Annotated in this window: 57 protein-coding genes (2 of these 57 running past the window's edge); 29 read left to right on the top strand and 28 right to left on the bottom strand. The window is 65.4% G+C overall.

Annotated elements, in window-relative coordinates; genetic code table 11:
* The 6 genes in view from QRN11_RS07550 to QRN11_RS07525 are tightly spaced (at most 5 nt apart) and all read left to right on the top strand, a layout consistent with a single transcriptional unit that may run on beyond the window.
* Positions 1-684, top strand: the 3' portion of a protein-coding gene (locus QRN11_RS07550) for a glycosyltransferase (protein WP_091417392.1). 129 nt of this gene lie to the left of the window's left edge; 684 of the gene's 813 nt are visible here — the last part of the coding sequence; the start codon falls outside the window, past its left edge; the stop codon is at positions 682-684.
* Complete coding sequence (locus tag QRN11_RS07545; RefSeq protein WP_285250491.1) at positions 681-1,964, top strand: lipopolysaccharide biosynthesis protein; 1,284 nt, start codon at positions 681-683, stop codon at positions 1,962-1,964. Before QRN11_RS07550 ends, QRN11_RS07545 begins: the two co-directional genes overlap by 4 nt.
* Positions 1,961-3,739: a glycosyltransferase gene (locus QRN11_RS07540; RefSeq protein WP_142057454.1), complete on the top strand. Its 1,779-nt coding sequence runs from the start codon at positions 1,961-1,963 to the stop codon at positions 3,737-3,739. The genes QRN11_RS07545 and QRN11_RS07540 overlap by 4 nt, the downstream gene beginning before the upstream one ends.
* A gap of 5 nt (positions 3,740-3,744) precedes the next feature.
* Positions 3,745-4,080 carry a hypothetical protein gene (locus QRN11_RS07535; protein ID WP_285250490.1) on the top strand — a complete coding sequence of 112 codons (336 nt, stop codon included), beginning with the start codon at positions 3,745-3,747 and terminating at the stop codon, positions 4,078-4,080.
* Positions 4,077-4,280, top strand: a complete 204-nt coding sequence (locus QRN11_RS07530; RefSeq protein WP_285250489.1) for a hypothetical protein — start codon at positions 4,077-4,079, stop codon at positions 4,278-4,280. The genes QRN11_RS07535 and QRN11_RS07530 overlap by 4 nt, the downstream gene beginning before the upstream one ends.
* A complete protein-coding gene (locus QRN11_RS07525) occupies positions 4,277-5,329 on the top strand; it encodes a metallophosphoesterase family protein (RefSeq protein ID WP_142057458.1) in 1,053 nt (350 codons plus the stop codon). Before QRN11_RS07530 ends, QRN11_RS07525 begins: the two co-directional genes overlap by 4 nt.
* Positions 5,330-5,376: 47 nt before the next feature.
* Here QRN11_RS07525 and QRN11_RS07520 read toward each other — a convergent pair whose 3' ends face one another.
* The 4 genes from QRN11_RS07520 to QRN11_RS07505 all read right to left on the bottom strand — a co-directional run bounded on the left by QRN11_RS07520 (position 5,377) and on the right by QRN11_RS07505 (position 8,744).
* Complete coding sequence (locus QRN11_RS07520; RefSeq protein WP_285250584.1) at positions 5,377-6,330, bottom strand: glycoside hydrolase family 16 protein; 954 nt, start codon at positions 6,328-6,330, stop codon at positions 5,377-5,379.
* 120 nt (positions 6,331-6,450) lie between these two features.
* A complete protein-coding gene (locus tag QRN11_RS07515; protein WP_091417406.1) occupies positions 6,451-6,837 on the bottom strand; it encodes a DUF1622 domain-containing protein in 387 nt (128 codons plus the stop codon).
* Between the two features lie 122 nt (positions 6,838-6,959).
* Complete coding sequence (locus QRN11_RS07510) at positions 6,960-7,820, bottom strand: SDR family oxidoreductase (RefSeq protein WP_285250488.1); 861 nt, start codon at positions 7,818-7,820, stop codon at positions 6,960-6,962.
* A gap of 3 nt (positions 7,821-7,823) precedes the next feature.
* Complete coding sequence (locus tag QRN11_RS07505; RefSeq protein WP_285250487.1) at positions 7,824-8,744, bottom strand: MSMEG_6728 family protein; 921 nt, start codon at positions 8,742-8,744, stop codon at positions 7,824-7,826.
* A gap of 155 nt (positions 8,745-8,899) precedes the next feature.
* Here QRN11_RS07505 and QRN11_RS07500 point away from each other — a divergent pair, with 155 nt between their 5' ends.
* The gene (locus QRN11_RS07500) at positions 8,900-9,490 is read left to right on the top strand and encodes a hypothetical protein (protein ID WP_091417414.1); all 591 of its coding nucleotides are present in this window, start codon (positions 8,900-8,902) and stop codon (positions 9,488-9,490) included.
* A 163-nt stretch (positions 9,491-9,653) separates the two neighbouring features.
* On the opposite strand, the gene QRN11_RS07495 is transcribed toward QRN11_RS07500, so the two are convergent.
* Positions 9,654-10,325: a transglycosylase family protein gene (locus tag QRN11_RS07495; RefSeq protein ID WP_285250486.1), complete on the bottom strand. Its 672-nt coding sequence runs from the start codon at positions 10,323-10,325 to the stop codon at positions 9,654-9,656.
* Between the two features lie 288 nt (positions 10,326-10,613).
* Here QRN11_RS07495 and QRN11_RS07490 point away from each other — a divergent pair, with 288 nt between their 5' ends.
* From QRN11_RS07490 to QRN11_RS07480, 3 genes are all read left to right on the top strand, one after another.
* Positions 10,614-11,675 (top strand): adenosine deaminase, encoded by a 1,062-nt coding sequence (locus tag QRN11_RS07490; RefSeq protein WP_285250485.1) that lies wholly within the window; start codon positions 10,614-10,616, stop codon positions 11,673-11,675.
* A 263-nt stretch (positions 11,676-11,938) separates the two neighbouring features.
* A complete protein-coding gene (locus tag QRN11_RS07485; RefSeq protein ID WP_285250484.1) occupies positions 11,939-12,856 on the top strand; it encodes a pullulanase X25 domain-containing protein in 918 nt (305 codons plus the stop codon).
* Between the two features lie 114 nt (positions 12,857-12,970).
* Positions 12,971-13,300, top strand: a complete 330-nt coding sequence (locus QRN11_RS07480) for an acylphosphatase (protein WP_285250483.1) — start codon at positions 12,971-12,973, stop codon at positions 13,298-13,300.
* A 33-nt stretch (positions 13,301-13,333) separates the two neighbouring features.
* On the opposite strand, the gene QRN11_RS07475 is transcribed toward QRN11_RS07480, so the two are convergent.
* From QRN11_RS07475 to QRN11_RS07465, 3 genes are all read right to left on the bottom strand, one after another.
* Positions 13,334-16,978 (bottom strand): TM0106 family RecB-like putative nuclease, encoded by a 3,645-nt coding sequence (locus QRN11_RS07475; protein ID WP_285250482.1) that lies wholly within the window; start codon positions 16,976-16,978, stop codon positions 13,334-13,336.
* Positions 16,979-17,131: 153 nt separating this feature from the next.
* Positions 17,132-18,337 (bottom strand): TerC family protein, encoded by a 1,206-nt coding sequence (locus QRN11_RS07470; protein WP_285250481.1) that lies wholly within the window; start codon positions 18,335-18,337, stop codon positions 17,132-17,134.
* Between the two features lie 53 nt (positions 18,338-18,390).
* Positions 18,391-20,118, bottom strand: coding sequence for a RecQ family ATP-dependent DNA helicase (locus QRN11_RS07465; protein ID WP_285250480.1), 1,728 nt, complete (start codon positions 20,116-20,118; stop codon positions 18,391-18,393).
* A gap of 245 nt (positions 20,119-20,363) precedes the next feature.
* Here QRN11_RS07465 and QRN11_RS07460 point away from each other — a divergent pair, with 245 nt between their 5' ends.
* Positions 20,364-22,691, top strand: coding sequence for an FdhF/YdeP family oxidoreductase (locus QRN11_RS07460; RefSeq protein ID WP_285250479.1), 2,328 nt, complete (start codon positions 20,364-20,366; stop codon positions 22,689-22,691).
* Between the two features lie 137 nt (positions 22,692-22,828).
* Here the strand turns inward: QRN11_RS07460 and QRN11_RS07455 are convergent, their stop codons facing one another.
* On the bottom strand, positions 22,829-23,158 hold the full coding sequence (locus QRN11_RS07455; RefSeq protein ID WP_142057480.1) for a DUF6457 domain-containing protein: 330 nt from the start codon (positions 23,156-23,158) through the stop codon (positions 22,829-22,831).
* 163 nt (positions 23,159-23,321) lie between these two features.
* Here QRN11_RS07455 and QRN11_RS07450 point away from each other — a divergent pair, with 163 nt between their 5' ends.
* The 4 genes from QRN11_RS07450 to QRN11_RS07435 all read left to right on the top strand — a co-directional run bounded on the left by QRN11_RS07450 (position 23,322) and on the right by QRN11_RS07435 (position 26,409).
* Positions 23,322-23,672, top strand: coding sequence for a GNAT family N-acetyltransferase (locus tag QRN11_RS07450; protein ID WP_285250478.1), 351 nt, complete (start codon positions 23,322-23,324; stop codon positions 23,670-23,672).
* A 178-nt stretch (positions 23,673-23,850) separates the two neighbouring features.
* On the top strand, positions 23,851-24,762 hold the full coding sequence (locus QRN11_RS07445; protein ID WP_285250477.1) for a serine hydrolase: 912 nt from the start codon (positions 23,851-23,853) through the stop codon (positions 24,760-24,762).
* 47 nt (positions 24,763-24,809) lie between these two features.
* Positions 24,810-26,171 (top strand): MFS transporter, encoded by a 1,362-nt coding sequence (locus QRN11_RS07440; protein ID WP_142062792.1) that lies wholly within the window; start codon positions 24,810-24,812, stop codon positions 26,169-26,171.
* A 31-nt stretch (positions 26,172-26,202) separates the two neighbouring features.
* Positions 26,203-26,409 carry a hypothetical protein gene (locus tag QRN11_RS07435; RefSeq protein ID WP_142062796.1) on the top strand — a complete coding sequence of 69 codons (207 nt, stop codon included), beginning with the start codon at positions 26,203-26,205 and terminating at the stop codon, positions 26,407-26,409.
* 57 nt (positions 26,410-26,466) lie between these two features.
* Here QRN11_RS07435 and QRN11_RS07430 read toward each other — a convergent pair whose 3' ends face one another.
* The 5 genes from QRN11_RS07430 to QRN11_RS07410 all read right to left on the bottom strand — a co-directional run bounded on the left by QRN11_RS07430 (position 26,467) and on the right by QRN11_RS07410 (position 30,712).
* Complete coding sequence (locus tag QRN11_RS07430; protein WP_285250476.1) at positions 26,467-27,219, bottom strand: ArsR/SmtB family transcription factor; 753 nt, start codon at positions 27,217-27,219, stop codon at positions 26,467-26,469.
* A 42-nt stretch (positions 27,220-27,261) separates the two neighbouring features.
* Positions 27,262-28,497 carry a mechanosensitive ion channel family protein gene (locus QRN11_RS07425; protein ID WP_285250475.1) on the bottom strand — a complete coding sequence of 412 codons (1,236 nt, stop codon included), beginning with the start codon at positions 28,495-28,497 and terminating at the stop codon, positions 27,262-27,264.
* A 73-nt stretch (positions 28,498-28,570) separates the two neighbouring features.
* Positions 28,571-29,401 carry a hypothetical protein gene (locus QRN11_RS07420; RefSeq protein ID WP_285250474.1) on the bottom strand — a complete coding sequence of 277 codons (831 nt, stop codon included), beginning with the start codon at positions 29,399-29,401 and terminating at the stop codon, positions 28,571-28,573.
* Positions 29,398-29,946, bottom strand: coding sequence for an RNA polymerase sigma factor (locus QRN11_RS07415; protein ID WP_285250473.1), 549 nt, complete (start codon positions 29,944-29,946; stop codon positions 29,398-29,400). Before QRN11_RS07415 ends, QRN11_RS07420 begins: the two co-directional genes overlap by 4 nt.
* A gap of 100 nt (positions 29,947-30,046) precedes the next feature.
* Complete coding sequence (locus QRN11_RS07410) at positions 30,047-30,712, bottom strand: hypothetical protein (RefSeq protein ID WP_285250472.1); 666 nt, start codon at positions 30,710-30,712, stop codon at positions 30,047-30,049.
* 234 nt (positions 30,713-30,946) lie between these two features.
* Between QRN11_RS07410 and QRN11_RS07405 the strand changes: the two genes are divergently transcribed.
* Positions 30,947-31,894: a 2-hydroxyacid dehydrogenase gene (locus tag QRN11_RS07405; protein ID WP_285250471.1), complete on the top strand. Its 948-nt coding sequence runs from the start codon at positions 30,947-30,949 to the stop codon at positions 31,892-31,894.
* 93 nt (positions 31,895-31,987) lie between these two features.
* Complete coding sequence (locus QRN11_RS07400; protein WP_142062808.1) at positions 31,988-32,455, top strand: SRPBCC family protein; 468 nt, start codon at positions 31,988-31,990, stop codon at positions 32,453-32,455.
* Between the two features lie 95 nt (positions 32,456-32,550).
* Here QRN11_RS07400 and QRN11_RS07395 read toward each other — a convergent pair whose 3' ends face one another.
* Together QRN11_RS07395 and QRN11_RS07390 are read right to left on the bottom strand one after the other, a co-directional pair.
* On the bottom strand, positions 32,551-33,810 hold the full coding sequence (locus tag QRN11_RS07395) for an MFS transporter (RefSeq protein WP_285250470.1): 1,260 nt from the start codon (positions 33,808-33,810) through the stop codon (positions 32,551-32,553).
* Positions 33,807-34,184 carry a MarR family transcriptional regulator gene (locus QRN11_RS07390; protein ID WP_502935019.1) on the bottom strand — a complete coding sequence of 126 codons (378 nt, stop codon included), beginning with the start codon at positions 34,182-34,184 and terminating at the stop codon, positions 33,807-33,809. The genes QRN11_RS07395 and QRN11_RS07390 overlap by 4 nt, the downstream gene beginning before the upstream one ends.
* Positions 34,185-34,392: 208 nt before the next feature.
* Between QRN11_RS07390 and QRN11_RS07385 the strand changes: the two genes are divergently transcribed.
* Entirely contained in the window at positions 34,393-34,890 is a 498-nt protein-coding gene (locus QRN11_RS07385; protein ID WP_285250468.1) for a GNAT family N-acetyltransferase, read from the top strand.
* A gap of 35 nt (positions 34,891-34,925) precedes the next feature.
* Here QRN11_RS07385 and QRN11_RS07380 read toward each other — a convergent pair whose 3' ends face one another.
* Positions 34,926-36,260 carry an amidohydrolase family protein gene (locus QRN11_RS07380; protein WP_285250467.1) on the bottom strand — a complete coding sequence of 445 codons (1,335 nt, stop codon included), beginning with the start codon at positions 36,258-36,260 and terminating at the stop codon, positions 34,926-34,928.
* A 446-nt stretch (positions 36,261-36,706) separates the two neighbouring features.
* Complete coding sequence (locus tag QRN11_RS07375) at positions 36,707-37,108, bottom strand: DUF1801 domain-containing protein (protein WP_285250466.1); 402 nt, start codon at positions 37,106-37,108, stop codon at positions 36,707-36,709.
* Between the two features lie 128 nt (positions 37,109-37,236).
* Between QRN11_RS07375 and QRN11_RS07370 the strand changes: the two genes are divergently transcribed.
* Positions 37,237-37,581, top strand: a complete 345-nt coding sequence (locus QRN11_RS07370; protein WP_285250465.1) for an iron chaperone — start codon at positions 37,237-37,239, stop codon at positions 37,579-37,581.
* Between the two features lie 4 nt (positions 37,582-37,585).
* Here the strand turns inward: QRN11_RS07370 and QRN11_RS07365 are convergent, their stop codons facing one another.
* Positions 37,586-38,770, bottom strand: coding sequence for a metallophosphoesterase family protein (locus tag QRN11_RS07365; RefSeq protein WP_285250464.1), 1,185 nt, complete (start codon positions 38,768-38,770; stop codon positions 37,586-37,588).
* Positions 38,771-38,951: 181 nt separating this feature from the next.
* Here QRN11_RS07365 and QRN11_RS07360 point away from each other — a divergent pair, with 181 nt between their 5' ends.
* The 5 genes from QRN11_RS07360 to QRN11_RS07340 all read left to right on the top strand — a co-directional run bounded on the left by QRN11_RS07360 (position 38,952) and on the right by QRN11_RS07340 (position 42,449).
* A complete protein-coding gene (locus QRN11_RS07360) occupies positions 38,952-39,155 on the top strand; it encodes a hypothetical protein (RefSeq protein ID WP_285250463.1) in 204 nt (67 codons plus the stop codon).
* Positions 39,152-39,664 carry a mycothiol transferase gene (locus tag QRN11_RS07355; protein WP_285250462.1) on the top strand — a complete coding sequence of 171 codons (513 nt, stop codon included), beginning with the start codon at positions 39,152-39,154 and terminating at the stop codon, positions 39,662-39,664. The genes QRN11_RS07360 and QRN11_RS07355 overlap by 4 nt, the downstream gene beginning before the upstream one ends.
* Positions 39,665-39,885: 221 nt before the next feature.
* Entirely contained in the window at positions 39,886-40,266 is a 381-nt protein-coding gene (locus QRN11_RS07350) for a VOC family protein (RefSeq protein WP_091417525.1), read from the top strand.
* 372 nt (positions 40,267-40,638) lie between these two features.
* Positions 40,639-41,685 (top strand): GmrSD restriction endonuclease domain-containing protein, encoded by a 1,047-nt coding sequence (locus QRN11_RS07345; RefSeq protein WP_350223974.1) that lies wholly within the window; start codon positions 40,639-40,641, stop codon positions 41,683-41,685.
* A 62-nt stretch (positions 41,686-41,747) separates the two neighbouring features.
* The gene (locus QRN11_RS07340; protein ID WP_285250460.1) at positions 41,748-42,449 is read left to right on the top strand and encodes an excalibur calcium-binding domain-containing protein; all 702 of its coding nucleotides are present in this window, start codon (positions 41,748-41,750) and stop codon (positions 42,447-42,449) included.
* Positions 42,450-42,559: 110 nt separating this feature from the next.
* On the opposite strand, the gene QRN11_RS07335 is transcribed toward QRN11_RS07340, so the two are convergent.
* Both QRN11_RS07335 and QRN11_RS07330 read right to left on the bottom strand, forming a co-directional pair.
* Positions 42,560-42,994: a nuclear transport factor 2 family protein gene (locus QRN11_RS07335; RefSeq protein WP_285250459.1), complete on the bottom strand. Its 435-nt coding sequence runs from the start codon at positions 42,992-42,994 to the stop codon at positions 42,560-42,562.
* Positions 42,995-43,124: 130 nt separating this feature from the next.
* Positions 43,125-43,523, bottom strand: a complete 399-nt coding sequence (locus tag QRN11_RS07330; protein ID WP_285250458.1) for a DUF1304 domain-containing protein — start codon at positions 43,521-43,523, stop codon at positions 43,125-43,127.
* A gap of 120 nt (positions 43,524-43,643) precedes the next feature.
* Between QRN11_RS07330 and QRN11_RS07325 the strand changes: the two genes are divergently transcribed.
* Positions 43,644-44,681: a helix-turn-helix transcriptional regulator gene (locus QRN11_RS07325; protein WP_285250457.1), complete on the top strand. Its 1,038-nt coding sequence runs from the start codon at positions 43,644-43,646 to the stop codon at positions 44,679-44,681.
* A 14-nt stretch (positions 44,682-44,695) separates the two neighbouring features.
* Here the strand turns inward: QRN11_RS07325 and QRN11_RS07320 are convergent, their stop codons facing one another.
* The 3 genes from QRN11_RS07320 to QRN11_RS07310 are packed head-to-tail and all read right to left on the bottom strand — an operon-like array spanning position 44,696 to position 47,829.
* On the bottom strand, positions 44,696-45,949 hold the full coding sequence (locus QRN11_RS07320; RefSeq protein ID WP_285250456.1) for a metal-dependent hydrolase family protein: 1,254 nt from the start codon (positions 45,947-45,949) through the stop codon (positions 44,696-44,698).
* On the bottom strand, positions 45,950-46,438 hold the full coding sequence (locus QRN11_RS07315; RefSeq protein WP_285250455.1) for a GAF domain-containing protein: 489 nt from the start codon (positions 46,436-46,438) through the stop codon (positions 45,950-45,952).
* Entirely contained in the window at positions 46,435-47,829 is a 1,395-nt protein-coding gene (locus tag QRN11_RS07310; protein WP_285250454.1) for an MFS transporter, read from the bottom strand. The genes QRN11_RS07315 and QRN11_RS07310 overlap by 4 nt, the downstream gene beginning before the upstream one ends.
* Before the next feature lie 109 nt (positions 47,830-47,938).
* Between QRN11_RS07310 and QRN11_RS07305 the strand changes: the two genes are divergently transcribed.
* Positions 47,939-48,820: a MurR/RpiR family transcriptional regulator gene (locus tag QRN11_RS07305; RefSeq protein ID WP_285250453.1), complete on the top strand. Its 882-nt coding sequence runs from the start codon at positions 47,939-47,941 to the stop codon at positions 48,818-48,820.
* A 99-nt stretch (positions 48,821-48,919) separates the two neighbouring features.
* Positions 48,920-49,354 carry an SRPBCC family protein gene (locus QRN11_RS07300; protein ID WP_285250452.1) on the top strand — a complete coding sequence of 145 codons (435 nt, stop codon included), beginning with the start codon at positions 48,920-48,922 and terminating at the stop codon, positions 49,352-49,354.
* Between the two features lies 1 nt (position 49,355).
* On the opposite strand, the gene QRN11_RS07295 is transcribed toward QRN11_RS07300, so the two are convergent.
* The 3 genes from QRN11_RS07295 to QRN11_RS07285 form a co-directional block, all read right to left on the bottom strand.
* Entirely contained in the window at positions 49,356-50,654 is a 1,299-nt protein-coding gene (locus QRN11_RS07295) for a hemolysin family protein (protein WP_285250451.1), read from the bottom strand.
* 88 nt (positions 50,655-50,742) lie between these two features.
* Positions 50,743-52,419: an FAD-binding dehydrogenase gene (locus QRN11_RS07290; protein ID WP_285250450.1), complete on the bottom strand. Its 1,677-nt coding sequence runs from the start codon at positions 52,417-52,419 to the stop codon at positions 50,743-50,745.
* A gap of 14 nt (positions 52,420-52,433) precedes the next feature.
* Positions 52,434-53,339, bottom strand: a complete 906-nt coding sequence (locus QRN11_RS07285; RefSeq protein ID WP_285250449.1) for an SAM-dependent methyltransferase — start codon at positions 53,337-53,339, stop codon at positions 52,434-52,436.
* A gap of 165 nt (positions 53,340-53,504) precedes the next feature.
* Between QRN11_RS07285 and QRN11_RS07280 the strand changes: the two genes are divergently transcribed.
* Together QRN11_RS07280 and QRN11_RS07275 are read left to right on the top strand one after the other, a co-directional pair.
* A complete protein-coding gene (locus QRN11_RS07280) occupies positions 53,505-54,374 on the top strand; it encodes a DUF1295 domain-containing protein (protein ID WP_285250448.1) in 870 nt (289 codons plus the stop codon).
* Positions 54,375-54,496: 122 nt separating this feature from the next.
* Positions 54,497-54,832, top strand: a complete 336-nt coding sequence (locus QRN11_RS07275; RefSeq protein ID WP_285250447.1) for a cupin domain-containing protein — start codon at positions 54,497-54,499, stop codon at positions 54,830-54,832.
* A 9-nt stretch (positions 54,833-54,841) separates the two neighbouring features.
* On the opposite strand, the gene QRN11_RS07270 is transcribed toward QRN11_RS07275, so the two are convergent.
* Positions 54,842-55,015, bottom strand: partial view of a DUF488 domain-containing protein gene (locus QRN11_RS07270; protein WP_285250446.1) — the final stretch only. The gene runs 192 nt beyond the window's last position; the window shows 174 of its 366 coding nt (coding positions 193-366); its start codon lies off the right edge, out of view — the gene reads right to left on this strand; it ends in the stop codon at positions 54,842-54,844.

The raw sequence follows: 55,015 nt of genomic DNA, 5'->3' as shown, positions 1-55,015 counted from the left end.
ACCGACCGCACCGTCGAGCTCGCGCTCGCCGCCGGTGCCAGGGTCCTCAGTGACGAGGGCCGCGGCCTGCCTTGGGCCCGGACACTCGGTGTGCGGAGCAGCAATACCCCGTGGGTCCTGCTTGTGGATGCCGACGTTGTGTTCGGCCCCAGGGGAGTGGCTGACCTGCTGACAGAGCTGGTGGAAGACGGTCACGATGCCCTCCAGGCCGGCCTGGAAAGTGTTGCCGGACCGGGCTACTGGGGGCAGGCGCTGGCACATCACCACCGCACCGGCCGCAGCCGCAACTGGTTCGGACTCGTGGCGACGATCGTCAACCGGGACCTGATGCTGGGCCTGGGCTTTGACGACTCGTTCAAGTCGGGGGAGGACATCGAACTGCGTTGGCGGATGCGGCAGTCCGGGCTGCGAACGGCGGTGTCACGCCGCGTCTTCGTCGAACATCGATTCGCCGCAGACGACTTCGACTTCGCGCTCGACCAGTTCCTCATGGATGGAACCGGACTGGGACGGATGATCCGCAAACACGGCTGGCGCGGCGCGAGGTTGGCGCTGCTGCCTGCAGCCGCGGCGGTCCGGGGCAGCGCCTTGAGCCTCGCCGCGGGCCAACCCCGTTGGCTTCGCTACTACATCGCCTTCTGCTGGTACAACTACACGGGTTTGGTCAAGGGTTTCGCATCGTGACTACAGTGAGGGGGAAATCCGCCGTGGACGGCCCGCCCGTCCGGCACTCCGCACTGCGCAGCTCAATAGGCCTCATCATTGCCAAAGGTGCCCAGACCGGCTCGGGTTTCGCTTTCTGGGTGGTGGCCGCGCATGCGGCCTCCACCCGTGAGGTCGGGCTCACCACGGCCGCCGTCTCGGCAGTTTTGATCTGCGCGCAGCTCGCGGTGCTGGGCGCCGGGTCGGCCGTTATCGTCTCGGTGGGGCGGGGGGAACCGCCCGCTCGGGTGCTGGACGCGGCGTTCGCCATCGTCGGGGTAGCCAGCACGGTGCTGGCCCTCGGGTACCTCATCCTGCAGCTGACCGCAGCCCCGGACACGGCCTCGACATCGGTTCTCTTCTGGCTGATGTTCCTCGTAGCCGCCGTCACCGGAACAATGGGCACCGTGCTGGACCAGGCGCTTGTGGCACTGGGCCGCGGCGCCAGCGCGACCTTGAGGTACACGATGGGTGGCGGTGTTTCACTCGCGGCCGCAGCACTCGTGGCCTTGCTGGCGCGCCCCGCAGCGTCAGACCTGCTGATGGCCTGCTGGACCCTCGGAACCGCCGTGACATGCATCGTGGGCGTGATCCAGTTGCGACGACTTGTGGGCTACCGGCTGCGGCCATCCTTGCACCCGGCACGCGGCCGTCCGCTGCTGATGCTGGGTATCCCGAACCAGCTCCTCACCCTCACCGAGCGTGCCCCCGGTCTGGTGCTGCCGCTCCTGCTTGCGCATATGGTGTCGCCAGAGGCCGCTGCTTACTGGTACCCCGCCTGGATGATGGCGTGGGCAGCCTACACCGCTCCGATGCTGATGGGCATCGTTCAGTTCTCCGAGGGGGTCCGGGAACCTGGCCGCCTGGTGTCCACCACGTGGGCAACTCTCCGATGGTCGCTCGCCATAGGAGGGCTGGGCTCCGTCGTCCTTATCGTCTTCGCCCGCCCCCTGCTCCATTTGCTCGGAGACCGGTACGCCGACGCGTCAGCCGGCGCCCTGCGGTGGTTGGCGGCCGGCGTGGTGGCCTACGCGGTACTGCAGGCCTATAACGCGGTGTGCCGGGCCCGGGGCCATTATGCGGAGGCCATCACGGTGGGCGTGGTGCTCGCCGCGGCCCTCTGCATCTCAGCATTGTCGGCCGCCGGAAGCGGCCCCAGCGCCATGGCCCTTACCTGGCTGGTGGTGCTCTCTGTCGGAGCCCTGGCGGTCGGCCTTCGGCTGATCGCAGTCCTCCGGCGCGTCAAACAGGAGGTACGATGACCAGCACGCTTGATACACCCAGCCGCATGGACCTGCGCTGGAAACCGCGCGACCTGTGGTGTGCCCTCGCCGGCGCGGTTTCGCTGGCGCTTGTGGTGTGGGCCGCTTCCACCGTGGCACTGCCCGTGACCAGCGACCTGGGGCTCGTCGCCGCCCTGCCCTTCCCCTTCTGGGCCGGCGTCCTGATTCTTAATGCCGCCTTCTTCGTGGCGCTGCGGGGGGACACCGAGGGCCCGGCGAGCCGCCCGGTAATGATATGGCTCGTCGCGGTGCTCGTGCTCGTGCTCTTCGGGACCGCAGCCTTCGTGACAGACGTACCGCGCGGGGAGGTCGCGTTCCGGCATCTCGGCATCGCCAACGCACTCTCGGGCATGCAACAGATCGATCCGAACATCGACGCGTACTTCAACTGGCCCGGTTTCTTCGCCCTGCTGGCAACGGTCCTCGGGGCAACGGGGCTCGACCCGGTGACCCTGGCCCTGTGGGCTCCAGTGCTCAACGTGAGTCTATGGCTCGTTGCCATCGCGGTGCTCACCGGCTACCTGACCCGGGATCCGCGACGGCGTTGGTTGGTGCTCTGGCTCTTCTGCCTCGGCAACTGGCAGGACCAGGACTACCTGTCGCCTCAAGCCTTCGGTTTCTTCCTGTACCTCGTTGTGCTTGCGATGGTTCTCGGTCCGCTCGCGGCGAAGCCCGCCACGTTCCACGGCTTCCGGCCCGCTGGCCTGGGGCAATGGTGGCGGGAACGGACGCCGGCCGAGCCCCGGACCGGATTCCGGCTGGCCGCCCTCGTGGTGACCCTCCTGCTCATTCCGGTCATCACCGCCAGCCATCAGCTCACGCCGTTCATGTTGCTCCTCGTGATCACCGTCCTCACCCTGAGCGGGCGGGTATGGCCGGGCCGGCTTCCCCTGATCGCCGGCCTTGTGCTGGTCCTTTGGCTCCTCTATCCAGCGAGTACGTACCTGGCCGGGCACCCGCTCCTGGAGAACTCAGGGCTGCAAATAGCGGCCGAGGCCAACGTCGTGGACCGCGTGAACGGGACAGCCGGGCACCTGCTCGTGGTGCAGCTCCGGGTGGGCCTCACCGTCCTGCTGTGGGCGCTCGCCGCCCTTGGCGCAGTGCTCGAATGGCGCAAGCGGCGCCTCGACCTCCGGATAGTCCTCCTCGCCGCCACCCCGCTGCTGCTCTTCCCCGCACAGGCGTACGGCGGTGAAATGCTCATCCGTGTCTCGCTGTTCGCATTGCCCTTCGTAGCCCTCCTGGCGTCATCGGTGCTGCTGCCGGGAGACGGCAGCGTCCGACCGTCCGCCCGCGCCGTGGGTGCTCTTGTGCTCACCTGTTTCCTGCTGGCCGTGCTGACCGTGACCGGCCGGTTCGGAAACGCACAGTATGACGTCTTCACCCGCAGTGAGATTGACGCAGTGGCCGCCGCGGAGCAGTTGGCGCCCCCCGGCTCCTCGGTCATCTCGGCTGCCCACCCGACGCCGTGGCGCAGCCAGTCCTACCTCGAACACCGTTACCGGACCATGGATGATCTGTGCCGGGAGGACCTGTCGCCTCAGACATGCGGTCCCATCGTCTATAACTACGCCCGGCACAACCCCGGCGGCGCCCACTTGATCTTTATGCGCTCCACGGAGGCAAGCGTCGTCCTCCAGGGCGACAACAGCCCGGGCGAATTCACCGAACTCGAGGAGTGGATCAGTATGCAGAATGGCGTGCAACTGGCATTCAGCAACACCGACGCGCGCGTCTACCGGGTGGCGCCATGAGTGCCATGACTTTAGCCAAGCGGCCCACCATCATGCTCGGCCTCGCCGCCGTCGTACTGGCGCTCCTCACGCTTGTGGGGCTGCCGACACCACTGCAAACGGTCGCCGCGGTGGCTGTCCTTATCCTGCTGCCGGGGCGGGCACTGGCCCAGCTGACGCCGGTTACCGACTTGGCGCTCGGAACGCTGCTCGTCCTGGCGCTCGGCCTGGCCACGCTCACCGCGGTGTCTACAGCGATGTTCTACCTTGCCGTGTGGTCCTGGCAGGCGTGCGTCATCTCGATGGGTGTCATCACCATCCTTGCGTGCATTGCACGCGCACGGCAGGAGGCTGCGTCATGATTGAACTGGCAGGACTGGTGGTGGCTGCTGCCCTGCTCGCCACCCTTGTCACCCTCGAGGTCCGGCACGCCGGACCGGACCCGCTGCAAACCCCCCGCCCGAGGTTCCTCGGGCGGGCAGTGAGCCAGGCGGCCGTCGCCGTCATGTGGCTGGTATGCCTGTTCCTCGTCCTGCCACGCCTGCTGGAACTACTGACGTGAACCGCTCGGCGCGGTGGTGGCTCCTCAGCGACCTCCACCTCGGCGTGGGGGACGAGGACCCCAGGCGCCCCGGCAAAGTGCTGCCCGATTTCCTCCGCCGCGAGGTGCTCCAGGCGTCAGGTCCGCAGCAGCACATCGTATTCGTCGGTGACACCTTCGAATTGGCAGGGCTCACCGAAGACGAGAGCCTGGCCCGCCTTGAATCCATCCTGGCGCGCCACCCTGAGATTCAGGACGCGCTGGAAGGGTGCGCGGCGCGCGGCGTTCAACTGCACTTCGTGTGCGGGAACCACGACGTGGAGCTGGCCCGGCCCTCGGTGGCCGCCCGGCTGTCATCGCTGCTGTCACCCGTCGAACCCGCCCAGGTCCGGGTGCACCCATGGTTCCTGCACGTACCCCGTGTCCTCTTGGCCGAGCACGGGCACCAGCACCATGCGCTGCACCGTATCCCCGAGCTGCTGCGGACCGCGGTCAGCGGTACCGACGAACTGGACCTGCCACCGCTGGCCGCCTGGCACGCCCGGCCATCGAACTCGCGCCTCAGCCGTGCCGGGGCCGTTGCCCGGGCCTTCCTGGCATCCGAACGGGCAGAACGGCGCGTCCAACAGCTCGCCTACGGCGAGCTGTTGGAGGCTGAAGCCCTTCGGCTGGAGCTCGGCGGGGCCGCCGTTCGGGATCTCGCACGCCTGTCCCGCTTCCGGACGATGTCGGTGCTCCCGCGCACCGCCACCCGCATGGTCCTCGCTGCAGCCGGCCGCAGCATCGCCAGCGAGGAAGCTCCTGCTGCTGCCGGCCAGGTGGCACGCACCCTTGAGACGCATGGATCAGCAGTGGCCTGGTACGTCTCGGGCCACACCCACCGGGCCCTTGAGGCTACGCTCGAGGGCGGCGCCACCCGGTACGTCAACACCGGTACATGGTGTTCGGATGTCCGCGGCCGCGGACCTGACCAGTCGGACCGCCGGACTTTTCCGTATGCTGTGGTCGACGTCGGCCTGGACGGCGCCACCGGCGGCGGGCTGCAGTATTGGCGTCCGGATGCCGGCTAAGTCCGGTTCACTTCCGCCCCATGCAGGCGGGCTGCGGCCCGTGCGTCCTAGCCCTTCTCCCAGATAGCAACCCAGTCAACGTACAGATGGCCGCTGGTTTCAGGGGCCGGGCATACAGGCAGGCACGATTCAGTCTGCAGGATGTAGTGCATGGGCGTGTCAGGAGTCGATGTCGCGCTGATGCCGATTGACCTGCCATCAAGAAAAAACTCAACCCGTCCGGGGTTCCACTCGATGGTGGCAGTGTGCCAGGAGCTGAATGTTGCCGTGGTGTGGAACATGTCAATGAGCTCGCCCTCAGCGCTGCCAGTAGCGTGCATGGCAGCGAAAATCGATGACGCTAAATCTCCTTCGGGGAAGTCGATCTCGCCATCCTCCGGCCACTGCTTGCTGTCGGGCCAGAGCAACCAGGCTGTTTTGTATCCCGGCAGTGGATCGGCCTTAAACCGTACAGAGTAGCGTCCGTAGAGTTGGCTGTTGTAGGGGCGCCCGCTGGTCTCGCTGAACTTGGGCGACGGCGCTGCGCCCATTGATGTGCCGTTTTCGGAGTGCAGATACATGTCCAGGACGCCGTCTTTGACGCTGAGGACCTTGGACGGGAAATACCCGGACTTCGCCTCATTCAGCTGGGCCGCTGTATCCGGCGTGCCGTCAGCATAATTTTCGCTCCAATTCGCGCCGTACTTCCCGCCTGGGAATTCGCCAACAGGGACATTTCCGTTGACAAAATCCTCGGCAAAGACCTGCTTCCAACCGGGCAGGTTTCCGATAGGCATGGCTTCTCCGCTGGGCGGATTGGCTGCCAGGGCGGGAGAACCAGGGGCCTCTCCCGCTCTGGTGCTTTGGACCGGTGATGAATCGGAAACGAAACTCAGCGCGCCAAAGGCCAGAACCGACAACACGACCGTCAGCACGACGGGGCGTACCTGCATGCGACGCCGGGATTTCTCCGCGCCGTCAGCCCGTGCAGGGGCCGCTTCGATGGTTCTGGTTCCGATCATTGCATTCAAGTGCCTCTGCGGGCCGGCGGCAAGATACAGGCACTGTACCGCAGTCATTACGGGGCGGGATATGCGCCCCGTAAGTGCGCGCTGCTCTCTCCGCGCCCACTACAGGAGTTTCTAACCCGCCGTTGCCTCCGCAGGGTCACCTGACTGCTTCTGCCACGGCCAGCGCCCGGTGATTTCAAGCTCGAGGGAAAAACTGAGGAATGTCCTGATCAGCACAATGATTGCCAGGACTCCCACGGTTTCGAAGGTGGGCGTGACGGCGACAGTGCGGATGATGTCCGCGGCAACCAAGAGCTCAAGCCCCAGCAGAATGGATCTGCCCAAGAGTTGGCGGTATAAGCGGTAGAAGCTCAGTTTCCCGGTGCCGGCAGGGAGCCTTCGCGGCTGATGACCCCGAAGCGCCAGAGGGATGGACACCAGGGCACCGATCACCATCACGGCTACGCCCGCGAAATCGACAACCTGCCCTGCAGCCTCAATAACTTCCCGAAAATCCATGTTCCCGCCTCACCCTGCCGAACGCCTGTCCGGACTCCTGCACCAACACCGGCACGGAACTCCCGCGCAGCCAGCCTAAACGCCGGGCCGCTGTCCGCGCCGGAACCCGGCCGCAGCGGAAGCTATGGGTGGCGCACGCCGTTCCCGGCCAGGATGTCCCTGTAGCCATCCCGGAAGGACGGAAAAGCGAAACCAAAGCCAGTGCCGCGAAGGAGGCTGTTGCTGCAGCGCTTGTTTCCAGCGCGGGCAGGTCCGGCGTCACCCACGGGCGGCTCCGTCACGACCAGTTCGCCGGCAAGGAACCGGAGTACGGTGCCCAGGTCGGCCGGATCATCGTCCACACCAACATAGACGGGGGCCGGTTCAGCAGTCATGGTGGCCAGATGGACAATCGCTGCGGCTGCGTCATCACGGTGGATGCGGTTGGTGTACCGGATGTCCTGGGGGACGACGGCGGAACCGCTGCGCACCTGGTCGATCAGCCTGGTCCGGCCCGGCCCGTAAATGCCGCCCAGCCGCAGGGATACAGCGGCGGTTGATGTTCCGGCGAGCCGCTGCCGGAGAAGTTCCTCAGCCTCTACAAGGATCCGGCCGGAGAATCCGCCAGGAGCGGGCGGTGTTCCCTCGTCCACCCAGCCGCCGCCTGCATCGCCGTAAACCGCCGTGGACGAGACAAAAAGCACCCTGCCCGGCGTCACGCCGTCGCGCGTTAATGCGTCCAGGACGTTGCCGACTCCCTGCACGTACGCGGCCCGGTAGGCCGCTTCCGTTGCTGAATCTGCGGCTACGGAAATGACGACGGCGGCAGTGTCCGCCGGGACGGGCGGAAGGCTGGGCGCGCTCAAGTCAGCGGCAACACCTTCGATGGCGGCCGGCAGTTTCGAGGGGGAGCGGCGCCATCCCACCACGCGATGGCCCAGGGCAGCGAACCGCAGGCCCGCTTCGGTGCCCAGGTCGCCGCACCCGGCAAGGAGGATCGTCATGCGCTACGGTGCCTCAACCGGGAAGAATACGCGGGGATCCTGCAGGAGCGCCGGGTAGGTGAAGGCTGAGCGGTCGATGATCTCGGTCACCGTGAAGTTCCTGCCGAAGCGTCCGTCCTCCAGTGTGAGGGGCCTGCCCACCACCTGTCCCACGGCAAACTTGTGGCCGTGTTCGAAGGGGACAGCGACCGGCGTTTTCCCGGGAAGCGTGGAGAAGGCCTCCTCCTGCGCCAGGCGCTTGCGGGTGGGCTTCTTCTGCTGCGGCTTGGGGGCCGCCTTTCGCGGCTGCTTGGACGGGCGGCGGGAGCCGTCGTCGATGTAGACAGGGGAGTAGCCGTCATCTGGCTCTTCCAGGGCAGCCGCGGCAGCGGGAAAACCATGCACCGGGGGAAGCGCCACCGTGTCCAGGGCCTGGGGGTCGACGTCGTGATGCGGGGACCGGAGGATCCACAGAATGTCCCCCTCGGGTTCCTGCGGCAGGAACTCGTGCTTCGGCTCCGGCCAGAGGTAGTCCATGTCCGGAACCGCATCCTCAAACACCGAGGTGTAGAACTTGGGTTCCTTGCGCACCAGCTTGGAGCGGTGGCTGAGGTGGAAATCGGGGTCGCCAAGCCAGGGCGGCATCGGAATCTTCGCGGCGTAGTCCGGGTGGGCTGCCTGCGGCGCGAACTCGGTGATGTTCTCCCGCGTCTTATCCGGGTGCCCGCGCTTGGTCCATTCGTCCACCATCGCCAGCCCGTACATGGTCAGGGCCGGCACATACCCCATCCACATCCGGATTGCCGGGTGGGTCTGCCAGCCGTATCCGGGAATGACCAGGGCGCGCAATGTCTGGAGCGCTTCGACGCGCTGTTTGCCGAGCCGGGCGGTATCCAGGGCGGCGGCGCTCTGCCGGAAATCTGGGTACGGGAGGAAGGTTTGCATCCCTTCAGTCTGACGGCAGCCTGCGGATGTGCCAATTGCAGTGCCGGGCGCCACACGCAGAGCGGCAAAGTGTTCACATAGTGGACCTATGCATACAGCGCGGAGTCAAAACCACTAAGATCTCCGCAACACCCCACCATTTTGGAAGCCCACTCATGACATCAACACCTGAAAAAACAGCCGGAATCCCCCACTCCTTCGCGCCCCGCTACGGGCAGATGCTGAGTCCGGAAGCTAAGGGCATCCTGGTCCTTGACGAATTTACCCTAGACCCTGAGATCGCGCGGAAGGACCAGCACCGTTTCCGCGACGGCATCGCCGCCGTCGCCCGGACGGTCCGCCGTATCGCAGCCCTTCGGGTGATCATCGCGATCGTGGCCATCGGCAATCTTCCGCTGTTCCTGCTCTCCAGCGGGTGGTGGATATACGGCGTTTCCCTCGCCCTCGTGGTCGCTGTGCACACCGCCGTCACGCTGTTGAACCGGCACGAGCCGCGCCTTAAGCAGCAGTCGGCGCTGGAGCTGCACATGCACCGGGAGAAGAGCGCCAATTACCGCAAGGTCCGCGACGCCGTGAAGTACATGATCGACACCCCCAGCCGCATGAACGAGCACCTCTACCTGGAGCTCCTGGCGGTCAAGCGGGTCGCCCTCAACCTGGCCCACGGCACCGTTGCCCTGCTGGACACCAGCGACGAGTCCGCCTGGAAGGTGCGGATCGTCCGCGAAATTCCAGCCCGCAGCTAAGGCTTCTGCCTTCCGCGGCACTTAAAAAGTACGACGCCGGCGCGCCCCTTCTGGGGGCACGCCGGCGTCGTTTCTGGTCAACGGAATTTGTCTATCGCCGACCTGTATTGGGAGACCGTACCGGCCTCACTCACTACCGCGCCGTCAATCAGGCGGCAGCGGTTCATGCGGGAAGCTGGATGACCTGTCCCTCGAAGACGAGGTTCGGATCGGAAATGGTGTCCAGGTTGGCGTCGGCAAGCTGCTGCCAGCCGCCGTTGATGCCCAGCTTCCCGGCCACGATGCTCAAGGTGTCACCGGCCTGCAGTGTGTACGTCTCGCCGCTCAGGGCAACTGCTTTCACGTGCTTGGCAGCCGGAGCCGTGGCAGGGGCCACCTGGACGGGTGCGGCCTGCACCGGTGCGGCCTGCACCGGTGCGGCCTGGACGGGTGCCGCCTGAACTGGAACGCTCTGCACCGGCGCGCTCTGCTGAACCGCCCCGGTAGCTCCGCCGCTCAGGCCAAGCTGTGCTGCGCAGGAGGGCCAGGCTCCCCAGCCCTGTGCAGCCTGGACCTGCTCGGCCACGGCAATCTGCTGCTCACGGCTGGCGTCTGCGGCCGAACCACTGCCGCCGTAGGCTGCCCAGGTGCTCGGGGTGAACTGGAGGCCGCCGCTGAAGCCGTTGCCGGTGTTGATGGCCCAGTTGCCGCCGCTCTCGCACTGTGCCAGTGCGTCCCAGGTGGAGGTGCTGGTAGCGGCGTTTGCCGCGGTTGCCGAAAGTGCGAGACCTGCGGCCGAAATGGCGGCCACGGTGGCTCCACGGCGTGCGGCAGTACGGAATCTGGTGTTGTTCATGATGGTTATGCTCCTGAAGGCCACCGGCGCTGGTTCCGTCCCCGGAGATCATCGCGCCACTGCCCGCCCCTGACGAATAGAGGTCAATTTCGGTGGCTGCCTGCTGGGCAGTTCTGGTGGAGGCAGCACCTGGCATTCATGTCGCCCGCTGGCCGGGCATGTGTTTCACGCTAGGACATACCAGGTGCGTTATCAAACTGAGATCTTGTCTGGGCGAAGGCTGGTGGTTTCCTGAATGCGCTTCCAACCAGCGAGGCGTGAATCCGGCGGGGGCACTATCCTGACCGGATGGATAACTTTGCGGGCGGTAGTGCCGTGGCCGAAACCGAACCCGAAACAGCTGAACCGGACGTCTCCGCCAGGCCCCTTCCCGTGGCCGAATTGCACCTTCATATCGAGGGCACCCTCCAGCCGGAGCTGATCTTTGCGCTGGCCGAGCGGAACGGCATCACGCTGCCGTATTCGGGTTTGGATGAGCTGCAGGCACGGTATGAGTTCACCGACCTGCAGTCCTTCCTGGACCTCTACTACGCCAACATGGCGGTCCTGCAGACGGAACAGGACTTCGCGGACATGACCCGTGCATACCTGGAACGCGCGGCTGCTGCCGGTGTGAGGCACGCCGAGATCATGATGGACCCGCAGGCCCACACCTCACGCGGCATTCCGCTGGAGACCTGCGTCAACGGCGTCGCCTCAGTCCTGGCAACATCCCAGGAAGAGTTCGGGATCTCCACCCTGCTGATCGCAGCATTCCTGCGCGATCTTTCCGAAGAGTCGGCGCTGGAAGTCTTCGACGGCCTGATGGCGATGAACGCCCCCATCGGGGCGGTGGGGCTGGACTCAGCGGAGGTGGGCAATCCGCCGTCGAAATTCGAGCGGCTCTACGCCAAAGCCCGGGAAGCCGGCCTGCGGCTCACCGCGCACGCAGGCGAGGAGGGGCCGCCGTCGTACATCGTTGAAGCCTTGGACCTCCTGGGCGTGGAGCGGATCGATCATGGCATTCGCTGCATGGAAGATCCCGACCTGGTGGAGCGGCTCGTGGACGCGCGGATCCCGCTGACAGTCTGCCCGTTGTCCAACGTGCGGCTTCGTGCGGTGGACACGCTGGCTGACCACCCGCTGCCCGCCATGCTCGCCGCGGGCCTGAATGTCTCCGTCAACTCGGATGACCCCGCCTACTTCGGCGGCTACGTGGATGACAACTTCAGCCAACTGGACGCGGTGTTCGAACTCTCCGATTTCGACAAAGCCCGGCTCGCGGCAAATTCCATCCATTCGTCGTTTGCCTCGGAGGAACGGAAGTCCGAACTGCTGGCCGAGCTGAACGGCCTCGAAGCGCCGCAGTGACGCCGCCTGTGTCCCAAACAACAACCGCGCCGACTTGCCGCTAAACTTGGTGCCGCAGGCGTGTCCGGAGGGGTGCAGGGCGGAACCTGTGGAATCACTCCGGGGTTATGCAGCCAGCCCTACACCCGATACTCCAGACTCACTTGCGGGAATCTCCGCTTCATAGTCGGTCACGACACGCAGAGTTAACCAATTCAAGTCGCGCGATGTAACGGGCAGTTGGCAAGATGCCTAAGACCGATCGCTTTTATAAAAGGGGAACCATGGCCAAGTCCACCGCAGAAAACACCTTCCTTCGACTCAAGACCGTGCTGGATGTCCTGACCGAAGGCGTGTGGTCCGGTGATGCACTTAACGCGGGGCAGGTCCTCGCGGAGGCTACGGCACGCGTGCCGTTCAACGAGCATGAAGCCGAACTGCTCAGCGGCGGAATTCCCCGCGGGCACAAGACGCTGACTTCGGCCACGGCCAAGCTGGTCAAGGCAGGCTGGCTGGTCAAGGGCCGCTCCGGCTGGACCATCACCGAAGACGGCATGCGCGCCACGGTTGCCTACCCGGACCCCGTGTCCTTCGCCACCGCGCTCGACGCCGGCACTCCCGTTCCTGCCGACATCCCCGTTCCTGCGGCTCCCGCAGGATTCGTCCGCAAGACCACCGCTGTTGCTGAAATTCCGGCGCCGGCAGCCAAGACGGAAGCCAAGAAGACCACCCGGAAGACTCCCGCCAAGAAGGCCGCCGCGGCTGTAGGCAAGGCTGCCAAGGTGATCGAAGACGCCGTCGAGCCTGTGGTGAAGGCAGTGCGGAAGGGCAAGGCTCCGGCCAAGGCCGATGAGGCTGCCGCTGCTGCCGAACCGTTTGAGGGCCCGGATGTTGAGACGCTCCCGCAGCCTGAGGCAGTGGCTGTTGCAGGCGACTTCAACACCATCCTTGGTGCGCCCGAGAACTGGGCTCCGCAGTACGACGAAGCGCAGATGGAGTTCGACTTCCTGGATCAGCTCTGGAAGAAGACCGCTGAGCTGCCGGCCGGCCACTACACCTTCAAGATCGCCCTGAACCGGTCCTGGAACGAAAACTACGGCGCCTTCGGCACCTTCGATGGTCCCAACCACGAGCTGTACCACGACGGCGGCACGGTCACCATCCGCTACAACCACAGCACCCGCGACATCACCATCAACTAACCGCTCCGCCCTCCCAACCGGGTAGCGCCAAGTGTCGTTTTGAAGGTTCAAGGTTCAAAACGACACTTGCGGCTACTGACTTGGGAGGGGCGGTGCTGGCGGAGGGCAAGCACTATGGCGAGGCACGCAGGTTCACGGTCCGAAGAGCCTGATCCGTCCGACGCGGATGCCGGGGCGGTGCGGCTGACTGCCCGCGTTTTTGGCGTGGTGCAGGGTGTCGGGTTCCGCTACTGGACCATGGGCAAGGCAGAAGAGCTGGGCCTTAGCGGCGAGGTGAAGAACCTCGACGACGGTTCGGTCGGCCTGGTGGCCGAGGGGCCGCAGTGGAAGGTCCATGAACTCCGGGAATGGTTGAACTCGAACCGGACCCCCGGGAGGGTGGAACGGGTGGAGGACTCCATCACCGAAGCTGAGGGAACCTTTCGCGGCTTCAATGCCCGCTGACACCGAAAGGGATGTTTTCGATCACGGCGGGCTTCATCCCCTTGGGCTCAGCCCGATGAACGCGCCCAGCTCCTCCAGGGCTGCGGGCCGGTGCGGCATGTAGCTGGTGAGCTCCGGGGAGCGGATGATCACCGCCCGCCACTGGCCACGGGACACCGCCACGTTGATGCGGTTTCTGTTCAGCAGGAACTCGGCGCCTCGGGGTGCCTCGTTGACAGCTGAGCAGGCCATCGAGACAAGCACCACCGGCGCCTCCTGGCCCTGGAACTTGTCCACGGTCCCTACCCGGACGTCCGCCAGGCCATCCTCCTCAAGGGCCTTCCGGATGAGGTGGACCTGGGCGTTGTAGGCGGCAACAACCAGCAGGTCTTCCTGGCCTAGCGGACGGGACTCACTGTCCTGCCCGGGCGTCCACTTGAGCCCGAGGTGCCGGCGCGCCTGGCGAACCACCTCGGCCGCTTCCTCCTTGGACGCGGTGGCGTTGCCGGTGTGGTTGACGAAGACCGTTTCCACCCCGGGCTGCAGCTGTTCGAGCTGGCGCAGCGAGGCCGCCGGTGCAGCCTGGAGCTTTCCCTCGTAGCTGAGCTTTGAGACGGCGCGGCACAGCTCAGGGTGCATCCGCCAGCTGTCCGCGAGGAAGTAGCCAAGGTTGGCCGGCAGCGTGGCGTGGCCCGCGGCCAGCCACCCAAGGGCTGATTCGTCCACGGGCTCAGGGTGTGCCCCCTGCGTGACCTGCGGCAGCTGCTGGGGATCACCAAGGAGCAGGAGCCGCTTCGCCGCGCGGGAAACAGCCAGGGTGTTGGCCAGCGAGAACTGCCCGGCCTCGTCGATGACCAGCAGGTCCAGTGCACCGGCCGGTACCTCCTTGCCCGTCATGGTCCAGGCGGTGCCGCCCACCAGGCAGCCGCCTGGCGAGGACAGGAGCCGTGCAACGTCGCCTTCGGTGGTGGCAGGCCAGGGAACATCATGCGGGGACGCGAGCTTCTTCGCCACTACGGCCGGATCCACCCCGCCGGTAGCAATGGCACAGCAGAGCAGGTTCTCGACCACGTTGTGCGACTGGCCCACCACTCCGATCTTCCAACCCTCTTCAACCAGGCGGCCAATAACGTGTGCACCGACATACGTCTTTCCGGTGCCCGGAGGGCCCTGGACAGCCAGGTAGGAGCAGTCGAGGTCGCGGACAGACGCGGTGATCGCCGCGGCGTAATCGGCAGAACCATCAGGCCCGCGCGGGACGTCCACCGGCTGCCGGATAGTCCGGAATCGCGGGGGCTGTTTGCGCAGGATGTCCAGCCCCGGTTGTGCCGGCAGCGAAGGCACTGACGCTCCGACGCTGGCGGCGATTTCGGCGATGGCAGCTTCGATGCTGGACGTAGCGAGGGGCTGGTCCTCGGTCAGAGCAACGGGGATGTGCTGGTACGCGGCAACCTTGCCGGTTTCGCGCTCCGCGATGGTGATGACGGTGTGTTCGGGGTTGTCCGGGGCCGGTGAGATCGCGCTGATCCTGGTTCCGAAGGTAAACGCCCTGGCGCCCGGAGCGGCATCGGGATCTGCCATGCCATCCGGCGGCGGGGCGTCATAGAGCCGGCACCAGCTGGAACCAGCCCGGAAGTCCGATCCCTCGGTCATGGTGCCCTCCAATCGAAGGACCCGGGTCCGCATGCGCTCCCGCGGCTTGGCCAGCGCCCAGTCGGAAGTAACTTCTGCCGATGACACCACAAAGACATTCCGCTGGTCGGACCAGTTCTCGATGGGTGCTTCCACCCGGTCGAAGTGCTGCCACCAGAACTGCTTGCGTTCGCGGCGGTGGTAGCCGGTAGCCGCGGCAACCATGGCGATGGCGCGTTCATCATGGGTCCAGGGGCGGGTGTCCGGCAGCCCGGCCAAGTATTCGCGCAGCCGGCGCTCTTCGGGAGTTTCAGGAGTTCCGGCAGCCTCGTCCGGCACTTCCCTGCGTTCATCCACTTCAGTCCCAGCGGATGAACGAGTCAGCGCTTTCGAGGCTGCCGTGGACGCAGCTTCCGTCCCGGCTGGCCCGGCGATTTCCAGCAGCCAGTCGCGCAAATGGAGTGTGGACAGGCAGTCGTACCGGTTGTAGTCGGAGATGGACGCCAGGATTGTTGCCGCCTCCGCCTCGTTCCCCGCATCACGGGCCGCGCAGTATGCGGCGTAGGCAACTACGGAGGCACCGGCGTCCTTGACGTCCCCGGAACGGAGGTTGTCCCCCATGTACAGCGGTTCGAGCTTTTTGATGGAGTACGACGCTTCGGAAATGCGCAGTGATTGCCGCACCGTGGCGTAGAGGTCCACGAGCAGGCCTTCGCGGAGCCAGGCGTCAACGGTGTCCTCACCGGCCTGGTGCGCAAGGGAAAGGTTCCGCAGGGCTGTCTTTTCGTAGGCGGCGTAATGGTAGACGTGCATGTCCGGATACCGTGCGCGGCGTTCCTCTACATAGGCCAGGAAATCCAGGAAGGCCCGGCGTTCTTCGGATCGGGAGTGGGCCCAGAACGGGCGGAAAGCAGGATCACCGGAACTCCCGGCAACAGGTGCCTCGATCACCCCGAAGAGGTACTCGATGCCCCACGCTCCCGTGGCCGGGTCCTGCCACAGAGGATCGCCCTCGAAGTCGAAAAAGATGTCTCCCGGGCTGGGTGCGGGGAGCGCCCCGATGCGGTTCTCCGGCAGGACCGTGAATGACACTGTGTGCGGCTGGCCGTCTTTAGTGAACGTCCTGGACCCGGCGGCTGCATCCAGGCCCAGCTGCATCCGCGCCTGTGCCCGGAGCCGGACCACTGAGTTCTTCGCCTCGTCAGCAGGCATGGCCGCGAGCTGGTCGATGGTGGTGATGCCGGCGGCATGAAGCTTCCGGCGCTGCACCACAGACATCCCGGCCACCATCAGCAGGTCCCGATGCTCTTGCACCTGCTCGGAGCAATAGTCGCAGCGGCCGCAGTGCACGATCCCGGGCTGCTGCCACTGCACAGTGGTATCAGCGGCGCGGTGCTGCGCTGTCAGCTGGCGGAAGCGCCGGCGTCGTTCCCGGAACACAGGCAGCAGGTCCGGAAGGGAGTGACTGCTGCGAAGCCAGTCATCTCCCACACGGGTTCCGAGCACCAGGGTCACGGTGGGGGAGGGGTCCAGGCCCATCCCAAGGAGCTGGTCACCATACGCTGCCAGTTGCAGCAGGGCGCCCACTTTGGCATGCCTGGCCAGTTTCGTATCCCAGACTTCGTAACGCCCGGGAATGCCGGTGCCGGCGGCTTCATTGACGAGGAAGTCTGCGTAACCCAGGAATTCGCCATCGAAGAAGGTGGCCTGGAAAACGACGTCGGCACCGGAGCGCAGCGCGAGCTCCGTTTCCGCGTGCTTGGCCTGGAGCTCCCCGCGCAGGTTTTGCCCACGTTCGAGCGAGTACACCCCCGCACCGCGGCTCGCATCCCACTCGCCGTACTTCGCGATCAGGCTGGCAAGGACGGTCTGCTCGTGCTTGTCACCGAGTTCGCCGGCGCGGACCTGCATCTCATCCGCTGCGAATTCGGCCTTGGGGCAACGGCCCAGTTTTTCATCCAGGACCCGGAGCGTGCGGTACTCACACTCGCTGGCCGCCACCAGATCGCTGGCGGAAAACACCAGATCCGGCGGCGCACCGGCAGCTGCAGCTTCGAGCAAAAACACGGGGCCTCCCCATCGACAGCCGGGCTGTGATCATTAGCCTAAGGACGGTTCCCCTGGCCTTAGAACCAACCTAGCAAGGGGTACCGACAATCCGGTGCGGGACTGATGTTCCGGCAGCGGGCAAACCGCGACCAACCAGCAAGCGGACAGGTGTCAGCTCCCGTGGGCCGCCGCCCGGACCTGTGCCTTGTCGTGCTCCGCGTGCGCGCTGCGCAGCAGGTTCATGAACTCGGTCTCGTTGCGGACGAGCTTTTTGTACTTCTCCGGCAGCTTTCGGATCTGGTCCTCCTCGCGGCACATGGCAGCGAAGATTTTGTCCCGTTCGGCCATGTCCGTCTCGTAGTTCAGGTCCAAATACTCGTTGGCATGCCGCTTGGCACCGGAGACGGCGTTCTTGGCCTTGCCCTTGGAGCTGAAAACGGAGGCCAGGATGGTCAGCAGCAGCACACCAAGGATGACGCCGAGGGAGACCTCCGTGCTGACCTCCACTACATTTACATGCTGGCCGTCATTGATGAACGGCAGGGTGTTCTCGTGCAGGGCGTGAAGGATCAGCTTCACACCGATGAAGCCCAGGATGACGGCCAGGCCGTACGAGAGGAAGATCAGCCGGTCCAGCAGTCCGTCGATCAGGAAGAACAACTGGCGCAGGCCCATCAGGGAGAAGGCCGTGGCGGTGAAGACGATGTAGACGTTCTGCGTGAGGCCGAAGATCGCAGGGATGGAGTCCAGCGCGAAAAGAAGGTCCGTGCCGCCAAGGGCCACCATCACCAGGAGCATCGGGGTGAGGACGCGCTTGCCGTTTTCAATGGTGAAGAGCTTGTCTCCGTCGTAGTGTTGCGATGCCGGGAGGAACTTCTTGGCGAGCCGCACCACCAGCCCGTCCGTGTCCTCGTCGTCATGGTTTTCGGGCCGCAGCAGGTTTCCGGCGGTGATCAGGAGGATCAGGCCGAAGATATAGAACACCCAGGCAAACCGGTTGATCAAGGTGGCGCCGACGAAAATAAAGGCCGTGCGGGCGATCAGGGAGAAGACGATGCCGAACAGGAGTACCTTCTGCTGGTGAGCCCGCGGCACCTTAAAACTGGCCATGATGATGAGGAACACAAAGAGGTTGTCAACCGAGAGCGCTTCTTCCGTGACGTAGCCGGCGAAGTACTCGGTGCCCATCGTTGGCCCGCCGAACAGCAGCACGCCCAGCCCGAAAAGCAGTGCGATGCCGACGTAAATCGCGGACCAGGTGGCTGATTCCTTCAGTGAGGGTGTGTGGGCCTTCCGCACGTGGAAAAAGAAATCGAAAGCCAGCAGGCCAACGATCCCTGCGATGGTCAGCGTCCAGACATAAGAAGGTACTTCCACGCGGCGGCCCTTTCGTCGTCAGTATCCTTCCAGCCTACCGAAAGCAGGCTTAGCTAAGCAGGGCGCAGGAGTTCATGCTCCACGACGGCGGTACGGGACAAAGTCTTGTACCCCTCCTGCTCGAACAGGACAGTAATAACGTCGTCCTCGTGCCGCATCACCAGCCCTTGACCCCACTCTTTATGGATGACGGCCGACTGCAGCGGGAACTGCTCGTCCGCACTCGGGGAGGCCTGCCCGGATGAGCCCTTCCCGGTAGAACCCTTTCCCATGGGGCCGGGCCCGCCGTCGTGCATGTCCTTCGAACCGGCGGCATCCGCTTGGGCGGCGGCTTCAGCGCAGGTATCGCAGTTGCCGCATGGCTCCGGCAGTTCCTCGCCGAAGTAGCCCAGCAGGAACTGTCGCCGGCAACTGTCCGTTTCCGCATAGGCGCGCATCATGGTGAGCCGCGACTGGTCCACGCGCTGCCGGGCTTCGGCCAGTTCGACGGCGCGCTGCACCAGCGCGGGCAGTTTGGCTTTGGACGTGAGCCGGATGCCGCGCTTGCCTGTGGTGACTGCCCCCGCCTCCTCCAGCTGGTTGACCAGGCCGGTGACGCGGCGCACGGGAAACCCGGTCAGTTCAGCCACGGACGTCTTGGGAGCGGGCGCTTTCGCGGCCTTAAGGACCTTCAGTACGGCTTGCAGCCGGTCCGGGTCCGGGGAGTTGGTGCCGAAGAATTTCCGCAGGCCGAGGTCCTCGGCGCGGTAGTGCAATATGGCCGCGGCAGGCTCTCCGTCGCGCCCCGCCCGGCCGATCTCCTGGTAGTACGCGTCCAGCGACTCCGGAATGTCCGCATGCACCACAAACCGCACATTCGGTTTGTCTATGCCCATGCCAAAAGCGGTGGTGGCAACCACCACGTCCAGTTGGTCGTCGAGGAACAGCTCGTGGATCCGTTCCCGGTCGGCCGCCGAACGGCCAGCGTGATAGGCCTCCGCCCGCAGCCCCTCCTTGGCCAGCTTGGCCGCGTACTTCTCGGTGTCCTTGCGGGTAGCGGCGTACAGCAGGCCCTGCCCCTGGTCCCTGGCCAGAGCCGCGACCTGTTCCAGCACTGCCTTGCGTTTGCCCTTGTCCTCCTGGTGCCGGACCACATCGAGGCTGATGTTGGGCCGGTCGAAGCCATGGACCAGGACCAGCGGGTCCTCCATACGCAGGCGTTCAGCGATCTCGTCGCGCACCGGAGGGGATGCAGTGGCGGTCAGTGCTGCCACCGGCGGGTTGCCCAGGCGCTCACGGACGCTGCCGAGGTTGAGGTAGTCGGGGCGGAAATCGTGGCCCCAGGAGGACACGCAGTGGGCCTCGTCCACCACGAACATGGAAATCTCCAGCTCCGCTATCCGGTCCACGGTCTCCTGCTTGGCGAGCTGTTCGGGAGCGAGGAACAGGAAGGTAGCCCTGCCGTTCTCAACCGCCTGCCACGAGGCCTCCAATTCAGCATCACTACGGGAGGAATTGATCGCGACGGCGGCATCCGCCCCCAGATCCGCGGCCAGCCCGTCCAGCTGGTCTTCCTGCAGGGCAATGAGGGGTGAAACCACGACGGCGGGGCGTCCCGTCGTGTTTTTCAGGTGCAGTGCCGCGACCTGGTAGACAGCAGACTTGCCGTAGCCGGTGGGCATCACCGCCAGGACATCGCGGCCGGCTGCGAGGGCAGCCATTCCGGCCAGCTGGCCGTCGCGGAGGCGGGGCAGGGAGAAGGAAGAGGCCGCCAGGGCGGCGAGGGCACGATCGTCGGGCATAGGGAGCGGCTCCGCAACGGTGGATCCTGCGGCCGGTTGCTTCAGCCGAGATAACCAGCCTAGCGCGGCCGGGGGACGCCGTCGTCGGTGTTCCCGGCTATGTGGACAAGTCCGGCGCTCCCGTTGTACACATCCGGCGCCGGCATCCTTGACTTCCCGGCCACCTGTGAACAACTGTTGAAGGGAACCGGTCCCGTGGCAGGTGCACGGTATTTCGGGTCCGGGCGAAGCGAGGAGGATGCAGCGTGGTGCGCAAGAATCCGAAGGTCGAAGAGGCGGACGAGTCCGGGCTTGAGGTGAGCGGACACCCTAAAACCTGGGCCGCCGGAGTCCCCGGTGTCTATCACTCCATGAAACCTGCGCTGGAGCACATGGGCCTGGAGCGGTCCAGGAAAACCCTGCTGGCACTGAACCAGAAGGACGGCTTTGACTGCATGAGTTGTGCGTGGCCGGACCCGGGCCACCGCAAGACGTTCGAATTCTGTGAGAACGGCGCCAAGGCAGTCACCTGGGAGGCCACCCCGGTAGTGGTCGCCTCGGAGTTCTGGGCTGAGCACCCTGTCAGCGAGCTGCGGGAAAGGTCAGAGTACTGGCTGGGGATGCAGGGGCGCCTGACCGAACCCGTGTACAAACCGGCCGGCGAGGACCATTACCGGCCGGTGGGCTGGGACGAGGCGTTCGGCATCATCGCGGACAAGCTCAATTCCTTGCCAAGCCCTGACCAGGCAGCCTTCTACACCAGCGGCCGCACGTCCAACGAGGCAGCGTTCCTGTACCAGCTGTTCATCCGCGGATACGGCACCAACAACCTGCCGGACTGCTCCAACATGTGCCACGAATCCTCCGGCTGGGCCATGGGCCAGACCATCGGCGTGGGCAAAGCCACCGTCTCTTATAACGACTTCGAAAAAGCTGACCTGATCATCATCCTGGGACAGAACCCAGGGACCAACCATCCACGGATGCTCACGGCGCTGGAGGAAGCCAAGGACGCTGGCGCGCAGATCGTTGCCGTCAACCCGCTGCCGGAGGCGGGCCTGATGCGCTACAAGAATCCGCAGCGCGTGAAGGGCATCATCGGCCACGGCACGGACCTGGCCGACCAGTTTCTGCAGATCCGGCTCGGCGGGGACATGGCGCTGCTGCAGGCGGTCTCCAAGCGGATACTGGCCGCCGAAGCCGCGGCACCGGGCACCGTGCTGGACCATCAGTTCCTGGAGGAGCACTGCCAGGGCCTTGACGAGCTGAAGGCACACCTCGCCACCTTGGACGAAGCCACCGTCCTTGAGGCAACAGGGCTGCGTTCGGACGAAATCGACGAACTGGCGGACCGCTATCTACGGGCAGACAAAGTAATCATCACCTGGGCCATGGGCATCACCCAGCACAAAAAAGCCGTGGCCACCATCAAGGAGATCATCAACCTGCTGCTGCTTAGGGGCAACATCGGCAAACCCGGCGCCGGCGCCTCGCCCATCCGTGGACACAGCAACGTCCAGGGGGACCGCACCATGGGCATCTGGGAGCAGATGCCGCCGGCGTTCCTGGACGCGCTCGGTAAAGAGTTCAGCTTCGAACCGCCCCGGGAGCACGGAGCGGACGCTGTGGAGACAATCCGGCAGATGCGCGACGGCGGCATCAAGGTTTTTGTGGGGCTGGGCGGCAACTTCGTGGGCGCCATGTCGGACACCCATGCGGCTGAAGCGGCGATGGAGAGCACTGAACTGTCGGTCCAGATCTCCACCAAGCTCAACCACTCCCACGCCGTGACCGGCGCCGAGGCCCTGATCCTGCCCACGCTGGGGCGCACCGAGATCGACCGCCAGGAATCCGGCCCGCAGTTTGTTTCGGTGGAGGACACTGTTTGCGCGGTCCACGCCTCCCACGGAACCGTGGAGCCGGTGGCGCCGGGACTGCTCTCCGAAGTGGCGATCGTCAGCCGGCTGGCGCGCCGGGTTCTAGGCGACCGGATCGCCGCTGACTGGGCAGGCTTCGAAAAGAACTACGACCTCATCCGGGAGCACATCTCCCACGTGGTGGTGGGCTGCGAGGACTACAACCGGAAGATCAGGCAGGAAGGCGGCTTCATCCTGCCCAACGGGCCCCGGGACTCGCGCACCTTCAACACCCCCACGGGCAAGGCCGTTCTTACCGTCAATGAACTCGAACACGTGGAACGGCCGGCCGGCACCCTGATCCTGCAGAGCATGCGCTCGCACGACCAGTTCAACACCACCATCTACGGACATAACGACCGCTACCGGGGCATCAAGAAGGGCCGCGAGGTAGTGTTCGTGAACCCGGCAGACCTCACCGAACTGGGGCTGGAGGACGGGCAGCATGTGGACATCTGGGGCGTCTACCCGGACAACGCGGAGCGGGTCCTGCGGAACTACCGGGTGGTGTCCTACCCTACGGCCCGCGGGTGCGCCGCCGCCTACTACCCCGAGGCCAACGTCCTGGTCCCGCTGGAAAGCGTGGCCGAGGGCAGCCAGACGCCCGTGTCCAAGGCAGTGATCGTGAAGCTCGAGCCGGTTCTGGTCCTCGAAGAGGAGCCAACAGCTGCGGGATAGCGGTGGTTGAGTCTGTCGAAACGGCACTTCACCAGCCCGATTTCGACTGGCTCAATCACCGGGGGCTCACGACAGGCTCAAGCACTGGGCACAAGCGCAATCATGGGACCTTCACGACGGGCTCAATGACCCAGCCCTTATTGGGCAGTGTCCGCCCAGCCCTGGCTGGCGGGGCCGCCGTCGTGCCCGTCGTCGCAGAGGCCAAAGGCAACGCTGGCCGCCCGCTGCACCGCCGCACTGGAGGCTTCGCGCGACCCGGCACTGCCGGTGCCGGCTTCCAATCCGGCGGCGTAGCCCACCAGGAACGTGGTGACCGGGGCGGCGGGGTGGATGACGGAGTCCGCGGACTTGCGGGCCAGGTCCAGAAGCAGCTCGTTGTCCACCTTGAGGTCCAGGATCTGCAGCGCCTGGGCAAGCCTGTTGCTCCACTGGTCCAGCACTTGTGCTTCTTCGTCACTGACTGCCATGGTCTGCTCCTTCGTCAACTTTGCCGTGCGGGTGGCCGTTCCGGTGCTGACACTACAAGGCTTCACCACGGAAGTCACCGGGTGCCTGGAACGGAAATAAGGGTGGCCCCGGCCGGGTTAGGCTTGGCAAGGGCAGCAACACAACCGCATCGAAGGAGTCCCCTTGAGTGAGATCACCGTCCGCCACAACGCCGGCCGCGAGCGTTTCGAAATCCTGGACGCAGGCAGCGTGATCGGCAAGGCGGCGTACAAGGAGTACGACGGCGGCGGCTCACCGCAGCGGATTTTCTACCACACGGTGATCAACGAGGAATACGGCGGCCAGGGTCTGGCAGGCAAGCTCGCCACGGTGGCCCTGGACGAAACCGCCAGCGCGGAGATGGGCATCGTTCCGGTGTGCCCTTTCATCAAGAAGTTCCTCACCAAACACCCCGAATACTCGGACAGCTCTGTCCGCGTGGCACCGGCCCACCTGGAGTTCCTGGACTCTGCACTGGCGGCCCGCACCCGCTGACGGTCTTTGCACCCCCGCTTTCGGGGGTGCAAAGTCCACAAAGGGGTGCGGATTGAAGACATGGCCCCAATCCTTACAGCCAGCTCCCAACCTCGGATGATCTAATCGACACCGCATCACGTGCCCTGTGGGCCCGCAGGATGCGGATCGGTTTGTTCAGGTGGAAGAGGTAACCCGTATGCGGGACCAGGAGAGGCGTGCTGCAGCGCGGGATGTCGCTGCGCCCCGGCGGGACCGGAAGAAGCTTGCGCTGCTGTTCACGGCCGTGGCGCTGGTGATCGTGGCGATTTTTGTTCTGGCCGTAGTGCGGTCAGGACCCCTGGCCGCAACCGGCCCAGTCCCGGGGGCTGTTCCCGAAGCGCCGGTGGCCGTGGCCCCGGATTCCCTCGAGGACACCGTCCAGTCCATCCTCGACGAAAATCCGGCCTACCGGATCGGGCTGGCCATGGCCGACATCTCCGGCGACGCCGCACTCACCTTCGGCGACCAGGAGGACTTCACGGCCGCCAGCACCGCGAAGATCATCACAGCCGCCGCCTACTACCACTTGGTGGAAACCGGCGAAGCAAGCCTCGATGACCCACTGGGGGACTACGACGCCGCGTTCCAGCTCGAGGCGATGGTCAACGAGAGCAACAACGATTCCTGGCTGCTGCTGATGGATGCGGTGGGCTATCCGCGGCTGATCGACTACGCGTCCTCCATCGGCATCACCTACGACCCGGAGAAGAACCTCCTGACCCCTGCCGCGATGGCCCTGGTCCTGAAACAGCTATACGCCGGAGACCTGCTGAACCCGGACAACACCAAACAGTTGCTGGGCTACATGCAGGACACCAACAACGAGGAACTGATTCCCGCCGGCTCCCAGTCCGGCATCGAAGTGTTCCATAAATACGGCGAGTTCGACGGCGAACTCCACGACGCCGCAATCCTCGCCTACCGCGGCTCAACCTTTGTCCTGGTCATCTACACCGAGAACGAAGACGGCACCCAGGATGAAGGGCAGGCCAAGGTCATCAGGGACCTCACCGGCGTCGTGGAAAAGGCCCTGTTCCCGCCGGTGCAGGCGGGCAACAAGGCACCCTAGGGTCATCAAAGTCGCTAACGCCCGCACCGGTGGGTAAGACTGTTTCCGTGAGCAACAATCCCCGGACTGGCCTGGCGGTCGCCGGACTCAGCCTGGGCACGGCCCTGAACCCGCTGAACTCCTCGATGATCGCGGTGGCATTGGTGGTTCTCCGCGCTGACTTCGGCCTCGACGTCGCGGCCGTCACCTGGGTGGTCACCTCGTTCTACCTCGCCTCGGCGGCCGGACAGCCCGTGATGGGCAGGCTGGCGGACCGTTTCGGGCCACGGCGGATGTTTATGCTCGGCATGGCACTGGTCGCAGTCACCTGCGCGCTGGCGCCGCTCGCGCCGAACTTCGCCCTGCTGTGTGTGGCGCGGGCATTCATGGCGCTGGGTACGGCAACGGCGTATCCCAGCGCGGTGGTGATGGTGGGCGCCATAGCCCACCGGGCAAACGTTGACTCGGCCCGACCGCTGGGGCGGCTGCAAATGGCGAACACGTCGGCCGCCGCGGTGGGCCCGGTGGTCGGCGGCCTGCTGGTGAGCCTGGTGGGCTGGGAGGCGCTGTTCCTGATCAACGTGCCGCTCGCGCTGGCCGCGCTTCTGATCGTGCGGCAGGCTGCTCCAAGGGACGAGGCCCGGGAGCACGGCAGCGTGGCCGAGCTCGTTAGGGACTCGGACATTCCCGGCATCCTGGCTTTTGTCTCAGCCCTGCTGCTGGTGATGATGGCCGCGCTCAATGTGGCGCCGGGCTACCGCTGGTGGATGCTGGCGGCCGGTACCGTCACCGCGGCCCTGTTCGCCTGGCGGGAGCTGCGTTTCAACCGGCCGTTCCTGGACCTTAGGCTCCTTGGCCGGAACCGGCCGTTGATGCTGGTGTACCTCGGCTTCGCGGTGTTCAGCAGCGTGTACTACTTCGTGTTCTTCGGCCTGCCGCAGCTGCTGCAGGAGGCGGGGGGCTACGATCCCGGGGTTGTGGGCCTGCTGATGCTGCCGCTCGCCGCGATGTCCGTTGTGGCAACCCCGTGGGCGGTGAGGGCCATCGGAAGGTTCGGTGTGCGGCGGGTGCTGATTGCCGGCGTCGTCCTGCTGACGGCGGTTGCCGCCCTGATGTGGCTGCTCACCGGAACGCTCGTGATTCCGCTGGTGCTGGTCCTGACGGCGCTGATGGGCGTTCCTTACGGCACGGTCAGCATCGCCACCAACCAGGGTATGTTCGTCTCCACCCGGCCGCAGGAGCGTGGCGTTGCGGCGGGCATCTACCAGACCTGCCGGTACGTCGGCGCTATCACCGCCACGGTGATGATCGGCGTGTTCGCGGCTGGCGGCGTACACCAGGAAAACTGGGCGCGGATGGTCCTGGCCATGCTGGTCCTGTGTGTGGTGACGTTCGGTGTGTTCCTGCTGTGGAGGCAGCGGACGGACTAAGCGTCTCGAGAGCCTGGTTTATCGTGGAGGTATGGCTTCTCCAAAGGCGCAGCTTTACCTCGATATCACCGCAAAAGGCCTCTGCATCCTGGGCGTGGCGTTGATGATCTTCGGCCGGGGTGCATGGTTCTACGTTGGGGTGGCCATCGTTGTCCTCGGAGTATTGTTCATCGGCGGGTCGCTGATGGCCACCCGCAACCTGCGGCGCAGAGGGTGGGACGGCACGCGCCGAACGTGATGGTGCGGCCCCCGGCCGCCTCCCGCCGTCGTCCGTTCCTCAGCTGTTCAACGGCACTCAGGTGTACATCAGCGAACCCGGCGTGGTGAGTTTTTCGCCGGTTTCCAGCCAGGTTTTCAGGCCGGAGAGGATCATCGGCCACCCGCCGTAGAGCTGTTCGTTGGCGCCTTCGCGGAGGTCGCTGTGGGTGACGGTGAGGCGGCAGGAATCGCCCACGGGCTCGATGTCCCAGGTGACCTTCGAGGTTCCCTCGGCCTTGACGTCCTCGCCCCAGAGGGCGCGCATGGTCTGGACCAGCCGGCGCGGCGGGTCCACCTCAAGGTTCTCGCCTTCGCCCAGGGGAGCGCCGGCTTTGACGTTGTTCATGGTGAAGCTGCCGCCCGGTGTCCAGTCCGATTCGATGGTGTTCCCGAACTGGTACTTGCTGCGGATGTCGCTGTCCGTGATGGCTTCCCAGAGCCGCTCCGGCGTGGTCTTGATGTAGATCTCGAAGATTTTTTCCATGGGACTTTCCAATCTGGATTTGAGGTCGCTGAGGCCAGCGGCCCATGGTTCGGCGTACTTGCTCACCCAGCGGTCGTGGACGAGCCGGATGGGCACCGGATTCAGGAAATGCAGCTTTTCCCGCCCCCGGCGGCGGACCACCACGAGTCCGGCTTCTTCCAGGACCTTGAGGTGCTTGGCGATCCCGAAACGCGTCATGTCGAAGCGGCCCTCGAGGGCGCCGAGGGTCTGGCCGTCTTCCCGGAAAAGCTCGTCAAGCAGGTCCCGGCGGGTAGGGTCTGCGAGTGCCTTGAATACGGCATCCATAGGAACCATGATAGGTGACCATATGGTCACATATCAAGGGTTTTAGTTCCTGGAAGCCAGAGTCTGGTCCCGGTCCTGGAACACCTCGTCGCCGGGGCCGGTGAAGGCGCGCGAACGCTGGACGGCCTCGATCGAGCCGGTGAACAGTTGGGACTCCTGCGGGTCCGCCGGCGTTCGCGAGCCATCCCGGGCGGAGGTGCCCAGCCCCCGCAGTGGCTGCTGACGGCGCGGGGAGGCGCCGCCGTCGGACGCTGCCTCGGTCCAGCGCTGCTGGGGGAGTGCCTCCGGATGCCCCTGCTGGAGGAAGGTGACCATGGCCTCGCGAATGAGGCAGCGCAGGTCGAAGAGCGCGGCGCTGTCCGCGGCGCTGACCAGGATGCGGACGCGGACGAACCCGCCGGTTGCGTCGGTGATCTGCAGGACACCTACGCGCTCGTCCCACAGTTCCGTGCCCGCGAGCACGCTGCGCAGTTCGGCGCGCATGTCCTCCACGGGGGCGCGCCAGTCGAGGTCGAACTCCACGGTGCCCATTACCTCGGACTGGCGGCGGGTCCAGTTTTCGAACGGTGTGGTGGTGAAGTAGGTGGACGGCAGGATCAGCCGCCGGTCGTCCCAGATGTGGACCACCACATACGTCAGCGTGATCTCCTCGATCCGGCCCCACTCCTTCTGGACCACCACCACGTCATCCACGCGGATGGCATCCGTGAAAGCAAGCTGCATGCCCGCGAAGACGTTCACCAGCGAGGTCTGCGCGGCGAGGCCGGCCACGATCGAGATCACGCCGGCGGACGCCAGCAGCCCGGCGCCGAGGGCCTGGATGGCCGGGAACGTGAGCATCACCGAGCCCACGGCCAGGACCACCACCAGGGCAACGCCGATCCGCCGGGCCAGGATCATCTGCGTCCGGAGCCGCCGGGCACGCCGGTTGTCCGCAACGTCAACGCTGTACCGGCCGAGCACCACCGCTTCGATAATCAGCAGGACAGCCACGCCCAGCCAGGCGAGGGAGCCGATGAGGGCTATCAGCAGCAAATGGTCGACGCCGGGCAGCCAGTTTTCGCCCTCGGCCGTCAGCCCCAGCGCGGTGCGGACGCCGATGAGGCACAGCGCCAGCCGCAGAGGCTGGCGGGCCACCCGGGAGGTGGCCTGCAGTTCGGGGCGCTTGCGGTTGAGGCGCAGGACGAGCTTGCGCAGCAGCCAGGACAGGACCAGTCCGGCGGCCACTGCAAGCGTGACGGCAATAAACGGCATGGCGGGATTGAGTAGGTCGTGCATCCATTAAGCTCTACCAACTTCCCGCGGGGGGATCGAAATTGACGCCGGCCCCGGCGTGGTGCATGTGTTCCCGCTACCGGCCCCGTGACGGCGGGCCGGCAGGAGCAGGTGGATTTCCGGGCGCCATTGGCGGGTCTGCCTTGACATTGGCTTTCCCGCGCTCCGAAGAGTTCTCCCTTCCTGCCGGGGCGTGGTCCTGCGGAGGCAGCGCGGCCCGCGGGGATGCCGGCACGTCGGCCGGTTGTCTTCCCTGTTCGAACGGCGCGTCCAGCGGCGCGGAAGATTCGCCGGGCACGCGGTTCGGATTCGGCTCCCGTTGGAGCCCGTGCGGATCCGGAGCTTCAAACGGGGTCTCCTGGGGCGGCCCTGGGTTCGCCGGCAGCAGAGGGGCAGGGGCAGGAGAGCCTGGAAGGCCTGCCGCCGGTGGCGCGCCTGGAGGTGAGGGAACGACGGCGGGTGCCGGGCTGGGTGCCTCGGAAGGCAAAGGTGGTGCAGGCGCAGGGGGTGGCGGCGGTGCGAAGGACCGGACAATATCGCTGATGGTTCCTTCCGCCTGGCGGCGCAATGTGTCATTCCCGGCTGCCGCTCCGCCGGCGATGCCCAGCGAAGCCGCCACGGCCAGCGTGGTGAGGACAACGCGTTTTGTCTTCGGGTGCTTGCGGGTCCAGTCCTCAAGCCGGACCACATTCTCATCCTGCGGGGGCGCCTGAAGCTGCGGCCAACCCATGAGCGCTGCGAGCCCCGCCGATGGCTCCGGGACTGTGGCAGAGCGGAAGGCCCTCAGCTCGAGCAACATATTCCGCAGCTCCGCATCGTCGGGGAAGCCGCTCTCCGCGAGCAACGCATCCACGCTTCGCTCGTCGTCGACGCGGCGCTCGTCCTGCGCACGTGGGTTGGTGGTCATGACGCACCTTCTCTCAGTGAGGGACGGAGTTTCCTGAGCCGGCACAGCGCCCTGCGTTGCAGCTGCTTGATCGCGCCGGGAGATTTGCCCATAATTTCCGCCGTTGTCTCCAACGAAAGGTCGGCGATGATCCTCAGGGCGATAACCTCCTGCTGGTCCTGCTGCAGCGTCCCGAGGAGGGTTTTGACCGTTTCTGTGCCCTCTGCTGCCAGCAGTTGCTCCTCGGCCGAGGCACTGCAGCGCGGGTCAGCCTGTGCGTCGTAGTCCGTACATGCCGGAGCCTTGATGCGGCGGCGGTGCTCGTCCACATAACGGGCGTGGGCGATGGAAAAGACCAGGGACTTCGCTCCCTGCACCCCGCCGCTTACACCTTCAAGCTGCGCGTACAGGGATAGGAAAACCTCCTGGGTCATCCCTTCGGGGTCTTCCACATCCCGTGCACGAAGATAGTTGAGCACCGCGGGCGAGAACTCGCGGTACACAGCACAGAAGACGCCATCGTCAGCCTGACGTGGCGTCGCTGCCTCATCCGTGAGCCGTTGCATCCGCCCCCCTGCGGCAGAATGCCCCTGCGGGGCATCCAGTGGATGGGCCGCGCCAGGACGAAAAGCCCGTCCCGGCGCAGCTACCGCTCCTGCTGACAGGTTACCGCTGTCCGTGACCGGACTGCTTGTTCCCATTATTTGACTGGTTGCCCGCATTTCCCTTCTGGGCAGGTGCCTGGCCCTGGCCCTGCTGCACCACCTGTTCGTCACCGGAGCCTGGGGCCGGTGCTTCCGGAGCGTCTTCGTCTGCGTCATCCTCAGGGGCAGGAATAGTGTCGCAGTAGATGCTGATGTTGGTTTCCCCGCCCGCAGCATTCACGAGTGCTTGATAGGCGGTGGACTTGGCGCCAAGGCCTCCATGGGCGTACGCGTTGCAGAGGCCAACAGCTGCCGGGCCGGTGGCGTCAGGCCCCACCGGTGTGGATGCCGGCGGTGACTCAGGCTCCTCAGTTTCGGTGGGGGACGGGCTTGGTTCCGGCGACTCGGTTTCGGTTTCCGTGGGTGTCGGTTCCGGGGATTCCGTTTCGGTTTCCGTGGGAGTGGGCTCCGGGGATTCCGTTTCGGTTTCTGTCGGCGTGGGTTCCGGCGACTCAGTTTCTGTGGCGGTGGGGCTGGGCGACGGGGATTCCGTTTCCGCCACGAGTACCACCGGACCGCCGGGCTGCGAACCTGCCACAGCCGCAACACCCGTCCCGCCGACAGCCAGGGCGCCGGCGGCGAGCAGAGTTACGGCGAGTTTGTTGCTGGAAAAAGTGAAGTAGGACATGAGACCCTCCGTTGACGAATTTTATGGATTGCGTTCAACTGTGCGGTTTTCCCCCCCCGCACCTATTGGATCGAAATACGCGTCACAAAGGTTACGGGTTTGGCCAAAGTTTTTTGACAAATTTGTCATGTCGGCATTCTTGATGGGTGGGTCTGCCTGACGGAGGGCGGGCAGGCGGACCCTCGGTACTAAGATCGCCCGTATGAATTCCTCCTCCGAGCTCGTGGTGGCCGCGTGAGCGCGCCGCTCCGGGTGGCCGTGCCCGATCAGAAACTCGTGGATGCGCTCCAGGCGACCGCCGGCGTCGAACTTCTCCTCTGGGACCTTACCGGTCCCGCCCCGGAGGGCCGGATCGACCTGCTGGTGCCGCCCTACATGGGCAAGCCGGGGGCGCTGGCGGCCCTTGAGGGGGTGGACGTTGGGCTGGTCCAGAGCCAGTCCATCGGGTACGACGGCGTGGCGGATGTCCTGCCCGAGGGGTGCGTTTTCGCCAATGCGGCGGGGGTGCATGAGACGTCGACGGCGGAACTCGCCCTGGGCATGATGGTCGCCAGCCAGCGCGGCCTGGCCGATTTTGCCCGCAACCAGGCCAGCGGAATATGGGACAACAGCCAGCGGCCCAGCCTTGCGGACCGGCGGGTGCTGCTGGTGGGCTACGGGGGAGTGGGCAAGGCCATCGAGGCACGGCTGCTGCCGTTCGAAACCGAAGTGACCAGGATGGCCAGCCGCGAACGCGAGGACGCCGACGGAAAAATCTACGGGATCGACTCGCTGTATGAGCAGCTGCCGCTGCACGAAATTGTGGTGGTGAGCGTTCCGCTCAGCGAGCAGACCCGGCAGCTGGTGGACGCGAAGTTTCTGGCGGCAATGCCGGACGGGGCGCTGCTGGTGAATGTGGCCCGCGGCCCGGTGGCGGAGACCGACGCGCTTCTGGCTGAGACGTCTTCCGGCCGGCTTCGGGCTGCCCTGGATGTGACGGACCCTGAACCCCTACCGGCCGATCATCCGCTCTGGACCACGCCAGGCGTGCTGATCACACCGCATGTGGGCGGGGCGAGTTCGGCGATGTTCCCGCGCATGGTCCGCCTGGTCAAGCAGCAGGTCGGGTTGATGCTGGAGGGCAAGGAACCTGTGAACGTGGTGCTGGGTGTTCCCCAACGCGGGGTCACTTCCGGCCCCTAAAACTCTCTTTTTTGGGCCAAAAGTGACCCCGCGTTGGGGGCTCCACTGGCTTGAAGCTACCCAGGCTGGGTCCCCGCTTCTATGCTTAGGGCCATGTCCACTTATGAAGTCCGCCGCAGCGCGGTCATCCCTGCTCCCGCCGAAGACGTTTTCCCGCTGGTCAACAGCTTCCATGAGTGGACCAAGTGGTCGCCGTGGGAGACCGTGGATCCGGGCATGAGCCGGCGCTACTTCGGCAGTGAGGCCGGTGTGGGCGCAGGCTACGAGTGGAGCGGCAACCGCAAAGCCGGCAGCGGAACCATGGAGATCGTCGAGTCGGAACCATCCAGCCGGATCCACGTCCGCCTGCAGTTCACCAAGCCGTTCAAAGCCCTGAACCCCACCACCTTTACCTTCACCCCCGTACCCGGCGGCACCGAGGTCAACTGGGTGATGACCGGGGAAAACAAAGGAGCTGCCAAGCTGTTCGCGCTCTTTATGAACATGGACAAGCTGGTGGGATCGGACTTCGAACGCGGCCTGAAATCGCTGTCCGAAGCAGTGGCGGCCCGGAAGAGTTGATCCCCGCAGCCGGCCGGTTATACGGCCGGCTCGCGCCGCCTGCGGAACACTATCCTGAGGTTCTCCCGGAAGAGTTGATCTCCGCGGCCGGCCGGTTACACGGCCGGCTCGCGCCGCTTGCGGAACACTATCCTGAGGTTGTCCCGGAAGCTGAGGCTGTTCCGGCGGCTCACCACGATGACGGCGAACAGTGCGGTGGCCAGTACCACGGCACCGCCGGCGCCCACTGACCAGCGGGCGCCGAACTCGGAGCCGATCCAGCCCATCAGCGGAGCACCCACGGCAGTTCCGCCCTGGAGGATAGCAAGGTACAGGGCCAGCACCCGTCCGCGGAACTGCGGTTCCACAGAGAGCTGGATACTCGTGTTGCAGCTGTTCAGGAACGTGATGGATGCCAGGCCAACCGGTATGAGCACGGCGGCATAGAGCCAGAACGACGGCGATACGCTGGCCAGGAGCGTGAACGCACCCAGGCCCAGCGCCCCGCCCAGGAGATACCGCAGCCGCGGGCCGGCCCTGCGCGCCGCCAGCAGCGCACCGGCCAGCGTGCCCACCGCCATAATGGAGCCAAGGAGCCCGAATTCACCAGGTCCCACCCCGAACTCGAGGGTGGTCATCAGGGCGTTGGTGATGGGGAAGTTCATGCCAAAGGCGCCCAAAATGCCCACCATAAAGAGGATCAGCACCAGATCCGGCCTCCGGCGGACGTAGCGCACGCCTTCCGCCACCTGGTGTTTGCTGCGGGACGGCCGGACCGCAGGGACCAGTTCCGAAGTCCGGATCCGGAACAGCGAAATGATCACTGCGGCAAAGCTGGCCGCGTTGAGCAGGAACACCGGTCCGGTGCCCACCCATGCGATCAGCACCCCGGCGATGGCGGGTCCGGTGAGCCGTGCGGTGTTGAAGGACGCTGAGTTCAGTGCCACCGCGTTGGAGATGTTGTCCTGTCCCACGAGTTCGGAAACGAACGCCTGGCGCGATGGCGCGTCGATGGCGCCGGCGATTCCGAGGCAGAGTGCGGCCAGGTAGGCATGCCAGAGCTGGGCGGTGCCCGTGACCACCAGGAGTCCCAGCACCAGCCCGGTCGCACCCATGGCCACCTGCGTCCACAGCAGGATGACGCGCTTACGGTAGCGGTCCGCCAGTACTCCGCCGTAGGGGCCGAGCAGCAGCATGGGCAGGAACTGCAGGCCGGTGGTGATGCCGAGGGCGGCGCCCGAATGGTTGGTGAGGACAGTCAGCACCAGCCAGTCCTGCGCCACGCGCTGCATCCAGGTCCCGATGTTGGACACAATGGCCCCGCCGGCCCAGATGCGGTAGTTGCGGTTATCCAGGGCCCGGAACATGGCGCTCATCGGCCGCTCATCTCCTGCATGATGTGGGCGGCCCGGCTCAGGATCTGCCGGTCCTCTTCGCTCAGCCCGGCCACGCGCTGGGCAAGCCAGGCCGTGCGCTGGTTGCGGGCTTCCGCCAGCACTGCCCTGCCGCCGTCGGTGATGTCCACGCGGACCTGGCGGCCGTCGTCGGGGTTGGCCGCCCGGGACACGAAGCCCTGGTCGGCGAGGGCGTTGACGATGCGGGTCATGGAGGGAGCCTGTACGTGCTCCCGCTCGGCCAGTTCGCGGAGCGTGGTGGGGCCGCTGCCGTGCAGTTGGGCCAGCACTGTGTATTGCCCGGGGGTGATGACGTCGCCGGTGGCTTCAACGCGGAGCCTGCGGGATGTGCGCATCACCGCTGTGCGGAGCTCGATGGCGAGGGTGTCGGCGGTAGAGGATTCCGTGGTCTTGCTGTTGTCGGTTTTGGTTGTGGCCACTGTGGTGTTGCGCCTCCCGAAAATGCTTAGCATTGCTAATTAGTCCTGCTAATAAGTATGCTTCTGCGCAGGACTCAGGGCAAGGGTTCTGAAGGTTGACGTTCATCACTGGTTAGGCTGGGGCATGGATTACGTGCTGCGCCAGGCCACTCCTGGCGATGCAGAAGCCGTGGTGCTGATGCACACACTGGCGCACGAAGAGTGCTATTCCCACCTGCTGTCCCCGGCCTTTTTTGCGGCCCGCCGGCATGCGGTTCCCGAACGGGCGGCCCGCCGTCGGAATCACCTGGACGTGGAAGACCCCCGCATCCTCGCTGTGGACGCCAACAACGAGGTGGTGGGATTTGCCGACGCCGGACCAGGCCGCGACGAGGATGGTCCCGTTCCGCTGGAGCTGTATTCGATCTACCTCCTGGGCCGCGCGCAGGGGATGGGTTTGGGGACGGCCCTGCTGGGCGCGGCAATCGGGGAGTCACCGGCATACCTTTGGGTGCTCGAGGACAACGTAAGGGCCCAGGCTTTCTACCGCAGGCTCGGCTTCCGGCCCGACGGCAGACGTGGGGTGCTGCCGCCGGAGTGGGAGGGCCTGCCGGAGATGCGGATGGTCCGGGCGGGCCGATAGGCGGCTACGCTGCGCTACTGGCCCGCGTCAAGGACCTACAGTTCGTTCCGCACCACCGCGCCCTGCGCCACCACAACGCGCACCTTCTCCAAGGCGGAAGCGTCGGTGAGCGGATCGGCGTCGACCACCACCACGTCGGCGAGTGATCCGCGGACCAGCCGCCCGACGTCGTCCTGTCCAAGCAGGCGGGCCGCGTGGACGGTGGCGGACTGCAGCGCTTCGAGCGGCGTGAGCCCGGCCTCGGCGAGCAGGCGCGCTTCGGTGCCGATTGGCGTAACGTCGGTGCCGAAGGAGTCGGTGCCGGCCACGATCGTCACGCCCGCCTCCTTTGCTGCGCGCACCGCGGCCTGCAGGATGGGCGTGTACTCCTTGCCCCGCGCGGCCAGGATGGGATTCGTGGAAGTTGCCATGCTGGTGATCGCGTCCATGGTGGGCGTGAAGAAGGTGCCGCGTCGGGCCATCTCGGCAATGGTGTTTTCGGAAACGAAGACACCGTGCTCCACGCTGCGCACCCCGGCGCGCACTGCGCCGTCGATACCTTCTGCGCTGTAGGCGTGGCACAGGACGCCGGCCCCGTTCGCTGCTTTGACCACGGCGGACAGCTGTTCCTGGTTGTAGACCAGCTCGCGCGGATCCTGCTCGGGGAGACCGGCGCGGGGGTTGGCTCGGGTCTTGATGACCTTGGCGCCGCGGCTCAGGTTCACGCGGGTGAGGTAGGCCAGGTCCGAATTTTCCTTGACGCCGCCGGCGAGGGTGGCCAGGGGTGCAAGGTCGGGATCGGCCAGGAGTGAATCGCCGAGGTCAGGCGAGATGAACAGGCCGGCGGGCGTCATCCGCGGGGAGACGCCGGGTGCCCACTCCGGGAGGGCGGCGAGCGCCACGTCCTGATAGAAACTGCTCGAACCGCTGCGCACGCTGGTGGCGCCGCCCTGCAGGATGGCGCGGGCGTCGGCGAGCGCGTTCGCGTGGACGTGCACATCCACCAGACCGGGGAGCACCCACCGGCCCGAGGCGTTCAGGACCTGCGCACGCCCGGCGACGGCGGCCACGGCCTTCCGCGTCTCGTCGCGCGTTCCGGCGGCCGTGACTTTGCCTCCGTCGAGCACCACAACGCCGTCCTCGACGGCGTCTCCGGTCTTGGGATCGATTATGGTGCCGCCTTCGATGATCAGCGGCGGGTTGGTGAGGGGGCTGCCGGGGTAGTTGGGACCGGAGGGCCGGTCCGCGGCATGCGCGGCCGGGGCGCCGCCGAGCTGGGCGGCAATGCTGGCCACTGAGATTCCGGCGAGGGCTGCGGCGCCGGCGAGGATTCCGCGGCGGGGAAGCCTGGCGCCGGGTGTGGGGGCAGAGGTGTGGTCATGAAGGCACATCGTTGTCTCCTTATGGCTGGATCGCCCGATCCGGGCGCGGGCTTCGACGATGCTACGTCGCTACTGGCCGGTATTGAATGGCCGTTCTGGGATCCCAGCCAAAGGAAATGGGATGACTTCTTCGCTCCGGTGCCATCCTGAAACTGGTACACCATTCATCGAAGGAGTAGGCAACATGCCCGCATCAATCCGACCTGCCTGCCCCCGGACTTTGTCTACGGCCCCTCCCCAGGAGAACAAGAACTCGAACGGTTCCTGCACGCCCCACCCGCCTGACTCCTCGCTGGGTTTCGGGTTCCGGGCTTCGACAGGCTCAAGCACCGGGCTTTCGGGTTTCGCTTCCCAGCCGCTCCCTGATCTCGCCCGCTTGGTCAGGGAATCCGGCGGCCGTGGCCCAGGCTCAGCCACCGAAGTGCACGGTGCTCAACTACCGGGACGTCGAAGGGTCAAGCGCCGGAACCTGCCTTGGCCTTCCGCCAGCCTCCGGAACGGTTGGTGGCGATGATCCCTCGGAAGATCTCGAGCAGGGCCTCCTCCTGGACGGGGTCACCTTCGTAGTACGAAATCATCCGGCCCGTCTTGTTGCCGTGGCCGCCGGTGATGATGTGGTGCGGGTCCGGGGTGAGGCCGCCGTCGTACAGGAAGACATTGACGTGGTCCTTCGCCGCGAGCAGCGCGCAGATGTTGCCCTGCAGGACGAAGTAGGGCTGGACGGTGCGCTTGATGGTCTCCTCGACGGCTGGATCAGCGGCGTGGACCAGGTCCCGCACCTGCTGGCAGATCGCCTGCTGCCACGGCGGAAGGGGGTCGATGTACTGGTCCACGCGGGGGTCTTTCTCGTAGCTCATCGGCGAACTCCTTCGAATGTCGGCGCCTCTACGGCAATGGTTCACCGTTCCATCGGAGAGGGGAAGAGGTGGCCGGTGCGGGAAGCGGCGCCCGGCCGTCGTATGTTCTGCGGGTCTAAACTTGCCGCATGGGTGCCGTTGACGATTCCCTCGCCGCCATGTCCGGGACTGACCGCGCATGCCTGCAGCGCGTTGTCGAGCTTGCGCGGGGCCTCGCGCCGGACGCCGTCGAAGGGATGAGCTACGGCATGCCCGCCCTGAAACTGGACGGCAAGCCGCTGATTGGTGTGGTGGCGGCGGCCAAGCACCTGTCCATTTTTCCGTTCTCGCCAGCGGTGGTGGATGCCGTCGCACCCCGTCTCGAAGGCTATTCCCTGTCCAAAGGGACAATCCGGTTCACGCCGGACCATCCCGTTCCCGACGACGTGGTGGCGGAGATGGTCCGGCTGAGAATGGCGGAGATCCGGAAGTAGGTCCCTAGAGTTGCGCCGGGTCCAGCGGCAGCGGAGTAATAGGCTGGTCATTCGCCGTCAGATCGATCCCCAGGTCTTTGGCGAAAACCAGCCGGGTCGACTTGTATATTCCCGCGTGGTTTTCATCGAGTTCGAAGACCCGGGCGCCGCGGAGCCTGTTCCGGTCGGCGCCCGGAAGCCCGTATGCGCCAAAGCCGGTCCCGGGCCCGTAGCCAAGTTCCACGCCGTAGTAGTTGCCCGCGTAGGTGTTGACGTGGTCGTGGCCCACGAAGTAGCCGCGGACATCCCCGCGCTCCAGAAAGGCGTTGAACAGGCCGGAGTTTAAGGGGCCCGGGCACTCGTCTTCGTTCCGCTCGCCCACGATGTTGTGCTTCTTCACCGCACGCTGGTGGTCCGCGTCCGTCCGGGAATCAAGGCTGGCGAACCACATATTGCGGTGCTCATGCAGGGCGATGTGCCCCCACATCAGGGACGGAATTTTCCTGCCATACTTCTGCTCCGTGGCGATCGAGAGGTTGCGGTACCAGGTGACCTGGTCCATGCGTACCCAGTCCCAGTCCGGATAACCGGCGAAATCCTGTCCGTTAATGCTGTCCGGGGCGTAGCGGCCGGTATCGATGAGCCAGAGGCCGAAAGCAGGGTCCTTGGACTTCGAGGACTGGACCAGCAGGAGCGAGTTGGAGGTGCCGGTAAGGCCGTCCACGGAGTCGCCGTTGACGTTGAAAGAGTAGCTTTGCAGGAACTGCAGCATTTTCCCTTCGGTCATACCGGTCCTGGCAACTGAATCTTCATCGTGGTTGCCGAAGGTGACAGCCCAGGGGATCTTGCGGCTTTCCATCGGCCGGACCACATGGTTCAGTGCCTGCTTGACCTCCAGTTCGGTATCGCACCCGCCGTTGATAACGTCCCCATTGATCACCACGAAGTCCGGCTTCTCCGCGTCCAGCGTGCGGTCCATCAGTTCGATGGTCCGGCGGTCCGTCTGTTCGTCGTCCTGGGTGTCGTTGAACTGGATTACCTTGAACTTGCCGTCGGGGTGGAAGGCGAGGCTGGGCTTGGGTGCCTTAGCCCCCGGCGCCGCGTTAGCCCCTGTTCCAGCGGCGACTGCGACACCCAGTGCGCCAAGGGTGCCGGCGGCGGCCAGCGCCGCCCGCCTGCTGAAGCTGGACTGGTGAATTTTGGTGGTCATGTTGCCTCTCTGCACCTAGTGGGCGGCTCCGCTTCCGGCGGCCGTCCCTGTGAGAGTAGGAAGCTTCGGCGTCCGGGTTCCTAACGCACGGTAAACAGCGCATGCGGCGGGCCGCGGTCTCAGTCTGCGGCCCGCCCGGCAGGTTCCTCGACCCGTTCAACCGCTTGTGAGACCATCCGGTATGGGTGAAAACAGCGAAGAGTTGGACAGCGCCGTCCCCGCCGCCGGGGTGAATGACCAAGTGCAGGAGCCGGGAAATCCGCCTCCAGCGGCCGAACAGGGGCGGTCCATTGGTGACCGCCGGCGGGATGCGGAAGCCAAATTGGAGCAGCATCTGCGTGACGCCCGGAGCAAGGAAACGGAAGCCGACGGGCAGCAGCAATGAAATCGAACGACCTGCTGCTGGATGCGTTCGGCAGGATCCGGGAAACGGTGGAAGCAACTCTTGAAGGGCTCGACGACGGGTCCCTCACCGTCCGGCCGTCGGGAACGGGCAACTCGATCGCATGGCTGATCTGGCATCTGGCCAGGGTGGAAGATGTTCAGGTTTCGGATGTTGCGGGGCTGGAACAAGTATGGTTCACCCGGGATTTCGTGGGCCGTTTCGGACTGCCGCTTCGCCCTACCGATACGGGCTATGGGCACTCAAGCGATCAGGTGGATGCTGTGCGGGCTCCGGCGGAAGTGCTGCTTGAGTACTATGACGCGGTCTACCGGCAGACGGTTGATTTTCTGCAGAAAGTCAGCGACGAGGACTTGGACCGTGTGGTTGACACCCGGTGGGACCCGCCCGTCACGCTCGGCGTGCGGCTGGTGAGCACCGTCGCGGACTGCCTTCAACACGTAGGGCAGGCCGCGTATGTAAAGGGCCTGCAGCGGAAACCCGCAGAATAAACTTTCCCTATTTCGCTGGCCACAATTCAGTTCCATAATGGCCACATAGGCTTCGGGGACCCTCGCGCCGGTATGGCTGGCGGGGCGTTGCAGAGTCCCAGGTAGCCGCCCACAGCAGGGCGGAGTGGACGGCCACGCAGCCGCGGACAGAGACGTTCCGGGACTGCAATCGGGGGAGAGCAGCGCCATCATCGCGATAAAAATGCACAAAGGAATTTATTATGCTCAAAGATTCAGCAATCATTGCTGTTCTTCCGGCCAAGGACATCAACAGGGCCAGGGACTTTTACCGGGACAAGTTGGGCATTGAACCATCCGGTTCCATGGAAGAGGACAGCCTCATGTATACCTGCGGGAAAGGGACAGGCTTCCTCGTTTACCAGACGGACAATGCGGGGTCTGCCAAGAACACCCAGATGGGGTGGGAAACGGACAACCTTGACAAGGAAATGGAGGACCTGCGCAGCCGCGGCGTGACGTTCGAAGACTACGATTTTCCCGGCCTGAAGACGGAAAACGGCGTTGCCACCAGTGATTGGGGAAAGGCCGCCTGGTTCCTGGACAGTGAGGGAAACATCCTAAATATCACCCAGCGCGCATAGCCGGCAAAAGCCCGCGCGAGCCTCCTGCCCGCGCGGGCTTTGGGTACTGCGCACGCGATTATTAAGTGCAGAGCCTGCTGTGCGACGGGCATATCAAGGTTGGATCAAGAGAAGATCAAACTTGCCTCAGGTTCTTGCGAATCCCGGCTTTCCCCTCTTTTTGGCGAATAGGCTCCCAGCTGTAACCAACGCGGCTTAAGCAAAAGGCCCGGCTCATTGCCGGGCCTTTTTTCATGGGGGAAAACATTGTCAAAGTTTGGGAAGGTGCCGGGGCCTGCACGGAGACCGCGGCGGACGCGGAAGTCCGGGGCAGTTGCCCTTGGGGTTTCTCTGGCATTCTTTATCGCCGGCGCCATCGTCCTGCCTCGTGTTTTGTCCGCGGATCTGGAGACGGCAGCTTCAGCCAGCACAGCAACGGCGGCCCCGGCGGAGGCGAGCCCGACTGCGGAAGCTGCGCCGGCGCCGTCGTCCGTTCCCTCCGCCTGGGAGACTGCGGAGCCGCTGGCCCGCGAAACGTCCAACGTTGTGGCGCAGGGTGCCGCTGCGCCGAACGCGCCCGCCTTCACCACTAAGGCGATCGATCTGCTCGCGACACTGCCCATCAAGGGCCGGGCGCCCAAGACGGGCTATGACCGGGCGCTGTTCGGGCAGGCCTGGGCGGACGTTGACCGCAACGGCTGCGACACCCGCAACGACATCCTTCGGCGTGACCTGACGGACGTCACCTACACCAACAGCGTGCCCTGCAAAGTGCAGACCGGCACGCTGGTGGATCCGTACACGGGCGCCAGCATCAGCTTCCTGCGGGGGAGCGGGACCAGCACCGCCGTCCAGATCGACCATGTTGTTGCCCTCAGCGATGCCTGGCAGAAGGGCGCGCAGCAGCTGACCGCTGAGCAGCGGACAGCCTTCGCCAACGACCCGCTGAACCTCCAGGCCACGGACGGTCCCACCAACCAGAAAAAGGGCGACGGCGACGCCGCCACCTGGGTGCCGCCGAACAAGGCGTTCCGCTGCGAGTACGTGGCGCGGCAGATTTCCGTGAAAGCGACGTACAGCCTCTGGGTGACCCAGGCGGAGCATGACGCGATGGCGAACATTCTCGCCGCGTGCACGGGGCAGTTGGCCCCCACGGAACAGCAGGCGGCTGCTGCTCCAGCACCTCCTGCATCAGCACCGCCTGTGTCTGCCGCGGAACCGGCGCCCGTTGTTCCGGCGCCTGCTCCGGTTGCAGTGGTGCCGACTCCCGCTGCCCCTGCGCCAGTTGTTCCTGCACAGGTTGTTCCTGCACCGGCCGCCGTCTTCTATGCGAACTGTGCGGCGGCAAAAGCCGCCGGTGCAGCGCCCATCCTCACAGGCCAGCCCGGTTACCGGGCAGGACTGGACCGCGACCTGGACGGCGTTGCCTGCGAAAGCTGACTCAAAGTCTTGGGGCTTTCAGGCCCCATGTTTCACCATCACAAACATTCCTAGGGGGAAAAGTGAAAAAGACACTGACATTAATTGTCCTGACCGGACTGATGCTGACCGGATGCGGCGGCGGCAAGCAGGCAGCCGTGCAGGCAACTGAAACTGCAACCGCCGTTGCCGCCGTTGAAGAAACGGTGGCGGTTCCAGGCGTAATAGGCCTGACTTTGGACAAGGCCACGGAGCAGTTGGAAGATCTCGGCTTCAAGGTTGAGGCTGTGGACACCGCTGAAGGCAAGTCGATCATGGTGAAGAAAAACTGGCAGGTGATTTCCCAGGACCCCACGGAGAGTGCCAAGGCTGCAAAGGGTTCCACGGTGCACCTCGGGGTCACTTCCCTTGAAAAGCTGGCCGCGGAAAAGGCTGCCGCGGAGAAGGCGGCTGCCGAGAAGGCTGCCGCCGAGCTGGCAGCTGCTGCAAAGGCTGCGGCAGATAAGGCAGCGGCCGACAAAGCCGCCGCAGACAAAGCGGCCGCGGACAAGGCTGCGGCCGATGCAGCCGCTGCACAAGCAGCCAAGCCCGCACCGGCTCCCGCTGCACCCGCTCCTGTTGTTCCCGCTCCCGCTCCCGCTCCCGCTGTACCAGCGCCGGCCGCGGCCTACTACGCTAACTGTGCCGCTGCCAAGGCGGCAGGTGCAGCACCGGTGCGTGCCGGAATGCCGGGCTATGGCAGGCACCTCGACAGGGACGGCGACGGCATCGGTTGCGAAAAGTAGGGGCCACTGCTGAGCTGACTCATCGTCGGATCAGCGCCTATTAGACAAGATGCCGTGGAAGCCCTTTGCGGGTTTCCACGGCATCTTCGTTTGTTTTTGGCCAAACCCCCTCAGTGCGAGGTCATCTCCCGCATCAGCCCGAGCTGTGACAGGAACTCCACCTGGTCGAAGTAGAAATGGTGAGACGTGATCTCGCCGTTCTCCACTGTGGCGACGTCGCAACTGCGGATCCTGACTTCCTTGCCGGTGGGCTGCATGGTTTCGCCGGAGGGCATCCGCAGGGGCCCGGTGTTGGTTCCGATCACGATGCCCTCATCGATCGCCACGTTCCCGGACTCGTACCGTCCCATCTGGTTGTACCGGACGTCCGGCATTGCTTCCCAAAGGTCAAAGAGGTAGCTGCTGATGGCGTCACGCCCGCGGATCTCCCCCTGGTCGGGGGTGTAGGCCACGGCGTCGGCGGCGTAGCTGCTGGCGAGTGTCTCTTTGTCTTTTGATTCCATGGCCCGGTTTAAGCGGTCCATGACTTCGCGTGCCTGTCCCATAGTGGACCTCCAATTTTTGGGCGGCCTCACGGAAGCGGAGGCCGCTTCATGGATTGACTTCGGCTGCTTGCCGGAGCCAACTACATTCCACGCCCGCACCGGACCGGTGTCAACGAGCCGTGCTATCGGTTCAGAACGGCAGCGCAACCAGTGCGATCAGCGCCGGCACCGTGGCGCCCAAAGTCCCGGGGATGCTGTCGCCCCTCCTGGGATAGTGGCCCTGCATGTCCGCCAGGAACATCGCCGGGGCGGTCAGCACCATGTTCAGACAGCAGTAGACCACCAGGGTATGGCCAACCACCACGTGGCCCAGGTTCACGGCCACCACCCCGGCCAGGACGCCCAGCCCGATCACCAGATTCCGGAATCCGGTGGGAATGGCCCACATCATTACGGCCGGAACGTTTTGCGGCGGGGTGCTGAGGAACTTCTGCGCCCCCGGCCGGTGCATCAGGAAGCTCTCCAGCGGGAACACCACGATGTAGATCACGGCGGCGAGTACCGCGAAAATCTGGGATACGGCGTTCATGGAGGAAGAGTACGACGGCGGTGCGCGCCGCCCACATCCCCCGCACCGGGGTTCCGGGGTGCTTGCGGAATCCCCACTGTGGGGGATTGCGTCACCGCCCCTCGGGCAGATACTGGAGCTATGTGGGAGGATCGCGCGGAACGCGCGCGGCGGGAGATCGCCGCCCTGGCCGCCGGCGGAATGGGTGTGGCTGAGCTCTATGCCGCTGCGCTCGCCGTGGTGCAGCGGGAGGTGCCGTTCGAGCAGGGCTGCTGGGCCGGCGTCGACCCCGAGTCTCTGGTGATGACCTCTGTTACCAACTGGAGGGACTGGGGCGTGACGGAGGAGTATGCCGCACGCTTCGCCGAAACCGAGTACGCCGGGCAGGAACCGAACCGGTTCGCCGAACTGTCGCTGCGCCCGCAGCCCATCGCCCGGATTTCCGACGCGCCGCACCGGGACGTGACGGGCAGCGTCCGCATTAACGACATCCTCAAGCCGCTGGGCCTGGAGCACGAACTCCGCGCCGCATTCCGCGTGGATCAGGCGTGCTGGGGAGTGGGCAGCATCTTCCGGGAACCGGGCCCTGATTTCTCCGACCGGGAGGTGGACTTCCTCGCCGCCGTCGCAGCCACCCTGGCGGCCGCCAGCCGGATCGCCGTGCGTTCAGAACATGCGGGCCGCCAGGCAACAGCCGGGCCGGTGATCGTCACCGCCGGACCACACGGGGAGCTGAAGGCAGCCACCGCGGCAGCGGCAGCCTGGCTGGCCGAGGTGGAGGACGCCGAACCGGGACGCTTCACCATGACCCTGCACTCGGTTGTGGCACATGCTCATGCCTCGAGGTCGGGCACGGCCAGGGCAAGGATGCGCGGCGCGGGGAACAACTGGGTGGTGCTCCAAGCCAGCCGTCTGATCGCCGGCGATGATCCCGAACAGATGGTGGTCACCGTGGAGCCGGCCACCACCTATGATCTGGCCACCCTGCTGTTGACCGCCTATGGCGTCACTGCCCGGGAGCGGGAAGTCTGCCTGGAGGTGCTGACCGGGAGTACGACGGCGGACATCGCCCGCCACCTGTTCATCTCCCCACACACTGTCCACGACCACCTTAAGTCGCTCTTCGGGAAGGTGGGCGTGGGCAGCCGTGGGGAGCTGGTGGCCCGGCTCGTCACGTAGTGACCGGCCCTCGGCTAAATATTGACCACCCGCCCGTTCTGGACCAGCACGTCCAGATGGTCGGCAATGTCAGCCAGCACGGCGATGTCCTCAAGCGGGTCCGCGGACAGCACCAGCATGTCGGCGTCCGCCCCCGGTGCCACGACGCCGAGCTGGCCTTCGCGCTCCAGCAGCCGGGCCGCCGTCGTGGTGGCCGAACGAATGGCATCGATGGCGGGCTGAACCTTCCCCAACAGCCGGAACTGTTCGTTCTGGTGGCGGTGCATACCGCCGAGGAGGTCGGTACCGAACGCCATCTTGACGCCCGCTTCGTGCGCGCGGCCGATCGCTTCGAGGCCGCTGTTGAGGACAGAATCCACCTTGGCCCACATCTCTTCGGTAAGGCCGAAACTCCTGCCTTCCTCCTTGAGCGCCCAGTAGGTCACCAGGGTGGGCACCAGGAAGGCGTCCTTTTCGAGGAAGAGGCGGAGGCTTTCGTCGTCGAGCAGGTTTCCGTGCTCGATGGAACGGACGCCGGCCTCCAGCGCGCGGTTGATGGCCCGCGCCGTGTAGGCGTGCGCGGCGACGTATCGGTTCGCTGCCTCAGCCTCCTCCACAGCGGCACGCATCTCCTCGATCGAGTACTGGGTGGAGTCGATGCGGTCTGTGGGGGATGAAACTCCGCCGGAGGCCATGATCTTGATGTGGTGTGCACCCTTGCGGATCTCATCGCGGGCGGCGGCGCGGACGGCGTCCACCCCGTCGGCTACGCGGCCGATTCCGCAGCATCCCCGCCCGTTCGGATCGTGGTCTTCACCGGGCAGGCGCATGTCGCCATGGCCGCCCGTCTGGCTCAGCGCGTGCCCGCAGAAGTGGAGCTTCGGGCCTTCCAGCAGGCCTTCCTGCTGTGCCATCGCCAGGCCGAAGTCCGCGCCGGAGAGATCCCGGACTGTGGTGAAGCCGCGGCGCAGCATCTGGCCCATGATCCGGGCCGTCTGCGCGTATACGTACGACGCCGGCGTGTAGGTCAGCGACCGGAAGTCGGCACTGGAGGCCACCACGTGGACGTGGCAGTCAATGAGCCCCGGAAGGACGAACTTTCCGGTTCCGTCGATGACCCGGGCACCGGAGGGTGCCTCGGCGTCCGGACCAACGTTGCTTATTTTCCCGTCCGTGCTGACGACGTCGGCAGTTGAGTAGGTGCCTGCGTCCACGTCCAGCACGCTGGCGTTACGGATCACCAGGGCGGCGGTTTCTTCAGCAGGGGCCTGGGTGTTCGGGGTGCTCATTTAGATGGTGTCCTTCCCATGGACATCGTGGGGATGGGCGGCAAAGGCTTCGGTGAGGCGGGTCAGGTTCCTATTGACGACGGCGACGGCGGCTTCCACGCTGTGCTGCGTGTAGCTGCCTTCCGCGTCCAGCAGGGCGAGGACCCCCACCACGTTGCCGCCGTCGAGCACGGGAACGTTGATGACGGCACCGCAGCCGAGCCGCTGGATGAGTTCGGAATCGGCGAAGACCTCACGGAGCGCGGCCAGGTCCGCGGCAAGGAACGGCTTCTTGTCTTCAATGACCGTCCCGAGCCAGCCTGGGGAGATTTCCACGGTTTTCTCGCCCCCCATCAGGTACTCAGCCGGATGGCTGGTGAAGAGCCGCCGGAGGCTGGAGCGCTCCGGGATCCACTGCAGCACCGTGAAAAGGATGACGCCGGGGTCCTGCCGGATCGCGTCGAAGACCTGCTGGAAGACGACCTCGGATTTCATTGATGTTTCTGTCATTTCTGTCCCGTTCCCGCCGGCGCTGGATCATGCTCGGCGCGGGCGTTGATGTCTTCGAGGGATTTGCCGGCGGTGGAGGCGCCGAAGATGACCACGCCCAGGACGCCGATGGTCAGGACCACCGTTGTCATCACGAACACCCCGCCGAAGCCGAGGGCCACGGAGAAGATGCCGATGATGGACGGGGCCAGGATGCTGCCGATGCGTCCCACGGCACTGGCCAGGCCGACGCCGGTGGCCCGCATCCAGGTGGGGAACAGTTCGGGTGTGTAGGCGTAAACCCCGGCGTAGGTGCCGTTCAGGAAGAAGGACAGGGTTGCCGCGGCCACCAGGATCATGCCCGAATCGTTGGACTGGCTCAGCCAGAAGGCGCTGAGCGCGGAACCGGTCAGGTACAGGGCGATGGTGTTCTTCCGGTCGATCCGGTCGTTCAGCCAGGCGGCGGAGAAGTAACCGGGGATTTGTGCAAGGTAAATGATGATCGAGTATTCGAAGCTCTTGGTGACGGTGATGCCGCGGCCCACCAGCAAGGTTGGGATCCAGGAGAAGAAGCCGTAGTAGGAGAACGTGATCACGAACCAGATCAGCCAGATCACGGCGGTCCGGCGGCGCATAGCCCTGGACCACATGAACTTCAGGGCATTCCAGATGCTGATCTTCTGCTCGTGCTTGGTGATTTCCTCGGTAGCTGGCGGAAGCGGGGCAAGGTTCTTGCCGGTTGCCTTCACCACGCTCTGCTCAAAGCGCTCCACCACCTCTGTCGCTTCGGCGATGCGGCCGCGGCTGATGAGGAAGCGGGGGGATTCGGGCAGGCTGCGGCGCCACCAGAGCAGGAGGAGGATCGGGACGGCGGTGACCACCTGGGCCCAGCGCCAGCCGTCCTCGCCCATCGGGACAATAAAGCGTCCAATCAGTGCTGCACCCACGAAGCCAAAGGAGAAGAATCCGGCCAGTGTTCCAATGAACCAGCCGCGGCGCTTCGGCGGAATAAACTCGGACAGGAACGGCGCGATGATGACGCTTTCTGCGCCGGCACCCAATCCTGCAAAGATCCGTGCAATCAGGAAGACCTCGAAGTTGGGGGCCGTGGCGGCAACTACGGACATGAGGCAGTAGAAGGCAAGCGCCCAGAGCATCACCTTCTTGCGGCCGAAGCGGTCGCCCATCCATCCCGAGAGGATGGCTCCGAAGAAGAAGCCGAGCGGGGCAGCGGACCCCACCAGGCCCAGGCTGGCGTTGCTCAGGCCCCAGAGTTCCTGGATGCGCGGGAGCAGGAAGGCGACCACTGCACCGTCCATGCCGTCGAACGAGTAACCAAGGCCTCCAATAAGGAGAAGCTTGTAGTGTGGGCGACTGAGAGCCAGGCGGTCCAAGCGTGCTGTAAGTGACATTGGGGATTCCTGCCAGAGTGGGCCAAGTTGTTCATTTTGAGGGGGATGCACAAGTCTGTGCAGATGTGATGTAATCGAAATTACGCCAGAGTGTGAGGTAGGTCAATAGGTGGTGCAACAGGAAACCAACTCGTCGTCGGTCACTGAGTGGCTGGACAGCCGGGTGCAGGGACGAAAACTTGCTGCCCGCCAGATGCAGGTCATCGGCGTCCTCCGGTCCCAGCCCCGGCTTGCCTCCTACGGTTCAGTCAGCGACATCGCGGCAGCGGCGTCGTCGAACGCTTCCACGGTGACCAGAACGGCGCAGGCGCTGGAATTCAAAGGCTGGGCCGACTTCCAGTTCGAGCTCCGCTCGCGGTTCCTGGCATCCCTGAGCGCCCTCGAAGTCGCGGCAGAGCACAACGGCCACATCAGCAGCCCCGCCCAGGCCGCCGTCTCCACGGACCGGGCCAACCTCGCCCACCTGGAGCGCACGCTGGACCCCGCTACCGTCCGTTCCATCGCGGAATTGATCGCGGGGGCGCGGCAGACCCTGATCGTCGCCGCGGGCAGCTACGCGATCCCGGGCAAGGCCCTGGAGCACAACGCGGTCATTGCCGGCTACAACGTTCGGCTGCTCGACGCCGACGTCGCCGCACTCACAAATACTCTCGCGCGGGTGACCTCGGAGGACCTCGTGATCGCGATCAGCCTGTGGCGGGTTTACGACAGCACGGTGCGGGCCATGGAGATCGCCCACAATGCGGGCGCCGCCATCGCTTCGATCACGGACAGCGCGGGGTCTCCCGTGGCGGAGCATGCCGAGCAGAGGATTGTCGTTCCCACTGAAGGCGCGGGCTTCTTCCCGTCGCTGACCGGGGCCGTCGCTGCGGTGCAGGCGATCGCCGTCGAACTCGCTTCGCTGGACCGGGAGCGGTCCAATAAAAACATCGCCGCGTCTGAACGGACCTGGGACCAGATGCGGATCATGCATCCGCGCTCAAGCTCCTAGGACCAGGAACGGCTTACCCGCCAGGAGGGATCCAGGCATAGCGCTGAGGGCTGCCCTGCCCTCGGGCGGCGTCGCCCCGGCAGCGCATACAGTATGGACATGACCCACGCCGAGAACGAGACCACTATCAGCCGTTCACCGGAAGATGTCTACGGCTTCCTGGCCGACGGGTTGAACAACCCGGCCTGGCGTTCCGGAGTCCGGGCCATTTCGCTAAAGAGCGGCCAGGCCGGAGCCCTCGGCGCTGTCTACCGGCAGACGCTTGCGGGGCCAGGCGGGCGGTCCATAGACGGCGATTACGAGATCACCGCAGCGGAACCCTCCAGGCTTCTCGGCTTCCAGGTGGTCGCCGGTCCCGCCAGGCCAACCGGTGCTTACCACCTCGCCTCCGTGCCGGGCGGGACGGCGGTCCGGTTCACCCTGGACCTGCAGCCGAAAGGGCTCATGAAAGTCCTCGCTCCAATGGTCCAGCGCACCATGGAAAAGGAAGTCTCCCAACTGGCCAACCTCAAGGCTGTCCTCGAGGCCCGGTAAATCATGCCTCCGGCTGACCTTCCAGGGGCGAGACGTGGATCCGTGAAATCCGCAGCTTGTCCATCGCGGTGACGCTCAGCAGGTGTCCTGCCACTTCCACGCTGTCGCCCACCCGCGCCAATCGGCCCAGCCGATCGATAACGAACCCGGCCACTGTCTCATACTGCCCTTCAGGCAGTGCAATGCCGGACGCCGAGGCGAACTCCTGAAGGATCAGCGCGCCGTCGACGTCTATTGAACCGTTGGCCCTGGTGACCTGGTCCTCGGGGTCTGCGCCGGCGTCGTACTCGTCGTAGATTTCGCCCACCAGCTTCTCAACGAGGTCCTCCAGGGTGACGATCCCGTCCGTGCCGCCGTATTCGTCCACCACGAGTGCGATGTGCTGGCCCAGCCTCCGCATACGTGACAGGGAGGGCAGCACCCTGTTGGTCCCCGGCAGCGGGAGGATCTCCCGGACGATGTCCCGCACCTTCCCGTCGTCGTAGTTTGCATCCCGGGGCATAAGGTCCCGCAGGTGGATGAAGCCGAGGACGTCGTCGGGCGTTTTGTCGATGACGGGATAACGGGAGTACGGGCCGTCCCGGACCATGGTGCGGGCTGCCGCGATGGTGAGGTTGCCGTTGATGAACGTCACCTCGGTTCGCGGGCGCATCACCTCCTGCAGCGAGCGTTCCCCTGCCCCGAAGACGTCCGAAAGGATGATGCGGCTGTGTTCTTCCAGCGCCTCGCTCTGGGCAACCATGTCCCAGAGTTCTTCCGAGGTGACACTTTCCTGCTTTGCATTTGGGTCGCCGCCCAGCAGCCTTACGACGGCGTCCGTGGACACAGAGAGCAGCCAGACGGCTGGCCGCATGATCTCGGAAAGGACATGCAGGGGAGGGCCAAGGAGTCTGGTGAAGCCGACGGCGCTTTGCATGGCGAGCCTCTTGGGCACCAGTTCCCCCAGCACCAGGGAGAGGTAGGCCACGAGGAGCGTCATGCCGATGAATGAGGCGGGCTCGGCCGCGGCGCCGAAGCCGATGCCCCGGAAGAGGGGTTCGACGTCGGGCGCGATGGTCGAGGCGCCATAGGCCGCGGAGAAGAAGCCGGACAGCGTCACGCCGATCTGCACTGTTGAGAGGAACCGGTTGGGGTTTCCGGCCAGTGCTGCGATCCGGGCGCCGCGTTTTCCTGACTTCTCCATCCGGCGCACCTGGCTCTCGCGGAGGGACACCAGTGCCATTTCAGTGCCGGAGAAGACGCCGCCCAGCAGCACAAAGAAGAGGACCAACAGGAAATTGGCCAGGGTGTCGCTGTCCATGATCAGACACTACCCATCGCGCTGCGGGGTGGGGTGCGGCCGGAACGTGCGCGGGCACACGGCCTGTCGGATCTAAACATCGCCGCGTCTACAGCCTGTCTGCCAGCGACCGGCCCACGGTCCGGCCGGTGAAGAGGCAGCCGCCCAGGAACGTGCCTTCCAGCGCGTTGTAGCCGTGGGCACCACCGCCGCCAAACCCGGCTGCCTCCCCGGCGGCGTAAAGGCCGGGGATGGGGGAGCCGTCCTGGCCGAGGGCCTGGCCGGTGAGATCAGTCTGGATGCCGCCCAACGTTTTCCGGGTGACAACGTGCAGCCGCACGGCAATCAGCGGTCCTGCCGCGGGGTCCAGGATGCGGTGCGGCTTCACGGTGCGGAACAGCCGGTCCCCGAGGTAGCGGCGGCTGTTGTGGATGCCCGTGACCTGGCTGTCCTTGGAATAGCGGTTCTGGACTTCCGCGTCGCGTTCCTCGATCTGGCGGCGCAGGTGCTGGTAGTCCAGGAGCGGTTCGTCGGTGAGGCCGTTCATGCCTTTGACCAGTTCGATCAGGTTGTCCGCCACCACGAAATCCGCGCCGTGGTCCTTGAACGCTTCGATGGGAGCAGGGGCGCCGCGGCCCAGCCGGGCCTTCAGTAACAGCTTCAGGTCCCGGTTGGTAATGTCCGGGTTCTGCTCGGAACCGGAAAGGGCGAACTCCTTTTCGATGATTTTCTGGGTGAGGATGAACCAGGAATGGCTGTACTGCTGGATATCCGGAGTGGTCCGCAGCAGCTTGAGGGTCCCCAGTGTGTCATAGCCGGGCAAGCCGGGTGCGGGAAGCCGGCGGCCCAGGGCATCGAACCAGAGCGACGACGGCCCGGGCAGGATCCGGATGGCGTGATCCGGCCAGACAGGATTCCAGTTCTGGATTCCTTCCGTGTAATGCCACATGCGGTCGCGGTTGACTAGCCGGACGCCCGCCTGGTCTGCGATGTCCAGCATCCGCCCGTCCACATGCTGCGGCACGCCCGTGATCATCTTCGCCGGCGGAGTGCCGAGGCGCTGCGGCCACCATTTGCGCACCTGATCGTGGTTGCCGCCAATGCCTCCGCTGGCGATGACCACGGCCTGGGCGTGCAGCTCGAAATCGCCAGCAACATCCCGGTTGGAGGCGATGCCGCGCGGCGACGAATCGGGTGCCAGGATGCTGCCCCGCACTCCGGTGACCCTGCCGCCGTCGAACGTTAAACCGTCCACACGGTGGCGGAAATAGAACTTCACCCGCCCCGTGAACGCAGCAGCCCGCGCCTTTTCGGCAAAAGGTTCGGAGACGCCGGTGCCCGTTCCCCACGGGACGTGGAATCTCGGGACCGAGTTGCCATGGCCGCCGGCCCTGCCGTCGCCGCGTTCGGCCCAGCCCACCAGCGGGGTGAATTTGATGCCCTGTTCCTGCAGCCAGGGGCGCTTCTCGCCGGCCGCGAACTCGACATAGGCGCGTCCCCACTGCTGCGCCCATTCGTCTTCGGGATGCTCGCCGCCGAGCCGGTCCCACTGCGCCGAGCCCTGCCAGTCCTGCCACGCCAGCTCAAAGGAATCCTTCACCCGAAGCCTGCGCTGCATGGGCGTGTCCACCAGGAAGAGCCCGCCAAGGGACCAGTACGCCTGGCCGCCCAGGTTTGCGCCATTCTCCTGGTCGAGGATGGCCACGCGCTTGCCGGCCATGACCAGTTCGTTGCTGGCCACCAGCCCGGCAAGTCCACCGCCGATGATAATGACGTCCGCGTCCATCGTGGTTCCTCCGGCTAAGGCCGCCAGGCGGTCACGAAGCCGCCGCGGGAATGGTCGTGTGGGGGCTGCTCGGGCTTGGCGCGGTGGGCGGGGTCAGCCGGACTGAGCGACAACGTGCGCCCGTAGGTTTCGCAGAGGTCCTGGACCGGGTGCCCTTCGCAGCGCCACCCTGCACCTGTCAACAGTTTCTCCGGGTCCGGCGGGTCGGCCCGGGCCAGGAGCTCGCTCATGGGCAGCCCGGTCTGCAGGCTGAAGTCGCGGAGCTTGGCTTCGAAGTCTTCTGTCTTGGGCAGCGGTACGGCACGCTCGATCACAGCTCGTGATCCCGGACCGGACAGCTCCATCACCTCCGCCAGAACAGCTTTTTGGGCCGCGGAATCGAGGTAGGGCAGCAGGCCTTCGAGGACCCAGGTGGTGGGCTGGCCGGCGTCGAAGCCGACCGCCAGGAGGAGTGCCCGCCACGGCTCGGACAGGTCTGCGGCCAGGGTGATGAGCTCGCACGACGGCGGCGGCGACAGGCGTGCGAGCACGCCGGCTTTGAAGTCCAGGACGTTGGCGTGGTCGATTTCGAAGACCTGGCTTCCCGCGGGCCAGCCCAGCCGGTGGCTGCGGGTGTCCAGCCCTGCCCCGAGCACCACAGTCTGCCCAGTGGCCGGGGCGGACTGGAGGAAGTCGTCGATGAACCTGGTCCGCACGCCGATGTAGATCGAAGCGAGCAGGAGAGGCTGCTGCAAAGGCGACAAGGCCCCGGGATCGGAAGGCCACGACGTCGGGAAATCCACATGGGAATGGGCCGCCTCTACGAGCGCGGCAGCGAACGGGTCCTTCACCAGGGCATCGGCCCGGGAGGTTTCCACGGCCCGGCCCGCAGCCACGGCGAGGGCGGTCAAAGACACGCCCTGGTCCTCGAACTCCGTCATGTGCTGCCCCTCCTGCGGGTTGTCAATTCCCCTGACACGGAGCCTACCCCCGGGGACTGACACTCTCCTCCTGCTTCGCTCACAGCTTGGCGCACGCCAACCCATACAACACCGTCCCAGCTCCGAAGACTATGTGAGCGAGCGCCGTTGAAAGGACCCAACCGCATGAACGAGAAGAGCCGGAAGGCACTCATCAGCGTCCCCATCGCCGTGGGGGCGGGGGTGCTTATTGCCGTGGCCGGAAGCCAGGGCGGCTCCACGATGGGCGGGCTGCCGGTGTTCGCGCTGGGAGTGGCTGCCGCGTTCGTGATCCAGTGGCTGGTGTTCGTTCCGTCCTACAAGGCGCAGACGGAAAAGTTCTACGACCTCACCGGCGCCCTGACCTATATCGCCATCACGGTGTTCGTGGTGCTGGCAAGCCCGGGCGTGGATGCGCGCGGACTGCTGCTGGCGGCCATGGTGGTCCTGTGGGCGGTCCGGCTTGGCAGTTACCTGTTCCGGCGGGTGATGAAGCACGGCAAGGACGACCGCTTCGACGAGCTCAAGACTTACTTCGCCCGCTTCTTGAACACCTGGACCCTGCAGGGCCTGTGGGTGGTGCTCACCGCTGCCCTCGCGTGGGTGGCGATCACCTCGGACAAGAAGGTGGGCCTGGACGGGTTCTTCTGGGTGGGGCTGCTGGTGTGGGCGCTGGGTATCTCACTGGAGACGCTAGCGGACGTCCAGAAGACCCGCTTCAAGGCCGACCCCGCCAACGAAGGCCGCTTCATCAACACCGGCCTCTGGTCCAGGTCCCGGCACCCCAATTACTTCGGCGAGATCACGCTTTGGGTGGGCATCGCCATCATCGCCCTGCCGGCGCTGCAGGGCTGGCAGTGGGTTGCCCTGGTGTCGCCGGTGTTTGTGGCGCTGCTGCTGATCCGGGGCAGCGGCGTGCCGCCCTTGGAGGAGAAGGCGGACAGGAAGTGGGGCGGCCAGCCCGACTATGAGGCCTACAAAAAGGACACCCCCGTCCTGGTTCCGAAGCTCACGTAGCGGGCTGGGATCAGGGCGTACGACGGCGGCACCCGGCCAGGTGCCGCCGTCGCGGTTCTTTTGTGGGCCGGAATTGGCAGCGTTAGCTCGATCCAGGCGCGGCCCGTGGGTACGGTGTCCTCATGCAGAAGATATCGATTGATGCCCTGGCCCGTCAGCAACTCGAAGCGGCCGTAACGGAATCCAGCGGACGTGCTTCAGACACGGTGTTCGGCGGCCACGAGAAGAGGCTGCGCCAGACCGTCATGGCCTTCCGTGCCGGCACCCAGCTCAGCGAACACCTGAACCCCGGCGAAGCCACAGTCTTCGTGCTCAAGGGATCTGTGTGGCTGAAGTCCGGCGGCGAGGCATGGCAGGGCAAGGCCGGGGACCTCCTGATTGTCCCGGACGGGATGCACAGCCTGGAGGCCGAGGAGGACTCGGCGGTGCTGTTCACAGCGGTGAAGCTGGACCGGTAAGCCACCGCCTCACCCCGCGGTGATCAGCTCACACAACACCGCTGCTTCGCTGATCCCGGGTTCCTTGGTGGCAGTCAGCAGCGTCAGGGGACCCTGCCCGGCAAGGGTGCGGAGATGGTCAAGGGCTGTCGCTGCAGCCGGCTCCTGGAGTTCCGTCAGGTAGCGCCGGCTGAACTCATCAAA

This window comes from Pseudarthrobacter sp. fls2-241-R2A-168, assembly GCF_030209335.1.
GTDB lineage: Bacteria > Actinomycetota > Actinomycetes > Actinomycetales > Micrococcaceae > Arthrobacter.
This window is presented reverse-complemented; position numbering and strand designations above follow the sequence as displayed.

Bases quoted from the DNA above. Each gene is read 5' to 3' on its own strand.
- QRN11_RS07280 (WP_285250448.1), top strand. From the start codon at position 53,505: ATGAACGAGAAGAGCCGGAAGGCACTCATCAGCGTCCCCATCGCCGTG.
- QRN11_RS07495 (WP_285250486.1), bottom strand. From the start codon at position 10,325: ATGAACAACACCAGATTCCGTACTGCCGCACGCCGTGGAGCCACCGTG.
- QRN11_RS07335 (WP_285250459.1), bottom strand. From the start codon at position 42,994: ATGGGACAGGCACGCGAAGTCATGGACCGCTTAAACCGGGCCATGGAA.
- QRN11_RS07375 (WP_285250466.1), bottom strand. From the start codon at position 37,108: ATGAGCTACGAGAAAGACCCCCGCGTGGACCAGTACATCGACCCCCTT.
- QRN11_RS07515 (WP_091417406.1), bottom strand. From the start codon at position 6,837: ATGGATTTTCGGGAAGTTATTGAGGCTGCAGGGCAGGTTGTCGATTTC.
- QRN11_RS07430 (WP_285250476.1), bottom strand. From the start codon at position 27,219: ATGGATGCCGTATTCAAGGCACTCGCAGACCCTACCCGCCGGGACCTG.
- QRN11_RS07540 (WP_142057454.1), top strand. From the start codon at position 1,961: ATGACCAGCACGCTTGATACACCCAGCCGCATGGACCTGCGCTGGAAA.
- QRN11_RS07365 (WP_285250464.1), bottom strand. From the start codon at position 38,770: ATGACCACCAAAATTCACCAGTCCAGCTTCAGCAGGCGGGCGGCGCTG.
- QRN11_RS07505 (WP_285250487.1), bottom strand. From the start codon at position 8,744: ATGCAAACCTTCCTCCCGTACCCAGATTTCCGGCAGAGCGCCGCCGCC.
- QRN11_RS07410 (WP_285250472.1), bottom strand. From the start codon at position 30,712: ATGTCCTACTTCACTTTTTCCAGCAACAAACTCGCCGTAACTCTGCTC.
- QRN11_RS07480 (WP_285250483.1), top strand. From the start codon at position 12,971: ATGGCGAGGCACGCAGGTTCACGGTCCGAAGAGCCTGATCCGTCCGAC.
- QRN11_RS07300 (WP_285250452.1), top strand. From the start codon at position 48,920: ATGACCCACGCCGAGAACGAGACCACTATCAGCCGTTCACCGGAAGAT.
- QRN11_RS07485 (WP_285250484.1), top strand. From the start codon at position 11,939: ATGGCCAAGTCCACCGCAGAAAACACCTTCCTTCGACTCAAGACCGTG.
- QRN11_RS07535 (WP_285250490.1), top strand. From the start codon at position 3,745: ATGACTTTAGCCAAGCGGCCCACCATCATGCTCGGCCTCGCCGCCGTC.
- QRN11_RS07355 (WP_285250462.1), top strand. From the start codon at position 39,152: ATGAAATCGAACGACCTGCTGCTGGATGCGTTCGGCAGGATCCGGGAA.
- QRN11_RS07275 (WP_285250447.1), top strand. From the start codon at position 54,497: ATGCAGAAGATATCGATTGATGCCCTGGCCCGTCAGCAACTCGAAGCG.
- QRN11_RS07455 (WP_142057480.1), bottom strand. From the start codon at position 23,158: ATGGCAGTCAGTGACGAAGAAGCACAAGTGCTGGACCAGTGGAGCAAC.
- QRN11_RS07310 (WP_285250454.1), bottom strand. From the start codon at position 47,829: ATGTCACTTACAGCACGCTTGGACCGCCTGGCTCTCAGTCGCCCACAC.
- QRN11_RS07325 (WP_285250457.1), top strand. From the start codon at position 43,644: ATGTGGGAGGATCGCGCGGAACGCGCGCGGCGGGAGATCGCCGCCCTG.
- QRN11_RS07395 (WP_285250470.1), bottom strand. From the start codon at position 33,810: ATGAGCGCCATGTTCCGGGCCCTGGATAACCGCAACTACCGCATCTGG.
- QRN11_RS07425 (WP_285250475.1), bottom strand. From the start codon at position 28,497: ATGCACGACCTACTCAATCCCGCCATGCCGTTTATTGCCGTCACGCTT.
- QRN11_RS07490 (WP_285250485.1), top strand. From the start codon at position 10,614: ATGGATAACTTTGCGGGCGGTAGTGCCGTGGCCGAAACCGAACCCGAA.
- QRN11_RS07420 (WP_285250474.1), bottom strand. From the start codon at position 29,401: ATGACCACCAACCCACGTGCGCAGGACGAGCGCCGCGTCGACGACGAG.
- QRN11_RS07385 (WP_285250468.1), top strand. From the start codon at position 34,393: ATGGATTACGTGCTGCGCCAGGCCACTCCTGGCGATGCAGAAGCCGTG.
- QRN11_RS07315 (WP_285250455.1), bottom strand. From the start codon at position 46,438: ATGACAGAAACATCAATGAAATCCGAGGTCGTCTTCCAGCAGGTCTTC.
- QRN11_RS07510 (WP_285250488.1), bottom strand. From the start codon at position 7,820: ATGACGATCCTCCTTGCCGGGTGCGGCGACCTGGGCACCGAAGCGGGC.
- QRN11_RS07320 (WP_285250456.1), bottom strand. From the start codon at position 45,949: ATGAGCACCCCGAACACCCAGGCCCCTGCTGAAGAAACCGCCGCCCTG.
- QRN11_RS07400 (WP_142062808.1), top strand. From the start codon at position 31,988: ATGTCCACTTATGAAGTCCGCCGCAGCGCGGTCATCCCTGCTCCCGCC.
- QRN11_RS07520 (WP_285250584.1), bottom strand. From the start codon at position 6,330: ATGATCGGAACCAGAACCATCGAAGCGGCCCCTGCACGGGCTGACGGC.
- QRN11_RS07465 (WP_285250480.1), bottom strand. From the start codon at position 20,118: ATGCCCGACGATCGTGCCCTCGCCGCCCTGGCGGCCTCTTCCTTCTCC.
- QRN11_RS07530 (WP_285250489.1), top strand. From the start codon at position 4,077: ATGATTGAACTGGCAGGACTGGTGGTGGCTGCTGCCCTGCTCGCCACC.
- QRN11_RS07380 (WP_285250467.1), bottom strand. From the start codon at position 36,260: ATGTGCCTTCATGACCACACCTCTGCCCCCACACCCGGCGCCAGGCTT.
- QRN11_RS07290 (WP_285250450.1), bottom strand. From the start codon at position 52,419: ATGGACGCGGACGTCATTATCATCGGCGGTGGACTTGCCGGGCTGGTG.
- QRN11_RS07415 (WP_285250473.1), bottom strand. From the start codon at position 29,946: ATGCAACGGCTCACGGATGAGGCAGCGACGCCACGTCAGGCTGACGAT.
- QRN11_RS07390 (WP_502935019.1), bottom strand. From the start codon at position 34,184: ATGCGCACATCCCGCAGGCTCCGCGTTGAAGCCACCGGCGACGTCATC.
- QRN11_RS07500 (WP_091417414.1), top strand. From the start codon at position 8,900: ATGACATCAACACCTGAAAAAACAGCCGGAATCCCCCACTCCTTCGCG.
- QRN11_RS07370 (WP_285250465.1), top strand. From the start codon at position 37,237: ATGGGTGCCGTTGACGATTCCCTCGCCGCCATGTCCGGGACTGACCGC.
- QRN11_RS07435 (WP_142062796.1), top strand. From the start codon at position 26,203: ATGGCTTCTCCAAAGGCGCAGCTTTACCTCGATATCACCGCAAAAGGC.
- QRN11_RS07285 (WP_285250449.1), bottom strand. From the start codon at position 53,339: ATGACGGAGTTCGAGGACCAGGGCGTGTCTTTGACCGCCCTCGCCGTG.
- QRN11_RS07295 (WP_285250451.1), bottom strand. From the start codon at position 50,654: ATGGACAGCGACACCCTGGCCAATTTCCTGTTGGTCCTCTTCTTTGTG.
- QRN11_RS07360 (WP_285250463.1), top strand. From the start codon at position 38,952: ATGGGTGAAAACAGCGAAGAGTTGGACAGCGCCGTCCCCGCCGCCGGG.
- QRN11_RS07445 (WP_285250477.1), top strand. From the start codon at position 23,851: ATGCGGGACCAGGAGAGGCGTGCTGCAGCGCGGGATGTCGCTGCGCCC.
- QRN11_RS07350 (WP_091417525.1), top strand. From the start codon at position 39,886: ATGCTCAAAGATTCAGCAATCATTGCTGTTCTTCCGGCCAAGGACATC.
- QRN11_RS07330 (WP_285250458.1), bottom strand. From the start codon at position 43,523: ATGAACGCCGTATCCCAGATTTTCGCGGTACTCGCCGCCGTGATCTAC.